We start from the raw sequence: 57,671 nt of genomic DNA, 5'->3' as shown, positions 1-57,671 counted from the left end.
ACGCGGTAGCAGGCCGGTACGCCCGCCACTCGATATCTGATCGGTCCAGTGGATCGGGGTGAAGATTTCGCCCGGCCGCTGGCTGTCGCTGATGCTGACGCGGAAAAGGCTGTTGCCCTGCGCGGTCGACACCCGCGCCAGATCGCGATCGGCCAGGCCCAGCGCATCGGCATCCTGCGGGTGGATTTCGACCTGCGGCTCCTCACGATGGCGCGCCAGCTTGGGCGCCAGACCCGTACGGGTCATCGTGTGCCATTGATCGCGATAGCGGCCGGTGTTGAGCGTCAGCGGCCAGTCACGCAGCGGCCCCTGCAAATCCATCTGCTTCGTCAGCACCAGCCGCGCCTTGCCGTCCGGGGTCGGAAAATGCCCGTCGGCAAAGGGCGCTTCGCCCCAGCGGAAACTGTCCATCGCGTCATAGGCATCGTTGCCGATCGCCGCCTGCGCGCGCAGGTTGAGCAGCCGCTGCCCCTCATTCTGATAGGCGGTCAGGCGCGCATGTTCGCGCCAGATGTCAGCCGGCCGATCATAGGCAAAGGCGTTTTTCCAGCCCATGCGGCGGGCGACCTGGGTGATGATCCACCAGTCGGGCCGGGCCTCGCCGGGCAATGCCATGAACGGGCGCTGGCGGCTGATGGTGCGGTCCGAATTGGTGACCGTGCCATCCTTTTCGCCCCAGCCGGCGGCCGGCAGGCGGACATGGGCATGGGCGCTGCTGTCGGTGTCGGCGATGATGTCCGACACGACGAGGAAGGGGATCGCCTCCAGCGCATCACGCACCCGGCCGGCATCGGGCAGCGAGACGGCGGGATTGGTCGCCATGATCCAGAGGGCCTTGATCCGGCCTTCATCGATGGCGCGGAACAGGTCGACGGCCTTCAGCCCCGGCTTGCTCGCCATCTGTGGCGCAGCCCAGAAGCGGCCGACGCGGGCGACATTTTCCGGCGCAAAGTCCATATGCGCGGCGAGCGTGGACGCCAGCCCGCCAACCTCGCGCCCGCCCATGGCATTGGGCTGGCCGGTGATGGAAAAGGGCGCCGCGCCCGGCTTGCCGATGCGACCGGTGGCGAGATGGACATTGATGATCGCATTGACTTGATCGGTGCCGCGGATCGACTGGTTGATGCCCTGGCTGAACAGCGTGACGGTGCGCGGGATCGCCGCGAACAGCTCGAAAAAGGCCTTCAGCAGCGCCGGGTCGAGGTCGCAGGCCTGGGCCGTCGTCCACAGGTCATGGCCGGTGCGGACATGATCCCAGAATCCGTCGGGCGCGTTCACATGATCGGCCAGATAGGTCGGATCAGTCACGCCCTGTGCGTCGCACCAGGCGAGCAGCCCGGTCATCAGCGCGACGTCGCTGCCGGGCCGGATCGGCAGATGAAGGTCAGCGCCTTCGCAGGTTTCGGTGCGGCGCGGATCAATCACGACCAGCTTGGTGCCGCGGTCGGCCCGCGCCGCCTGAATACGCTGGTAGACGATCGGGTGGCACCAGGCGGTGTTGGAGCCGACAAGGATGATGAGGTCGGCTTCCTCGAGATCGTCATAGCTGGCCGGCACCACATCCTCGCCAAAGGCGCGATTATGGCCGGCGACCGCGCTCGACATGCACAGGCGGCTGTTGGTGTCGATGTTCGCCGACCCGATGAAGCCCTTCATCAGCTTGTTGGCGACATAATAATCCTCGGTCAGCAACTGGCCCGAGACATAGAAGGCCACGCTGTCCGGGCCATGGCGCTCGATCGTCTCGCGAAATTTCTTCGCGACCAGATCCAGCGCCTTGTCCCAATTGGCGCGGCGCTTGCCGATCATCGGGTGGAGCAGGCGGCCGGTCAGCGCCACTGTCTCACCCAGATGCGTGCCCTTGGAACAGAGGCGTCCGCCATTGGCCGGATGCGCCTCGTCCCCCTTGATGATCACCGAGCGCGGCCCGGTCGGCGTGGCGGCGATGCCGCAGCCGACGCCGCAATAGGCGCAGGTGGTGCGGATCGCCTGTGCCATCAGGCCGCCTTTGCCGCGCTGGGCACGGGAATGACCGCCTCGCGCAGCAGGAAGATGCGGCCCGCCTCCACCTTGAGCGGGATGGTGGGCACGCAGCCTTCATCGCTGCCCAGCGCCTTGCCGGTCTTGAGCGAGATGTTCCAATTGTGCAGCGGGCAGGCAACGACCGAACCATGGACGATGCCCTGGCTCAGCGGCCCCTGCTTGTGCGGGCACTTGTTGACCAGCGCGTAGAACTGATTGTCCTGCGTGTGAAAGATGGCGATTTCCTCGCCGCCGCGCACCGGCAGGGTGCGGGCATTGCCGGGCGAGATCTGATCGACGGGGCCGATGTCCAGCCAGGTGCCGACTTGGGTGTTCGGGATCATGCGAGCGTCTCCATTGGGCGGACTTCGGCCAGATGCTGGTGCAGTTCGGCGTCCTCGCCGGCGGCGCGACGCGCCCAGGGATCGTCCTGCATGAACTGCTGCGAGAAGAGGAAACGGGCGCGCAGCGCTTCTCGGCCGACATCATCCGCGACGATGCGGCCCTTCACATAATCGACGCCGACGCGCTCGATCCAAGGCGCGGTGCGCTCCAGATAGCGGGCTTCCTCGCGATAGAGCTGGATGAAGGCGGCGCAATAATCGAGCGCCTCCTGCTCGGTCGCGACCTTGCAGAGCAGGTCGGTGGCCCGGACATGGATGCCGCCATTGCCGCCGACATGCAGTTCGTAGCCGCTGTCGACACAGACCACGCCGAAATCCTTGATCGTCGCCTCCGCACAATTGCGGGGGCAGCCCGACGCCGCGATCTTGAACTTGTGGGGCATCCACGAGCCCCAGGTCATATGCTCGATCTTGACGCCAAGGCCGGTCGAATCCTGCGTGCCGAAGCGGCACCATTCCGACCCCACGCAGGTCTTCACCGTGCGCAGCGACTTGCCATAGGCATGGCCCGACACCATGCCGGCGGCATTGAGATCGGCCCAGACGGCGGGCAGGTCTTCCTTCCTGATGCCGAAAATATCGAGCCGCTGGCCGCCGGTCACCTTGACCATCGGGGCGTTGTACTTCTCGACAACATCGGCGATCGCGCGCAGTTCCCTGGGGTTGGTCAGCCCGCCCCACATGCGCGGCACGACCGAATAGGTGCCGTCCTTCTGGATATTGGCGTGCATCCGTTCGTTGACGAAGCGGCTGCGCTGGTCGTCCTGATAGTCGCCCGGCAGCGCGCAGAGCAGATAATAATTGAGCGCGGGGCGGCAGGAGGAGCAGCCCTCCGGCGTCGACCAGTTCAATTTCTGCATGACTTCGGGGATCGAGCGCATGTCCTGCGCGACGATCTCGCGACGGACATCATCATGGGTGAAGCTGGTGCATTTGCACATCGTCTTCGGCCCCGACTGGACATCGTCGCCCAGCGTCAGCGCGAGCAGGGTTTCGACCAGGCCGGTGCAGCTACCGCAGCTGGCCGACGCCTTGCAGGTGGCGCGGACCGTATCCAGGCTGTGCGCGCCCTTGGCGATGCAGGAAACGACCTGGCCCTTGCTGACGCCGTTGCAGCCGCAAATCTCGGCTTCGTCCGAGAGCGCCGCAACGGCCGCCTTAGGGTCCAGCGCGCCCCCTCCCGAGGCGAAGGCCTGGCCGAAGATCAGCATGTCGCGCATGTCGGCGACATTTTCCTCGCGCTTGAGGAGATCGAAATACCAGCCGCCATCGACGGTATCGCCATAGAGCACCGCGCCGATCAGCTTGTCGTCCTTGACGATGACCCGCTTGTAGACGCCGCGCGAGGCGTCGCGCAGGACGATATCCTCACACCCCTCGCCGCCGGAAAAGTCACCGGCGGAGAAGACGTCCAGCCCCGCGACCTTGAGCTTGGTCGAAGTGACCGAGCCCTTATAGCCCGAAGGCTGGTCGGTCAGGCCGTCGGCGAGGCTGCGGCACATGTCCCACAGCGGCGCGACCAGACCATAGACATTGCCGTCATGTTCGACGCATTCGCCGACCGCCAGCACGTCGGGATCGCTGGTGACCATATGATCGTCGACCTGGATGCCGCGATTGACGGCCAGGCCGGCGTCGCGGGCCAGCGCGGTCGCGGGGCGGATGCCGACCGCCATCACCACCAGACTGGCCGGGATTTCGCGGCCGTCCTTCAGCCGCACACCCTCGACCTTGCCATCGCCATAAATGGCTTCGGTATTGGCGCCGGTCAGGATGGTCTGGCCACGTCCTTCGAGTGCGGTCTTGAGCAGCCAGCCGGCCGCCTCGTCCAGCTGCCGCTCCATCAGCGTGTCCATCAGATGGATGACGGTCACCTTCATGCCGCGCAGGGTCAGGCCATGGGCGGCTTCGAGGCCGAGCAGGCCGCCGCCGATGACCACCGCGCTGCCGCCATCGGCAGCGGCGGCGAGCATGGTGTCGACATCCTTCATGTCGCGGAAGCTGATGACGCCGGGCAGATCCTTGCCGGGCACGGGAATAATGAACGGATCGGAGCCGGTCGCGATCAGCAGCTTGTCATAGCCGATGGTGCGGCCCGACTGGCTGGAAACGGTCTTCGTGGCGCGATCGATGGCCTTTACCGGATCGCCGGCGATCAGTTCGATGCCATTGTCGGCATACCAGGCGGCGTCGTTGATGACGATCTGCTCGAACGTCTTTTCACCTGCCAGCACCGGCGAGAGCATGATGCGGTTATAGTTCACATAGGGTTCCGCACCGAAGATGGTGACGCGATAGCGTCCCGCATCCCGCGCCAGCAATTCCTCGACCGCGCGGCAGCCGGCCATGCCGTTGCCGATGACGACCAGATGCTCGCGTGCTTGCCCCAAAGGCGGCAGGACATTGTCCTCATCCTGCGTGACCGGGTCGATCCCGTCCTGAAAGTCCATCCCCGTTACTCCAGAAAAGAAAAAAGCCGCCATCCAGACCCTCGGGGATTGAAACCCGAGAGTCTGGATGGCGGCTTTGCCATCATCTAGTGCCTTGCCGATCCTACCCTGAACCGTCGCAGCGATGTGAAGCGGGACATCCTTGTCCCTTGCAGTGCAGCATATGGGGAATCGCCCGAACGCTCAAGCGATTCCTCTCATGGCTTTTCAATCAGATGCTCCAGTCGGCCTGAAGCCACAATTTCTCGGTATCGCTCGCCATCGCCCGCGCATCATAATGGGCGTAGCGCACCGACAGGGCGGTCCTGCGCAGCTTCGCAGATGCGATCAGATCCCACTCATTACCATAATGCTGGTCGAGCCGATCGCTTTCGAACCGGTGCCAGGTCGCGGCTAGCGCGACCCCCGACAGCGGCCCTACCTGCTTCCAGCCATAGCCGGTACCGACATAGAGGTCGCGCATGCCGTTGGCGGGCGTGGTCAGGAACTTGTCGGCCCAGCCCTGGAACTTGAAATTGGTGCCGAGCGGCGTCTGGAAGCTGGTGAGCGCAGCGCCATGGCTGGCGCCCAGCACCTCATAGCCGGCATTGAGCTTCCAGCCGTGCAGGTCGAGCGTGGCGTCGGCCAGCCAGTAATCGGCGGCATAGTCATTGGGATTACGGTGATAATCCAACTGGCGGGCATAGCTGAGCTGATAGGCGAACTTCGCAAATTTGGAGAGCGGCTGGTTGCCCGCCAGGCGCACGCCATAGGTCTGGCTCGACAGGCGATAGGCCTGCACCGCCGCCTCGTCCTGATCGACCAGATAGGCAAAGCCGCTGAGCATACCCAGCGGCGTGGCATAGGAGAGATTGGCGAGGATATTGTCGCCGCTGATCGCCTGCTGGCGCGCGCCCTTGCCCTGAAAGCCCCAGATGGTGCGTACGCTCCAGGCATAGGAAACATCCAGTTTCAGCCCCTGGGCCGGGGTCAGTTCGGCACGCACCGCGTCGAAGGTCTGGCCATTGTCGCGGAAGGCGACATTGCCGACGAAGCGCTCATCATCCAGCACGATCTTCTGCCGTCCGCCGGTCAGGGTCAGCCACTTGGTCCGATATTGCAACTGGGCGATATAGAGGGCGACATTCTGCGGATCGGCCACCAGCGGCTTGGTCGCTGCATTGTCGAAACCGTCGAAATAACGGTCGATGACCGCCAATGTCCCCTGCCCCACCAATGTCGCCGACAGCGCGCCGCTGCTGGCCGTCAGGCCGGCGCGGGCCCGGACGGTGAGCGCATCGGCCTGCTGCGCCAGGCCATCCTGATCGACATGTTCGTAGCGCAGCCGCGCCTCGGCGACGGGTTTCAGCTCGATCTGCTGGGCACAAGCAGGCCCGGCGACGGCCAGCGCGGCCGTCGTTGCGAGAAGATATTTCATGGATGATCGTCCCCCCTCGGACGGAAAGAGCGTGGTTCGGGGCGGCAGTCCTCAGAAGGAGGCCGCCGCCCTCCTCTCCAACTCAGATGCGGGCGCCGCTGGTCCAGTTGGCGCGCCACTTCGCCTTGACCAGCGCCACGCCCAGCAGGGCCAGCACGGCAAGACCGGCGAAGATCAGGAAGCCGGGCGCGAAGCTGCCGGTCAGTTGCTTGGCAAGGCCGAGCGAACTGGCGAGGTAGAAGCCACCAATGCCGCCGGCCATGCCGACAAGGCCGGTCATCACGCCGATTTCCGCCTGGAAACGCTGCGGCACCAGTTGGAAGACCGAACCGTTGCCGGTGCCCAGCGCCAGCATGGCCAGGACGAACAGGGCCAGCGCGCTGGCCAGTGTCGTCGCCTGCGACACGCCGGCCAGCGCCAGCGCCGCGACGACATAGACGATCATCAGCGCCTTCACGCCGCCAATCCGATCCGCCAGCGCGCCGCCCATCGGCCGTACCAGCGACCCGGCGAAGACGCAGGCTGCGGTGCAATAGCCCGCGATGATCGGGGTCAGTCCGAACTGGTCGGTGAAATAGATGGGCAGCGATGCCGCCAGCCCGACGAAGCCACCGAAGGTCACGGCATAGAAGGCCATCAGCCACCAGGCGTCCGCCGTCTTGAGCGGCTCGAAATAATCGACCAGCCGTTTGGCCGGCGGCGCATTGGGCGCATCCTTGGCCATGATCATATAGGCGACGAAAACGATCGACAGCGGGATGCAGGCAAGACCCAGCACCGCATTCCAGCCAAATGCCTTGGCCAGCATCGGCGCGAACAGCGAGGCCAGCACCGTGCCCGAATTGCCCATGCCGGCAAGGCCCATCGCCTTGCCCTGATGCTCGGGCGGATACCAGCGGCTGGCGAGCGGCAGCGCGATCGCGAAGCTGGCGCCGGCAAAGCCCAGGATCACGCCCAGAACCAATGTGCCGCCGAAGCTGTTGACGCCCATCAGCCAGGCCAGGAACAGGCCGGCGATGACGATGATCTGGCTGATCGCGCCCGACCGCTTCGGGCCGATGCGATCGACCAGCAGGCCGTTGACGACGCGAAGCAGCGCGCCGGCGAGCGTCGGTGTCGCCACCATCAGCCCCTTTTCCGCGGGCGTCAGCGCCAGCGTCTTGGCGATCATCGGCGCCAGCGGCCCCAGCAAGACCCAGACCATGAAGGCGAGATCGAAATAGAGAAAGGCGGCAATCAGGGTCGGCGCGTGGCCGGCCTTCCAGAAGCTTGTCGTGGCGGGGCCCGATGCGGCCTCCCCTTCGCGGTCCCAATAAGCAGTAGCCATGATGCGTCCCCCAACCAATGGAACTGGAAACGAAAAAAGCCGCAGGCCGGACGCGCGCACTCATGGCGTGGTCCGGTCAGCGGCTTTGCTGCGAAAAATGGATGGAATGGCGATCCCACCCTTGGGACGGCGCATTCGTCTGGACGCGCCTCGTCGCGCGATCGCTTATCTTATCCCGTAGAATGCATTATGTTGCAAGGCACAAATTCGCCCTTCATTTCAACGGAGCGGCGCAGAATCCCGCAGGAAATCCTCGATCCGTTCGGGGTCGAAGATTCGCCCGTCGAAAAAGCGATCCGGGCCAAGCGTCAGGTCGCCGCGATGCGCCCCGACCGGCATCGGGGTCGTGACCGCCCCTTCCAGCTTCATGCTCGCGCCGGGCATCGGCAGGCCGCTATCGGCCAGCGCCCGGCGGAAGATGTCCGGTCGGAAGACGGCGGCGGCGCGCGCCGCAGTTTCGGCATCATGGGCCACCATGCCCCAGCGGACCAGCTGCGAATAGATCCACAGCGCCTGGCTGCGCCAGGGGAAGGCGGTGGCTTCGCGCGCGAACAGCATGAAGTCGGGATTGGCGATTGGCACGTCGCCGCGGCGCGCCACGATCCGCCCCGACAGTGCGCGCAAGATCAACTCGGCCGGTTGATCGACATAGCGGGGGTCGGACAGGAGATCGGCAAGCGCCTCATGATGCGCCGGATCGTCGCACCAGGCGGCCGACCGGGCGAGCGCGCGCAGCAAGCGATCGACCGTTTCCGGGTTCGCCTCCAGCCAGTCCTGACGAAAGGCCAGAACCTTTTCCACGCCGCGCTGCCAGATGCGTTCGCCGATCGCGACGGTTTCAGCCAGCCCGGCCTCGATCGCCGCGCTGCCCCAAGGTTCGCCGGCGATGAAGCCGTCAATTTCACCCGCCCGCATCGCCTCGACCGTCAGCGAGGGCGGCAGCACGCGCAGCACGACATCCCGATCGGGATCGATGCCCGCGCTCGCCAGCCAATAGCGCAACATGATCGCATGGCTGGAAAAGCGGTGGACGACACCGATCACCGGCTTGCGCCGCCACAGCCCGATCGCGGCGGCGAAATCATGGGCTGTGCCCAGCGGATCAGCGAGCCGCCGGGCGATGTCCGGTTCCAGTGCCTTGGCGAAGTCCGGTGCCATCACCAGCATATTGCCGTTGACGTTGAGCTTGTAAGGCGCGGCCAGTGCGGCGGGCTGCTGGCTGAGGCCAAGCGTCACCGCCACGGCCAGCGGCGCCAGCATCTGCGCGCCCTGCACCTGGCCATAGACCAGCCGGTCGCGCAGCGTCGCCCAGCTGGTGGTCCGCACCAGATCGAGCGCGATCCCCTCTTCCTCGGCAAAGCCCCGTTCGCGCGCGACCGCCAGCACGGCCACGTCCGTCAGCGGCAGAAAGGCTATCCGCAGCAACTCGCTCATATGCCCCCTCCCAACAGGTCGCTGGCGGTAATCAGCGCCTGCGCCACATCCACGATCTTCTTGCCCTGGTTCATCGCGCTCGACCGCAGCAGCGCATAGGCATCCTGCTCGGACAGGCTGCGCTGGTTCATCAGGATCGATTTCGCCCGGTCGATGACCTTGCGGTCGGCCAGCGCGGTGCGCGCCTCGTCCAGTTCCGACTGCATGCGGGCGAAGGCATTGAAGCGCCGTACCGCCAGTTCCAGCACTGGCTTCACCCGTTCCTTGCGCAGGCCATCGACGACATAGGCGGATACGCCCGCATCGATCGCCGCGCCGATCATCGCATCATCGGACTGATCGACGAACATCGCGATCGGCCGGGCAAGCGCACGACTGACCGTCAGCATCTCCTCCAGCGTGTCGCGACTGGGGCTGCCCAGATCCATCAGCACCACATCGGGCGCCATCCGCTCCAGCCGGGCAACGAAGGCGCCGCGGGGCGGGACGATATGAATATCGTCATAGCCCGCCTCACGCAGCCCTTCTTCCAGGACCGTCGCTCTCAATCCGCTGTCGTCGATGATGACAATTCGCATGGCGCCCCTTTGGATACGCCCATAGCAGCAGTCCGACGGCTCAGGTCAATCGAAAGCGAACGGCAATCGCCGGATCATTTCCGCATGCCGCCGGCGACGATGTCGTCCACGTCATGGATGACGCCGTTCATCATCACCTTCTTCACCTTGAAGGTGTTGGCAATGTCGGCGCGCGGATCGCCGTCGACCAGCACGATGTCGGCCAGCTTCCCGGCCTCCAGCGTGCCCGCATCCAGGTTCAGATCCTTCGCCGAATTGACGGTCGCGGTCTGGAGCGCCTGGAACGGCGTCAGCCCCGCGTCGACATAGGAGGAAATCTCCGCATGGAGATTGTTGGCGATCATCGTGTCGGTGCCAGCCGTCACCAGCGTGCCGGCATCATACATCTTCTTCAGGCTCTTATATTGCCCCTCCAGCAACGGGCGCAGCATGCTGGCCATCGGATCGGCTTCGGTGATCGTTTCGCGTGCCCAGACCGGATAGAGATTGAGGCGCGGGTCGTCCTTGTAGCCGGGATGCTTGGCCAGATAGGGCGTCATCGCACCGAAATGGGTCGGCGTCAGGGTCCGGCCGCTGCGGCCGAAAAGCTGGATCACATCTTCATAGGCCATGCCCTGCGGCCCCTGCTTGGGCGAATAGCCGCGCCGGCTGGTCGCGCCCATATGCTCGGTGCCATCCACGCCGGAAAAGGCGGCCGGGAAGATTTCATGGCCGCTGACCGGTATGCCCATCTCATGGGCGGCACGCACGATCTGGCGCTGGAACAGGTCGGGCATGCGCACATAGCTCTTGATCATGTCATAATGGAGCGCGCGCATGCGGGTGAATTCCCGCTCCAGATGGGCCGGGCTGGAGACCGCCACGCCCATCTTGTAATAGACGCGCTGCCATTCGAGCAGCGGCCCGGCGACATAAAGGCGCGGCGACAGGCGCACGCCCGATTCCGCCGCCTCGCGATCCTCCACCGCATCATAGATCTGCGTACCCGGATCGCGCACCGTGGTGATGCCATAGGCAAGCCAGGCCCGTTCCAGATTGGAGCCGAAATCCTTCTGGGCATGGGAATGATGTTCGATCAGGCCGGGAATGGCGGTGAGGCCGGTGCCGTCGACGAAATGCTCCGCCTGATGAAGCGCGGGATCATGGTCGCGGATTTCGGCGATGCGATGGCCGTCGACGATGATATCCTTGTCATGCTGGGTCACGTCATGGACGGAGTCGACCAGATTGCTGACATGAATGACGGTGCGCCCGGTCGGGTTGGCGATGCGATAGGTCAGGTCCAGCGGAATGTCGGTGATCGCACCGGTTTCGGTGTCGAGCGACTTCAGCTTGTCGGCCGACTGAAACAGGATCGTCTTGTTATCGCCGGCCCAGCTCGGGAAATAGGAGATGTCGGAGGTGTAGGAGCGCGGCGGCCCCAGCGGCTTGCCGTCGGCGGCCACCGGCCAGATCTTCAGCAGCCCCTCATAGATGGCGGCCATCTTCGTCCCGTCGGGCGACCAGGCAGGGCCGCCGCCGGCGCGGGTATCCATCGACATATTGGGTTCGGGCAGTTGCCAGAAGGGTTTGCCCACGCCATCGGTCGGCACCATGTAGACCTGGTTGGTGCCCTCGCGGAAGCTGTTGGAATATTTGTAGGATAGCGGGATGGCAACATATTTGCCGTCGGGCGACCAGCTGGGGCTGCCGGGCTGGCCCAGCGATCCCTGAAGGCGGGTGATCTTGCCGGTCGCGACATCGACCACGCACAGGCCGGCAACGCCCCAGCGCCCGTCGACATCGATATAGGCGATCCGCGTGCCGTCATGCGACCAGGCGGCACCCAGCGGCTGGGTGTCGATGTCGGTCAGCCGGCGATCCTTGCCGGTCTTCATGTCGCGGATCCACAGCTGTGGCAGGCCGCCGCCCTTGTCGGAGGTATAGACCAGGCTCTGGCCATCGGGCGACCAGGCCGGATCAGTGTCGAGCGCGCCATCCTTGGTCAGATTCTCCGGCACCCCGCCCTTGGACGACATGACATAGAGATCGCCGAGCGCGGCAAAGGCGATGCGGCTGCCATCTGGCGACAGGGTCGGGTGGACAATGCCCAGCGCCTTGCGCGGCGCAGTCGAATCCCAGTCGCGCTTGGCGCGGGCGTAGCTGGGCTTCACCACCTCCAGCGTGGCAGCGAAGTTGACGGTCGACAGGCTGGTGCCCTTGCGGCTGCGGATCTTACCGTCGGACACATAATAGTAACTGCCCTTCCCCCAGGATACACGGAAGGGGAAGACATTCTCGGCGCCGCTGACGGCCTTGCCATCGACTTCGAGACGGCTCCCCTGCGCATCCTGCACCACATAGGCAAGCTCGCCGCCGGGGCCGAAGGACGGCGCATCTATCTTGCCCTGCACCTGCTTCAACAGGCTTTCCTGCCCATCGGCGAGGGCCGTGACATAAAGGGCGGTCTTGGCGCCATCCGTCCCGGAATAGGCGATGCGCGCGCCGTCGGGCGACCAGCTGGGCATGCGATCCTCGCGCCCGTTGCTGCTGACCTGCTTCATCGCGCCGCTGGCGATGTCGAGCGTCCAGATGTCGTAATTGCCGCTGCGGTCGGACGAGAAGGCGATCGTCCGGCCGTCGGGCGACCAGACCGGCTCGCGATCATCATAGGCGCCCTCGGTCAGCTTGCGCATGTCGCTGCCGTCCGGCTTGATCGTCCAGAGATCATAATTGCCGTCGCGATAGGAAAAATAGGCGAGGCGCGAACCGTCGGGCGACCAGACCGGCTGGCGGGCATCGTTGAAATAGTCGGTGATCCGCTTCGCCTTGCCGCCGCTGGTCGGGATGATCCAGAGGCTCCCCTGAAGGTCGACCGCCAGCCATTTGCCGTCGGGCGATACCGACACCGCCATGGACGTGCCTTCATGCACATCGAAGGCGATCGGGGTCTCACCGCCGGGCGGGGGCAGATTGGCGGGCTGGGCATAGGCCTGGACGGCGCCGGCCGACAACAGGGCCAGCGACAGAAGCTTGAAGGCAGATTTCATCGGATCGATCCCCTTACCAACCAAATATATAGCGTTCGCGGCGCACATCCGCGCCACCGCGCAGCGTACCGCTGCCCGGCACCACGCCGGTAGCGACGATGCCGGTCGACACCGCGAACGGCCCCAGCACGTCCAGCTTGTGACCGCGCGCGGCCAGATCGTCGCGCACCGCCTCTGGCACGCGATCCTCGATTTCCAGCACGCCCGGCTCATCCTTCTTGATGCCGAAGGAGCCGTGGAAATGATTGGAATTGATCCGCGGCGCCTCGATCGCGGCCTGGAGCGGCTGGTTAAAGGCCAGCACCCGCAGCAGCACATTCATGATCTGCTGATCCTGATTGTCGCCGCCCGGCGTGCCGATCGCCAGATAGGGCTGGCCGTCCTTGAGCACCATCGATGGCGACAGGGTCGTGCGCGGCCGCTTGCCCGGCACCAGGACATTGGGGCTTTCCGGATCAAGATCGAACACGGTCAGGCGGTTGCTCATCGGCACGCCGGTGTCGCCCGCAATATAGGCGCCGCCCAGCATCCAGCCGGAACTGGGCGTGCAGGAAAAGAGGTTGCCATCCTTGTCCACCACTTCGATCGCGGTCGTGTCGGCGGTCGGCTTGGGCGGGGCTTTCAGCATATGCGGCGTGAATTGGGGCGTGGTCCGCGCCCTGCCCTCGAATGCCCAGGGATTGCCGAAGCGATGCTCCAGCGAGGCACGCGGGCCGATCTGCTTCGCCCGCTGCGCCGCATAGTCCTTCGACAACAACCCCTTCATCGGCACCGTCGCGAACTCGGGGTCGCCAAAATACATGTTGCGATCGTCGAAGGCGAGCTTGATCGCCTCGGCAACGGTGTGGAGATAGGGCGCGGAGCCCGGCTCCATGGTCGCGATCCCGGCCGCCTCGGCAATGTTGAGCGCCATCAGCATGGCCGGCCCCTGGCTCCAGAAACCCGCCTTGCAGACCTGATAGCCAAAGACGCTGGTCATCGCCGGCGCCTCGACCTTGCCCTTGTACTTGGCCAGATCCTCGTAGCGCATCAGGCCGCCGTCCCGCTCCATCGCGGCGCCGATCCGGCGGGCGATGTCCCCCTTGTAGAAGGCATCGCGCCCGGCCTGGATCGCCGCCTTGCGATCGCCGCTCTTCTTGAACGCGGCGGCATCGGCGTCGGCAATGATCCGCATCGTGCGGGCGAGGTTGGGCTGGCGGAAAATCTCCCCGGTCTTGGGCAATTGGCCACCGGGATAATAGGCGTCGTAGGCGTCCTTATATTTGGACGTCGCCTTCTGCTGGCTGACGAACACTTCGGCCAGGAAATTATACATGACGAAACCGTCGGCCAGCTCGATGGCGGGCTGCATCACTTCATGCAGCCCCATCGTGCCGTTGAGCTGGAGCGCGAGCGCCATCGCATCGACCATCGCCGGCACGGTGCCGCCATTTGGGCCATTGCCCGGAATGACGCCGGCATCGGCGAACTTGTCGGGCGTGGCCAGCCCCGGCGCGACGCCCTGGCCGCTGATCAGCGACACCTTCTTCGTCTTGCCGTCATAGATGATGGTCGGCGCTTCGCCGCCAAAGCCGAAATGCGAAATCTCGGTCACGGCCGCGGCAAAGACCGCCGCCACGCCCGCGTCGGTCGCATTGCCGCCGGCCAGCAGGATTCGCGTCCCCGCCGCCACGGCATAATGACGCCCGGCCGCGACGATGCCGAACTGGCCGACGATTTCAGGCCGCAGCGTTTCGCCCGTGCTAACCAATCTGGTTGGCTCGATCGCCGCCTTGCCGGGCTTTGCCGGCGCATTGCCCGCCTGGGCGGAGGCCGGCCCGGCACCCGCGACCAAGGCCGCACCGGCCATGGCCGACGCCGCGAACTCCCGCCGGGTCACCCCCTGCTTTGCGTTATCGCTCATCGATGGAATCCCCTGTTTTCGGCCTGTCCGGCATCACCCGAGGGAAGGCGTTTGCCGGCCGATACGCGCAACAACGAGCCAACCCGATTTTTCCGCTATATGCCGGTAAATCCGATTTTATTTCAAAAATATTTCGAAACATATGGTGGAAATTTCACGCCCATCAGTTCTAGCGCAATGAACGCGCACAATGGTGGGTGTTGTGCCCGGAAAAAGCCTTGCCGTCGTGAGGGCGACAGCAGCAACGATTTCCCACGCAAGGGATGATGCCGGAACTCCAGTTTTTCGGGAGGGCCTGCAAATGCACTATCTGAACGGTCATCAATAAGCATGGGTCGCTGCACGCGTCGTGCGGCGCCGACATTTGCCGACCTCCCCAATCTCTGAACCGGAAAGGCACCTTTGCCTAACGGCGCGAAGCTTCAGGCTTCATCACAGGGGAACAATAATGACGAGAGAAAGAGGAAAGACGCTTTTCGCCTTAACCACCGCCCTAACCAGTGCCAGTCTCTGGGCGTTGACGGCCGGCATGGCCCAGGCCCAGTCCAGCACAGAAGCCGCCCCGCAGGCCGGTGAACCGGCCTCTGCGGAAATTGTCGTCATCGGTTCCCAGATCAAGGGCGCCAATACCGCCGGCGCGCTGCCGGTCAGCCTGGTCGGCGAAGAGCAGATCGAGGCCGTGGCCGCCGTTTCGGGCGCCGACCTCTATCGCTCCATCCCGCAACTGGGCGGCGTCACCTTCAACGAACAGGTGTTGGGCGGCGGCAACGCCAACGCCGCGCGCGGCGACGTATCGACCGTTTCGCTGCGTGGCCTGGGCCAGGGCAACACGCTGCTGCTGATCAACGGCCGCCGCACCGTGCTGCATCCGACATCCCAGGCGATCACCGGCGTGGTCGATTCCGGCGTCCCGACCTTCGGCTACAACGCCAACACCATTCCCGTCGGCAATATCGAGCGCGTCGAAGTGCTGCGCGACGGCGCGGCGGCGCTCTATGGCTCTGACGCGGTCGCCGGCGTCGTCAACAATGTGCTCCAGTCCGATTACAAGGGCGCCAAGTTCGACGTCCAATATGGCGGCGCGGAAGGCACCAATCTGCGCGAATTTGCCGCCAATGGCCTGGTCGGCTTCGACTTCAACGAAGGCCGCGGCAATATCTCGATCTTCGGCGGCTATGCCCAGAAATCGAAACTCTATCTCAGCGACCAGGATTATACCGCCAGCGTCGATCGGCGCGGCTATGTCGCCGGCACCTCCTTCGCCAATGTCGCGGCCTGGAACGGCACCAGCACCAGCACGCCCTGGGGCACCTTCCGCGTCGTCCGTCCCGGCGGCGGCGCCAATTTCCTCAACCAGACGCTCACCAGCAACGGCACTGCCTTCACCAACAGTTCGGGTCAGTTCCACATCCAGCCCAGCGCCAATGCCGGTTGCCGGATCGCTTCGGGCACGCCCGACACCTGCTATGATGACGGCAATGGCGCCACGGAAATGTCGGGCGCGGATTCTAACCTGCGCTTCAATTCGCCGGCGACCTTCGACGACCTGACCGCCCAGCCTTCGGTCAAGCGCATCAACATCTTCTCCTACATCAACTATGAACTGTCGGACGCCCTCTCCTTCTTCGGCGAGGTCGGCTTCTATCGCGGCAAGACCAGTTCGACGATCGGCGCGCCCGGCTCGCTCGCCAACATCCCGATCACCGTGGCGGCCAATGCCTATTGGAACCCGCTCGGCCCGGTCGGATCGCCCAACCGCCTGCCCGGCCTCGACCTTTCGGTGGTCCCGACCGAGGGCCTGCCGGTCCAGATCACCTCGCTCAGCTATGTCGACGTGGGATCGCGCAAGGTCGACGTGACCAATTACCAATATCGTTTCCTGGGCGGCCTGCGCGGCAGTATCGGCGATTTCGACTGGGAATCGGCCGGCCTCTACACCTGGGCCACGGCCAAGGACACGCAGGAGAATTTCTCCAACACGCTGCTGCAACAGGCGATCAACAAGACCACGCCCGACGCCTATAATCCGTTCAACGGCGGCTGTGTCGATACGCCCTCGATCGGCGACTGCACGCCCAACAGCCAGTCCACGATCGACAGCTTCATGATCGAGGCAACCCGCAAGACCCGCACCTCGCTGGCCTTGTGGGACTTCAAGGTGTCGAACGCCAATCTGCTGGGCCTGTGGGCCGACAACAGCATCGGCGTCGCGGCCGGCATCGAATGGCGGCGCGAGACCTATCATGACAATCGCTCCACCTATCAGGGCGGCATTGCCGGGGTCGACACCACCTATACCGACGCGGTGACCGGCGTCTTCTATGGCTCCGACCTTGGCGGTGCCAGCCCCAGCCCCGACGTGCGCGGCAAGCGCAACGTGAAGTCCGCCTATGCCGAACTCGCTATCCCGATCTTCAGCCCGGAAATGGAAATCCCCATGTTCCGTCGCCTGAACTTCCAGGTCGCGGGCCGTTACGAGGATTATAGCGACGTCGGGTCTGTGGCGAAGCCCAAGATCGCGGGATCGTGGGAATTGCTGGAGGGCATGATGCTGCGCGGCTCCTGGTCACAGGGCTTCCGTGCGCCGAACCTGGAGGTCATCAACACCTCCACGCTCGACCGCGTCAATGGCGGCTTCGACTATGTGCTGTGCGACGCCGATGCCCGCTCCGGGCGCGCGACCAACTTCTCCAGCGCGGTCTGCAACGTGTCGGTGCTGCGTCGCAGCGGCGGCAACCCGAACCTGAAGCCGGAAGAATCGACCAGCTGGAGCTTCGGCGCCGTGCTGTCGCCGAAACTGGGCGATGGCCTGGGCAAGGTCACCTTCACCGTCGACCGCTGGAAGATCCAGCAGAAGAATGTCGTGGGCCTGCTCGACTATCAGAATGCGCTCAACCTCGACTATCTGCTGCGCACCCAGGGCAGCAGCAACCCCAACGTCATCCGCCGCGATCCCACGGCGGACGATATCGCCCGCGTCGCCGGCACCGGCCTCGCGCCGGTCGGCGAACTGCTCTACGTCGTCGCCAATTTCCAGAATCTGCTGCCGGTCACCGTTCAGGGCATCGACTTCAATCTGGACTATTTCCTGCCCACGACGTCGGTCGGCACCTTCTCGCTCAACGTGAATGCCTCGCGCCTGATCAGCTATTATGTCGACGCCCCGGCGGGCGTGCAGCAGGTGATCGCAGGGCAGGCCGCTGGCGAGATCAATGCCGGCGTGCCGATCCAGGGCGGCGGCGACGTGATCGGCCGCGATGGCCAGCCGCGCTGGCGGCTTTCGGCAACCTTCGACTGGTCGCTCGGCCCGTGGAAGATCGGCGCCTTCACCCAATATATCGACAGCGTCTTTGAAAATGGCGTGCGCGATGCGTCCGCCAATCCCTGGACGGTGAAGGGCCAGACGACGGTCAATCTCTATGGCCAATATACGTTCAAGAATGACGGCCCATTGAACGGCACCACCGTCCAGATCGGCGCGCGCAACATCTTCGACAAGGATCCGCCACTGGCATCGGGCGGCTATCTGTCGAACCTCTACCAGCCGCAGGCGCGCTACTGGTACACCAGCCTGAAGAAGGTCTTCTAAAGGCTTGCAAGACATGGGCACGGCGCGATGCTGCCGTGCCCATTTTCTCCTTTTCCCTTCCCCTGCAAGGTCGCTCCGCCATGTCCGATACGCCCCCATCCTTCCTGGATCGCCGCGAAATGCTGGCCGCCGGCCTTGCCGGCATGGCGCTCTCCACCCTGCCCGGCCGCGCTTTGGCCCAATCGGGCGCACGCGCGCCCGACGCGCCCCGCACCGGCAGCACCAGCGTCGCCGCGCACCGGGTCGAAGTGCCCATGCCGCATGGCGGCGTGACGGCAGGTCATCCGCTGGCCGCCATGGCCGGCACCCGCATGCTGATGCAGGGCGGCACCGCCGCCGATGCCGTGGTCGCGGCGATGGCGGTCATGAACGTGGTCGAACCCTGGGCATCCAGCGCGGGCGGCAACGGCTTTGCCACCTGCCTCGATCGCAAGACCGGCAAAGTCCAGTCGCTGGCCTTCACCGGCGGCGCGCCGCGCCTGCTCGATCCCGATGGCGATCCCAAGGCGCTGGACCATGGCCCCAAGGCACTGACCGTGCCGGGCGCCTTTGGCGGCTGGATCGCGCTGGCCCGCCGGTTCGGCAAATTGCCGCTTTCGACCCTGCTCGAACCGGCGATCGGCTATGCCCGCGACGGCCATCCGCTCGATGCATCCATCGCAATGTTCATCACGCGCGCGCAAAAGACATTGGCGCTCTACCCGACCAGTGCGGCGATCTTCCTGCCCGGTGGCCAGCCCCCGGCCCCGCGATCAATCTTCCGCAATCCCGATCTCGCCCGTAGCTTTCAGGCCCTTGCCGATGCGGAGAGCCAGGCGCTCAAGGGTGGCGCCGATCGGGATCGCGCCTTGCAGGCGGCGCATGACTATTTCTACACCGGCCCGATCGCGCAGGAATTTGCCCGCTTCTCGAAGGAGACCGGCGGCTGCCTGCGGCTCGATGACCTCAAGGCCTATCAGCCGCGCTGGGACGATCCGGTGACGACCAATTATCGCGGACTGGACGTCTATTGCAGCCCGCTGACCTCGCGCACGGGGCTGGAATTGTGCGAGCAACTCAATCTGGTCGAGGGGTTCGACCTCGCCGCACTGCCCGCCGACGATCCGCTCTTCACCCATTATCTGATCGAGGCGATCAAGGTCGCGAAGGCCGATGTCTATAAATATGCCGCCGATCCCAAATTCGCGCAGACGCCGGTCGAGGGACTGCTGTCCAAGCGTTTCGCCGCCGAGCGACGCAAGCTGATCGATGCCGCCCGTGCGGGCCTCTATCCCGATGGCGGCAATGCCGCCGCCTTCGACCGGGCCGCGCTGGAGCGGGCACGGCAGGATTTCGCCCATCAGGGCGACGACCATACGCGCGGCGGCGACACCACCAGCCTGTCGGCGGTCGATGCCGACGGCAATGCCATCGCGGTCACGACGACGGTCGGCGGCGGCTTCGGCACCTTCCTGGTGATGGGCAATACCGGCATATTGTTCAACAACGGCCTGCGCCTGGGGTCATCCGCCCCCTATGCCGGCCATCCCAACAAGGTCGCGCCGGGCAAGATCGCCCTGCTCGGCAATGGCCCGACCATCCTCCTCGACAAGGGCCGGCTGAAGCTGGTCTTCGGATCGCCCGGCGGCGAGACGATTGGCCAGACCCAGTTCCAGTTCCTGGTCAATGTCGTCGATCGCGGCCTGCCGATCCAGGCCGCGATCGAGGCGCCACGCTTCGCGCTCGACGCCGATCCCAATTTCTACAGGCCCGGCGCGGCGATCACCGTTCAGGCAGAACGGCGCTTCCCGGACGCCACGATCCAGCGCCTGACCGCGATGGGGCACAACATCGAACTGGTCGGCCCCTATGCGATCGGCAGCGTGCAGGGCATATTGGCCGATGCGTCGGGCGCCCGCATGGCCGGCGCCGATCCCCGACGCATGGGCTATGCTGTGGGCTATTGAGCAAGCCGGCCAGTCGCGGCGACGCGGCTGACCGGCTTGCGTTACGGTTGTCCTATTCCGGCAAGCCTTCCTCGCTGGCCGCATGGCCGGTGGTGCGCAGCAGGCTGCGACCCCGACTATAGGCAAAATAGAGGGCCAGGCCGACGAGGTTCCACAGGCCGAAACGCAGCAGCGTCTTTTCCGGCAGGCTGATCAGCAGATAGATGCAGCCGATAATCGCCAGCGTACCGACCAGATAGGGCTGCGGGCAGCGGAAGACGCGCGGCATTTCCGGCGCCTTGCGGCGCAGCGCCATCATGCAGCCGGCGACCGCGATGAAGGCGATCAGCGTGCCGGCATTGGCCAGTTCGGCGATCTCGTCGAGGCGGAAGAAGCCGGCAACGGCCGCGACGAAGACACCGGTGATCGCGGTGATGCGGGCGGGCGATCCGGTCTTTTCCGACACCTTGCTGAGCGAACGCGGCAGCAGGCCGTCGCGCGCCATGACGAAAAAGATGCGGCTCTGGCCATACATCATGACCAGGATGACGGAGGGCAGCGCGACCAGCGCAGCGCCCGCCACCAGCCAGGCGGCGACCGGATGCTCCAGCGTGCGCAGCACCAGCGCCAGTGGTTCGGACGAACCGGCCAGCGCCCGATAGTCGAGCGCGCCGATCGCGGCGACCGCGACCGCCATATAGATGAGGGTGCAGACCGCCATCGATCCGACGATGCCGATGGTGAGGTCACGGCCGGGATTACGCGCTTCCTCCGCCGAGGTCGCGACCGCATCGAAACCGTAGAAGGCGAAGAAGACGATCGCCGCCGCCGCCATCACGCCGCGGGTCATGCCATCTTCCACATGGCTGACGAAGCCATAGGGCATGAAGGGCTGGAGATGGTCGGACTGGAAGGCGGGCAGCGCCAGCGCGACGAAGGCGGCGAGCGCGGTCAGCTTGATGACGACCAGAACGATGTTGAGCGTCGCGCTTTCCCGCGTGCCGGCGATCAGCATGCCCGCGATCGCCAGTGCCACAAGCACGGCGGGCAGGTTGACGATGCCGCCGCCATGCGGCCCGGCCAGCAGCATCGGCGGCAGACTGATCCCCGCCTGCTGGATCCAGCCGACCAGATAGCCCGACCAGCCGACCGCCACCGTGCTGCACGCCAGCGAATATTCCAGGATCAGGCTCCATCCCACGACCCAGGCCAGCGTCTCGCCCAGCACCGAATAGGTGTAGGTATAGGCACTGCCTGCGGTCGGGATCAGCGTGGCCAGTTCGGCATAGGCCAGCGCCGCGCAGGCGCACACGGCCCCTGCAATGGCGAAGGCCAGGATCACCGCCGGCCCCGCCCGGTCGGCGCCCACGCCGGTCAGCGTATAGATGCCGGTGCCGACGATCGCCCCGACCCCCAGCGCGATCAGATGCGGCCAGGACAATGTCTTGCGCAACTGCTGATGCTGCGCGTGATGACCGGCGCCGATCGGCTTGATCGGTCCCCAAAATCCAGTGCTCAACCGAAATTTCCTTCCCTGTTCTTATGGACGTTCCGGTTGCTCGGTTATGGTTCAGTCGTCGGCGTCGAGCTGAACCATGAGATCGTCCATGGTTTTGCGGATATGTGCGACCGTGAGTTCGCGGATCAGTTGGCCGTCGCGGGCGAGCCAGGCGTCGAGCATCTCGCGATGTTCGTCATTGGCGCGTTCGTCGCGGCCAAGCGGCTCCAGATGCTTGCGGACATAGCGTTCCGACAGGATATGGAGCCGTTCGAGAATATTGACCGACAGCGGCTGGCTGCTGGGACGCAGCAACGCCATGTGGAAGGCGCGGTTGAACGCCCCCACCCCGTCGCCACCTTCGTCGGTGACCTGATAGAGGGTGGCCAGCGTGTTGATCGCCGCCTGATGCTCCGCCTCGTCCGCCCGTTCGGCGGCCAACGCCATCACATCGGGCTCCAGCTTCAGGCGCAGCGCATAGACTTCGTCCGCCTCCACCCGGTTGAGGCTGCGCACGAAGAAACCGCGATTGGCCTGCGACTTGAGCAGCCCTTCCTGCTCCAGTCGGGCGAGTGCCTCGCGCAGCGGAATCTTGCTGATCCCCAGTTCGGCGGCCAGCGCGTCCTGACGGATCGGCCCGTCGGGCGGCACCCGGCCGGACAATATGCGCTCACGGACAAGATCGACCAGCTGGTCGGACAGGTTTCGGATGACTAGGCTCATGCGGCGAACATAGCACAGAGCGGATGGCGGAATACAACTTCGTATATGATGGACGATCCCTTCCGTCCGCTCTGCAATGCCCGTCTCATACGACCGTGAAGCCGGCCCAGAACGGGTCTTCGCGATCGACCCAGATGGTGTTGAAGCCGGTGGCGATCGCCGATCCTTCGATCGAGGGAATGATCGCCTTCTGGTCCCCGATCATCGTCTCGGCCTCGACCCGACCGATGAAGCGGCTGCAAATATAGCTTTCATGCACGAACCGGTCGCCGACCTTCAGCTTGCCCTTGGCCGCCAGATGCGCCAGCCGCGCCGACGTTCCGGTGCCGCAGGGGCTGCGGTCGATCGCCCGCTCGCCATAGAAGACGGCGTTGCGACCGTCCGCACCCTCGCCCTTGGGCTGGTCGGCCCACAGGACATGGCTCACCCCCTTGATGCTGGGTTCGAGCGGATGGACCGGCTGATATTGCGCGCGCACCAGTTCGCGAATGGTGCGGCTCAGTTCCACGATGCGCGATGCACCGAGGTCGTCGAGGCCGGCATAGGCGCCCTGCGGTTCGACGATCGCGTAATAATTGCCGCCATAGGAGACATCGACGCTGAGCGGACCGAAGCCCGGCACATCGATTGCGATCCCCTCCGCCGCCAGATAGGCGGGGACATTGCGGATCTTGACCGATGTCACGCGCTTGCCGTCGGTCGTGTAATCGATGTCGATGACGCCGGCTGGCACTTCGACCCGCAGCCTGCCCGGCGTCGCCGGCTGGATCAGGCCATTTTCCAGGCCGAACGTCACCATGCCGATGGTGCCATGGCCGCACATCGGCAGGCAGCCGCTGGTCTCGATGAAGAGAATACCGATGTCGGTATCGTCGCGCGTCGGCGGATAGAGAAAGCCGCCCGACATCATGTCATGGCCGCGCGGCTCGAAGCAGAGACTGGTGCGGATCCAGTCGAAGCGGTCGAGAAAGTCCAGGCGGCGTTCCGCCATGGACTTTCCCTTGAGCAGCGGCGCGCCGCCCGCGACCAGACGGACGGGATTGCCCGCCGTATGGCCGTCTATGCAGAAGAAGGTGTGGCGCACCGCGGACATCAGACCGCCGTCAGGCTGGGCTGGGTGGCAGCGCACTGCTCGACCCAGCGGATGACGTCGGCGCGGCGCTGGCCTTCCAGCGGCATGCGCGGCAGGCGAACATGCTCGGTGCCGCGTCCCATGATGCTTTCGGCCAGCTTGATCGACTGGACCAGATCATGATCGGCATCGAGGTGCAGCAGCGGCATGAACCAGCGATAGATGCGCAGTGCTTCTTCCAGATCGCCCCGGTTGATCGCCGCGACCAGCGCCACGGATTCGCGCGGGAAGGCGCTGGTGAGACCGGAAATCCAGCCATGCGCGCCCAGCAACAGGCCCTCGAACGCAACATCGTCCAGGCCCGCCATCAGGATATAGCGGTCGCCAAAGGCGTTGATCAGGTCGGTGAAGCGACGCGGATCGGGCGCGCTTTCCTTGACCGCGACGATGTTGGGCGTGTCGGCGAGGCGGGTGAGCGCGTCGATGCCGATATTCACCCGATAGGCCGGCGGGTTGTTGTAGAGCATGATCGGCAGCGACGTCGCCTTGGCCACCGTCTCGAAATGGGTGCAAAGTTCGCCCACGGTCGGCACATAGACCATGGCAGGCAGCACCATCAGCCCGTCGACGCCCAGCTTTTCGGCGTCCTGCGCGAAGGCAGCGGCACGACGGGTGGTGAATTCGGACACGCCGACCAGGATCGGCACGCGGCCGTCCACGACCTCGACCGCCGCCTGGACGATTGCGCGCTTTTCTTCCGGCTCCAGCGAGTTGTTCTCACCACAGGTGCCGGCGATGATGAGACCGTCGACGCCATCCTTCACCAACGCATCCAGGACAGCCTGGGTAGCGGGGATATCAACGTCCAGATCGGGGGTGAACTGGGTGGTGGCGGCAGGGTAGACACCACGCCACGTCAATTTTGAGGAATTCACATAAGCCTCCGTTGAAACTGAGGATCGTATACGGTATCTAATCGTCAACGCCAAGTGAAAAGAAGTCAATTGACCCAACAAGCGATCATCATCGGCGGCGGCATCGTCGGAACATCCTGCGCTATCCGATTGCAGGAAAAGGGAATTTCAACACTGCTGATCGAACGGGAAAACCCGCTGCGCGGTGCATCCTGGGGCAATGCAGGCCATGTCGCGGTCGAGCAGATCGATCCGCTCGCATCGATGGCAACGGTGAAGAGCTTCCCCCGGCGACTGTTCTGGCGCGGCGGCGCCCTCGGCCTGCCCTGGCGCGACGTCGGCCGCTGGGTGCCCTTTTCACTGCGCCTGTTGAATGCCGCGCGCCCGTCGCGCTTTGCGGCAGGACGCAAGGCGTTGAAAGCCATGCTGGGTCAGGCGATGCCGGCCTGGCATCGGATCGACGCGTTGTGCGCGGGGCCGAGCCGCCTGATTGAGGATGGGCATTTCATCGTCTGGGAAAGCGAGGCGAGCGCGCTGGCCGGGCGCCGTGCCTGGATGGCCGCCGATTGCGGCACGGCGCGCTTCCGCGATGCGACGGCGCGTGAGCTTGCCCTGCTCGAAGCTCTGTTCCCCCATCCGATCATCGGCGCGATTCGCTGCGAGGGCAGTGGCCGCATTGCCGACCCGACCCGGCTGGCGCAGGATCTGAGGGATGCGCTGCTGGCGGCAGGCGGGCGGATCGAGCAGGCGGAGGTTAGCGCGCTTACCACCCGTGATGGACAGGCGCAGGTGCAGCTGGCCGACGGCCAGACGCTGGACGCGGACCATATCATCGTCGCGACCGGCGCAGCATCGGATGTCCTGCTACGCCCGATGGGCCACAAGGTGCCGATCATCGCCGAACGCGGCTATCATCTGCAGACGCCAACCGCGCCCAAAGGCTGGCCGATGGACATGCCGCCGGTGGTGTTCGAGGATCGATCGATGATCGTCACCCGGTTCGAGAGTGGGCTCCGCGCGGCGAGCTTCGTCGAATTTTCCAGCCTCTCCGCCCCGCCCGACCCGCGTAAATGGCAGCGGCTGCGCACCCATGCCGCGGCACTGGGCCTACCGATCGAGGTGGATGCCAGGCCCTGGATCGGCGCGCGCCCGACCCTGCCCGATTATCTGCCCGCGATCGGCCGGAGTGACCGGGCGGAAAACCTGCTCTATGCGTTCGGCCACCAGCATCTGGGGCTGACATTGGGACCACTGACCGGGGAAATCATCGCCGCGCTTGCCACCGGCGCACCGCCGCCGGTCGACGCCACGCCCTTTTCGCTCCGCCGCTTTGAAGGATAGATTATGACACAGCAGATCGGCGGCTCCGACGCCGCCACCGAACTGGCCAGCCTCCAGCCCTGGCTCGATCGCGCGCCAGCCATCGCCGCCGCCGAATATCAGGCACGCATTGCCAAGGCTCGCGCCTTGATGGCGCAGGAAGGGCTCGACGCGCTGTTGATCGATGCCGGGACCAGTCTTGCCTATTTCGCTGGCGTGCCCTGGGGCGCAAGCGAGCGACTGGTGGCGATGCTGCTGCCGCTCACCGGCGAGCCGATCCTGATCTGCCCGCGCTTCGAACGCGGATCGCTGGAAGCCGACCTCAAGATCGACGCCGGCGACCTGCGCCTGTGGGAAGAGGATGAAAGCCCGTCCGCCCTCGTCGCCGACGCGCTCAAGACGCTGGGCGTCGCCCGGCTGGGGATCGATCCGGCCATGGCCTTCCTGTTCGTCGAGCGCATTCGTGCCGCCGCGCCGGATGTGACGCTGATCGCCGCCTCGGCCGTGATCGACGGTTGCCGCAGCCGCAAGTCGGCCGCCGAACTGGCGCTGATGCAGCAGGCCAAGTCGATGACGCTGGAGGTGCATCGCCGCGCCGCCCGCATCCTGCGCCCCGGCATCACCGCGACCGAGGTGCGCCGCTTCATCGAGGCCGCACACCGGGCGCTCGGCGCCTCGGGCAGCAGCTTCTGCATCGTCCAGTTCGGCCGATCGACCGCCTATCCCCACGGCCTGCCGGGCGAGAGCGTGCTGGCCGAAGGCGACATGGTGCTGATCGATACCGGCTGCACCATCGGCGGCTATCATAGCGACATCACCCGATCCTATGTCTATGGCGAGGCCGATGCCGAGCAGCGCCGCATCTGGGCACTGGAAAAGGAAGCGCAGCAGGCCGCGTTCGACGCGGTCAAGCCGGGCGTCCCCTGCGGCGCGATCGACGCGGCGGCGCGGCGCGTGCTGGAGGCAGCGGACCTGGGCCCGGACTATCGCCTGCCCGGCCTGCCGCATCGCACCGGTCATGGCATCGGCCTGTCGATCCATGAGGCGCCCTATCTGGTACGCGGCGACATGACCCCGCTGGAACCGGGCATGTGCTTCTCCAACGAGCCGATGATCGTCGTGCCGGATCGCTTCGGCGTGCGGCTGGAGGATCATTTTTACGTGACCGAGACCGGGGCGGCCTGGTTCACCCCGCCCTCGGTCGCGATCGACCAGCCTTTCGCCTGAAATCGCTGGCGGCGCTCAGCTGAGCGCCGCCAGTTCCTCATAGAGCGCACGGGGAATGCGGCAGCCCTGATCGGGGGTGCGCAGACGCGCCGCGAAGCGCCGCTGCGATGGCAGGCGCGCGCCTTGGCCGGTAATGCCGTCGAACAGCGCCTCGGCCCGCTGCATATGCTCGGCGGCCGCCGCGCCCAGGAAGCCGGCGGGATCGATGGCGATGATGAGTTCGCCGCCATAGGGCGATGCCTTGGCGCCATCGTCATGCGCCAGCGATTCCGCACTGGTCATATCGCCGATCAGCGGCCCGGCAATCAGTTCGACCATCGCCGACAGGGCCGATCCCTTGTGCCCGCCAAAGGTCAGCAGCGCTCCGGCCAGGCCCGCTTCCGCGTCGGTGGTCGGATGGCCCTGGGCATCGATCGTCCAGCCTTCCGGGATCGGCTTGCCGGCACGGCGATGCAGTTCGATCTCGCCGCGCGCGACCGCGCTGGTGGCGAAATCGAAGACAAAGGGATCGCCGCCGGGGCGCGGCCAGCCAAAGGCGATCGGGTTGGTGCCGAACAGCGGCGAGGTGCCGCCGGCCGGCGCGACCCAGGCATGGCTGGGGGTACAGGCGAAGGCGACCAGCCCCTGATCGGTCAGCGCCTCGATCTCCGGCCAGAGCGCGGCGAAATGGACGCAGCGATTGATGCCCATGGCGGCGATGCCCATCGTCCGCGCCTTTTCCACCAGCAAAGGCAATCCCGTAGCGAAAGCCAGTTGGGCAAAGCCGCCGGCCGCATCCACGCGCAGCAGCGCGGGCGAGACAGGGTCGACCACCGGCACAGCGTCCGGCACGACCTTGCCGCTGTTCAGCGTATGGACGCAGTTGAGCAGGCGATAGACCCCATGCGACGCACATTCGTCGCGCTCGCCAGCGATGATCGTCGCGGCAACTGGGCCGACATGCGCCTCCGCCAGACCATGGCGGCGCAGCACGGCATGGGCCAGATCCGCGACCTGCTGCAGCGTCAGCGTGACGCTTTCGTCCGCGCTCATGCCTTTATTGCCCATGCCGCGGCGTTGAAGATAGACATGCATCCTCCGTCTTGATCCCGAACCATAATCGCAATATCGTATACGGTATAACGATTATAGACAAGCCGGAGCCGCCATGTCCCACCGTCACACGCCCCTCAGCCGCAGGGCCATGTTGCTGGCCGCAACCGCCGCCGCGACGGCGCCCGCCTGGCAGGGATGGAGCAGCGTCGCCCATGCCGCGACCGGCAGTGCGCTGCCCGAATCGGCGCGCGCCTTGCCGCTGCAGGCAACCCGGCTTCTCCCCTCCCCCTTTGCCGACGCGGTCGAGGGCAATCGCCTCTATCTGCTGCGGCTGGAGCCGGACCGGCTGTTGCACAATTTCCGCAAACATGCCGGCCTGACGCCCAAGGGCGCCATCTATGGCGGCTGGGAAAATGATACCATCGCCGGCCATACGCTGGGCCATTATCTGACCGCGTTGGCGCTGATGCACGCCCAGACCGGCGACACCGAATGCGCCCGCCGCGCCGCCTATATCATCGCCGAACTGGCCGAGTGCCAGGCGGCGGCCGGCGATGGCTATGTCGCGGGCTTCACCCGCCGTCGCGACGATGTGATCGAGGATGGCAGGCTGATCTTTCCGGAGATCATGCGCGGCGACATCCGATCGGCCGGCTTTGACCTCAACGGCTGCTGGGTGCCCTTCTATAATTGGCACAAGCTGTTCGCCGGCCTGTTCGACGCCGAAACCCATCTGGGCAACAGCCAGGCGCGTGGCGTTGCACTGGCCCTGGCTGCCTATATCGACGGCGTGTTCGTGAAACTGGACGATGCACAGGTGCAGCAGGTGCTGGACTGCGAGCATGGCGGCATCAATGAAAGCTTCGCCGAACTTCACGCCCGCACCGGCGATCCGCGCTGGCTGGCGCTGGCGACGCGGTTGCGCCATCGCAAGGTGCTCGATCCGCTGGCCCAGCGGCAGAACAGCCTGCCCTGGATCCACGCCAATACCCAGATTCCCAAGCTGATCGGCCTTGCGCGCCTGCACGAGATCACCGGCAATGCCGCCGACGCGATTGCCGCCAACTTCTTCTGGGAGACCGTGGTCGGGCAATATAGCTATGTCATCGGCGGCAATGCCGACCGGGAATATTTCCCTGATCCCGGCACCATTTCCAAGCATATCACCGAACAGACCTGCGAAAGCTGCAACAGCTACAACATGCTGAAGCTGACCCGGCATCTCTATGCGTGGAAGCCCGAAGCGCGCCTGTTCGACTATTATGAGCGCGCCCATATCAACCATATCCTGGCGCACCAGAACCCGGCGACCGGCATGTTCGCCTATATGGTGCCGCTGATGTCGGGGGCGCACCGCGTCTGGTCCGAACCGTTCGACGATTTCTGGTGCTGCGTCGGCAGCGGCATGGAAAGCCATGCCAAGCATGGCGAATCCATCTGGTGGGAAGATGCCGACCGGCCGGCCGACATGCTGATCGCCAATCTCTATATCCCCAGCGAAGCCGACTGGGCGGCGCGGGGCGCGAAGCTGCGGATCGAGACCGGCTATCCGTTCGACGGGCACATCGCGATGTCGATCCCGAAACTGGCGCGGGCCGGCCGCTTCACCCTGGCGCTGCGCATCCCCGGATGGTGCCAGGGCGCGCGTATCGCCGTCAACGGCACGCCCCTGCCCGCCCCGCGCATCGCCGATGGCTATGCCCTGATCGATCGCAAGTGGAAGGCCGGCGATCAGGTGACGCTGGACCTGCCGATGGCATTGCGGATCGAAGCGACGCCGGATGATGCCCGCACCATCGCGCTGCTGCACGGCCCGGTCGTGCTGGCGGCCGATCTGGGCGCGGCCGACCAGCCCTTTGACGGTCCATCTCCGGCGCTGGTCGCCGCCGATGTGACGCAGGGCTTTGCCGCCACCCCCGGCGCCGTCCCCGCCTATCGCACCGCCGGCATCGGCAAGCCCGCCGACCTCAGCTTCGCGCCCTTCTTCCAGCAGCGTGATCGCCGCACCGCCGTCTATTTCAAGCGCTTCACCCAAGACGAATGGGGCGTCGAGCAGCAGGCCTTTGCCATCGAGCAGGCGCGCCTCCGTGATTTGGAGCGGCGCTCGGTCGACGTTATGCATCTGGGCGAGATGCAGCCCGAGCGCGACCATGGGCTGGAAGCCAAACTCTCCTACACCACCACCTATCGCGGACGGCATGGGCGCGATGCGCGCACCGACGGCCATTTCCAGTTCCGCATGAAGGTGAAGCCCGGCCCGCTGATCCTGCAGGCCACTTATTGGGGCGAGGAGCGAAACCGGCTGTTCGACATATTGGTCGACGGCCAGAAGATCGCGACGCAAAAGCTGGATGCCGACCGGCCCGGCGAATTTTTCGACGTCACCTACGCCATTCCCGAGGCACTGACGCGCGACAAGAGCACGGTGATGATCCGCGTCCAGCCGGTCCCCGGAATGACGCGCGCCGGCCCGATGTTCGGCGCGCGCATTTTCACGCCCGCGGGCGAAACACGCACTTGACCCGCCTTAACCAAGGTATATCGTATACATTATTGATAGGAGCGGGGCGCCGGATCGCTTCGCCGAACAGGGAAGAGAGACATTCATGAAAATGCCCCACGCCGCATCCTTGCTCGCCATCGCCTGGCTCGCCGGCACGGCCCCGGTTGTCCTCGCCCAGACGGCGCCGACCACCAATGCACCGGCCACACAGCCGACCGCCGCCGACCTGAAACTCAAGGCGTTGTATGACGCCGAATGGAGCTGGCGCCAGAAAGAATTCGCCCGCCTGCCCGGCAGCGGCCGGACCGAAGGCGGCGCCGACGATCATCTGCCCAGCGTGACCGCCGCCACCCAGCAGCACCGCTATGCCTATTGGAGCGACATCCTCAAACAGCTCGACCAGATTCCCGACGCCCAGCTGTCGCATGAGGAATATATCAACAAGGCGGTGTTCAAGACGTCGGTCTGGGAGAATGCGACCAAGATCAAGTACAAGACCTATGAGGCGCCGTTCAACAGCGATACCTTCTTCTGGACCGGCCTCAACCCGCGCACGCCCTTTTCCAGCGCCGACAATTATCGCCGCTATCTCGGCCGGATGAAGGATATCCCGCGCTATTTCGACGAGCAGATCGCCAACATGCAGGCGGGCCTGAAGCGCGGCTATACCGTGCCGCGCGTGTCGATCGAGGGACGTGATAAGACGATCGAGCCGTTCCTGGCCGCCGGCACCGACAATCCCTTCTACAAGGCGTTCGCCGCGATGCCGGACACCATTCCAGCCGACCAGCGCCAGGCGATGCAGTCGCAGGCCCAGGCACTGATCCGCGACGCCATCGCGCCCAGCTATCAGAAGCTGCTGACCTTCATGCGTGGCGAATATATGCCCAAGGCGCGCAAGACGATCGATGCCTATTCGCTGCCCGACGGCAAGGCCTTCTACCAGGACCAGATCCGCGAATATACGACGCTGGACCTGACGCCGCAGCAGATCCACGAGATCGGCCTGAAGGAAGTCGCGCGCATCGATGCGGACATGAAGAAGACGATGGCGGATGCGAAATTCCAGGGCAGCTTTGCCGAGTTTCTGGAGTTCATGCGCACAGACCCGCAATTCTATGCCAAGACGCCGCGCGAGCTGCTCTCCTATTCCGCCTATGTCACCAAGAAGATGGACGGCAAGCTGAAGGACACGTTCAACAACCTGCCACGCTATCGCTTCACCATCCTGCCGGTGCCGGACGAGATCGCGCCCATCTATACCTCGGGTCGCGGCGGGCTCGAATCCTGCCTGATGAACACCTATGACCTGCCCTCGCGCCCGCTCTACAATCTGACCGCGCTGACCTTGCACGAATGCAATCCGGGCCACAGCTTCCAGGCGGCCTATGCGCTGGAAGCCCCCAATCGCCCGGCCTTCCGCGGCCAGACCTATTTCTCGGGTTATGGCGAAGGCTGGGGCCTCTATACCGAATGGCTGGGCACCAAGCTGGGCATGTATGAGACGCCCTATGAGGAATTCGGCCGCGAGACATTCGAGATGTGGCGCGCGGTGCGGCTGGTGATCGACACCGGCATGCACTCCATGGGTTGGACGCGCCAGCAGGCGATCGACTATATGGCCAGCCACACCGCGCTTGCGAAGCTCGACATCACCAACGAGGTCGATCGCTATATCGCCTGGCCAGCGCAGGCGCTGGCCTACAAGCTGGGCGAATTGTCGATCCGCAAGATGCGCGCCAAGGCCGAGGCGGAACTGGGCGACAAGTTCGACCAGCGCCCGTTCCACGACACGCTGCTGACCATGGGATCGGTGCCGCTGCCGGTGATGGAGGCGGAGCTTGACCGCTTCATCCAGGCGGAAAAGGCCAAGGCCGCAGCCGGGGCTTCCGGTGCGGCGCAGTAAGCGCATTCTCCTCCCCCTGATCGGCGCGGCGCTCTGCATGGGTGCTGCGCCGATCCCCCCTTCGGCGGAGACGGAGAAGGCGGCGATCCGCCAGGTGATCGCCGACATGGAAGCCGCCTGGAACCGGGGTGATTTTCGCGGCTATATGGCGGGCTTCCTCAACCCCGGCGTCATCTTCGTGTCGCGCGGCCAGTTCCAGCGCGACTGGCAGGGGACGCTCGATCATTATGTCCGCGACTATGGCGCCTCGCCCGAGACGCGCGGCACGCTCCATTTCTGCGACATCAGGATCGAGATGCTGGCACCCGACGCGGCCCAGCTGATCAGCCGCTTCCGCCTTGCCGCCAAACCCGGCCAGTCCGGCATCAACACGCGGCTGATGCGCAAGGTCGAGGGCCGCTGGGTGATCGCCCTCAACCATGTGTCCGCGTTCGAGCCGGACGCGACCCACCCCGCCTATTGCCAATGAGCGCCATGCCCCCAGCCGATCATCACGCCACCGCCACCTTCCTCGGCCATCCGCGCGGCCTGTTCATCCTCTTCTTCACCGAATTGTGGGAGCGTTTCTCCTTCTACGGCATGAGGGCGCTGCTGATCTTCTACCTGACCAAGCAGTTCCTCTTTTCCGACGAGCGCGCGGGCATGCTCTATGGCGCCTATATCGCGCTGGTGTTCGTCAGCCCGCTGGTCGGCGGCTGGCTGGCCGATCGCTACCTCGGCGCGCGCAAGGCGGTGCTGTTCGGCGGCATCGTCATCGCCTGCGGCCATGTCCTGCTCGGCCTCGATGCGCTGGGCGGCGATCGCGAGAGCGCGACCCGCATCTTCCTCGCCGGCATGGCGGTGATCGTGGTCGGCACCGGCTTCCTCAAGGCCAATGTCTCGGTGCTGGTCGGTCAACTCTATCCCCGCGACGACATGCGTCGCGATCCGGCCTACACCATATTCTACATGGGTATTAACCTTGGCGGCGCACTCGGCCCGCTCGTCTGTGGCCTGCTGGGCGAAACGATCGGCTGGTCCTGGGGCTTTGGCGCGGCGGCGCTGGGCATGATCCTGGGCATCATCGTCTTCGTCATGGGCAGGCCATTGTTGCAGGGCCAGGGCGAGGCACCCGACCCGGCCTGGCTGGCCAGCCCGCTGTTCGGCATCCCCCGCGAATATTGGCTCTATGCCAGCGCCCTGCCCTTCACCGCGGCGATGCTCGCCCTGCTCGCCAGCCCCGCGACGGTCGGCTATCTGCTGAGCGCCAGCGGCTTTGCCATGGGCATCGGCCTGGTCGCCTATGCCTGCCTGAAGCTCGATCCGGCGGCGCGCGGGCGATTGCTGGTGGCGATCTTCCTGCTGGTGGTGCAGCCCGTCTTCTGGGGTCTGTTCGAACAGACCGGCTCCTCGCTCAACCTGTTCATCGATCGGCATGTCGACCGCACCATGTTCGGCATCACCGTGCCGGCCTCGCTGTTCCAGGCGGTCGGTCCCTTCTCCATCTTCCTGCTCGCGCCCTTCTTCGCCTGGCTATGGCTGAAGCTCGGCCGGCGCGGGCTGGAGCCGTCCGCCCCCGCCAAGTTCGGCCTGGCCATCATCCAGGTCGGCGCCGGTTTCCTGCTGCTGGTCGGCGCGGGCATGATGCTGCCGGGGGCGAAGATGCCGATGCTCTTCATCCTGCTGCTCTACCTGCTCCACACCATGGGCGAGTTGTGCCTGTCGCCGGTCGGGCTGGCAGCGATGTCGCGCCTGTCGCCGCCCCATATGCTGGGGCTGATGATGGGCACCTGGTTCCTGGCGACGGCGGGCGGCAATTTCATGTCGGGCGTGATCGCCGCCGCCATCGGCGCATCGGCAGGGGCAGACCAGGCCAGCACGGTGCTTGCCGCCTATGGCCGGATCGGCGGCCTTGCCATGCTGATCGGCCTTGCCGTCCTGGCACTTTCTCCGTGGATCGGCCGCCTCATGAAGCAAGGCGGCCGATAGCGTCTTTTGGGAAATGCGCGGAAGAGCGCATTTCCATTCCTTACCGCCATGCGCCGACAGGCGCATCAAGGATCAGCTGCGCGCCAGCAGCGCGACCAGTTCATCCTTCCAGAATTTCGCCCAAGTGTGGGTGCTGTGCCCCCGCGTCTCGGGCGAATAGGGGATCAGCTTGTAGCGGGTGGTCTTCAGCCGCTTGGCCGCCGTTTCGGCCATGCCCATTTCCGGCGGATTGATGAAGTCGTCGGAGGAATTGATCCAGGTCATCGGCGCGCTGATCTTCTCCAGATCCGCGGACGGATCATAATCGCGCGAGGAATCGAGCTGGTAGAGATAATCATTGGCGTCGCGGCTGGCGATGTCGCGATCGAACCGCTCCTTCCAATAGGCGTCGACCGCGTCGCGCGTGGGGAATTGCACCTGCATGTACCAGGCAGCGGCACCGGCAATCTGCGACAGGCTGGATGCCGTACGCAGACCGAGCAGCGGCTGCGCCTTGTAATTACCGTCCTGCCAGGCGGGATCGGCGCGGATGCCGTCCATAGCCGCCTTGCGCCACATCCGGTTGCGCCCGGCGATCGGCGCTGCCTGGCACGCCATCGGCATCAGCGCACTGGCAAAGCCGGGATGTTTCTCGCCCCAGACGAAGATGTGCATGCACCCCATCGAGGTGCCGAAGGTCAGCCGCAGATGATCGACCTTCAGCCCGTCGACCAGCATGCGGCGCTGCGCCTCGACCATGTCGTCATAATCATAATGGGGAAAGGCCATGCGCAGGCCGTCGCTGGGCTTGGAAGAATCGCCATGGCCGATATTGTCGGGCAGGATGATGAAATAGCGGCTGACGTCGAGCGGCTGGCCGGGACCATAAAGTTCGTCGGCAAATTGCGGCTGCAGGAATTGCGCGCCCGATCCGCCGGTGCCGTGCAGGATCATCACCGCATTGTCGATCCGCCCCTTGGCGTCGCGATGCGGCGTGCCGATGGTGCGATAATGCATCCGCAGTTCGGGCAGCTTCTCACCCGAACGGAAAGCAAAGTCGCGAATGACATGGTCGCCCTGCTTGACCTGCGCGGCATCGAAGCCCTGCGCCAGTGCCGGCGTGGCGAGCAACAGTGCGGCAGCGGCGGCGAGCCGGGGCCATCGGTTCTTCATGTTCTGGTCCTCCCTTGGAACTTTACGAAGATGATGCATATGCGCATTTGACAGATTTGGTATACGATGTACGGTTCGCCGCAAATTTAGGCAACAGTCAGAGTCATGATCCCGAAAAACATCGCATATTCCGCCCTTCCCCTGCTGCTGACGGCACTGGCTGCTCCGTCGATCGCCGCCGACAAGCCCGCTCCGGCGGAGAAGGAAGAGGCCAAGAAGGACGATAGCGCCGTCGCCCCGGTCGAGGAACAGGCGATGCCCAGCCGCGCGTCGGTGACGGTCGCCGGCAAGCTGATCCACTATACCGCCACGCCCGGCACGCTGACGATCCGCAACGATGCCGGCGAGCCTATCGCGAGCATGTTCTACACCGCCTATGTCGCCGATCGGGCCAAGGGCGCGAAGGAACGCCCCGTTACCTTCCTGTTCAACGGCGGTCCGGGTTCGTCGACCATGTGGCTGCACGTCGGCTCCTTTGGCCCCGTCCGGGTGGATACGCCCACGCCCGATACCGCCCGCCCCGCACCCTTCGCCATCGGCCCCAATCCCGACAGCCTGATCGACCGCAGCGACCTGGTCTTCATCGACGCGATCGGCACCGGCCTGTCGCGCCCGCTCGGCAAGGCACAGGGCAAGGATTTCTGGGGCGTCGATCCGGACATCGATGCCTTTGCCAGCGCCATCCAGCGCTATCTGACGATCAACAATCGCTGGAACGCGCCCAAATTCCTGCTCGGCGAAAGCTATGGCACGCTGCGCGCGGCGGGCCTGGTCAACACGCTGCAGGAACGCGGCGTGCAGATGAACGGCGTGGTGCTGCTGTCGTCGATCCTGAACTATGGCATCCGCAATCCGGGCTATGACCAGATCAACGTCACCTATCTGCCCAGCTATGCCGCCACCGCCTGGTATCATAACCGCCTGCCCAACCGGCCGGCGACGCTGGAGCCGTTCCTGAGCGAAGTGCGCGCCTTTGCCCTGGGCCCCTATCTGTCCGCACTGGCCAAGGGCGACGACCTGCCCGATGGTGAGCGCGATGCGATCGCCACCCAGCTCGCCGCCTATACCGGCCTGTCCAAGGGGTTCATCCTGCAGAACAAGCTGCGCATCGACCTCGGCCGGTTCCGCAAGGAGCTGATGCGCGACAGCAGCCGCACCGTCGGACGGCTCGATTCCCGCTTCGTCGGCATCGATGTCGACGACAGCGCCGCCGACCCCGAATTTGACGCGGCCGACACATCGATCAGCGGCGCCTATATCGCCGCGCTCAATTCCTATCTGTTCGGCACGCTCGGCTACAAGACGCCGCTCAGCTACCGCCCGAATTTCTACAAGGAGATCAGCCCGGCCTGGGACCAGCGCCATCGCGCGCCGGGCGGCGGCGGCCGGCCGATGCCGGCGGCGGACACCGCGCTGGACCTGGCCCGCGCGATGCGCACCAACAGTCATCTCAAAGTGCTGTCGCTCAACGGCTATTATGACATGGCGACGCCCTTTGCCGGCGCCGAATATGACCTGAAGCATATGCAGCTCGACAAGGCGCTGCAGGCCAATATCAGCTATCGCTATTATGAATCCGGGCACATGATCTACATCCACCCGGAGTCGATGAAGGGCCTGCGCCGCGACCTGCTGGCCTTCTACAACAGCGCCATGTGATCTATGGGCGCCGCGTCCATGAGGATGCGGCGCCGATTATGCTCAGCGCTTGTCCGCGACCATGAACAGGTGCGTCTGCGGCAGGGTCTGAAGATCGACCTCCTGCCCCGCAACGAACAGCCGGCCGAGGCGCCGGATATTATGGATGTCGGCTAGCGGATCGGCATCGAGCAATAGCAGGTCGGCGATCTTGCCCGGCTCCACCGTGCCCAGATCCTGGAGCCGGCCCGCCGCCCGCGCGCCGTTGCGGGTTGCCGCGACGATCGCCTGCATCGGCGTCATGCCCAGTTCCACCAGCCCTTCGATCGCCAGCAGGCTCCCCTCGCCCGGCTCCTGCTCCGGCGATTTGGGGCCGCGGCGAAATTCGGGCGCATCACCCAGATAATTGTCGGTCGCGATCGTGACCGGGCATCCGGCCGCGACCAGTCGCTCGGCATTGCGCCGCTCGATCTCCGCATCGTCGCCGCGCATCGTCGCCCGGCGGCGCAGTTCGGTGCTGGTCAGCGCCGGCGGCATCTGCGCAATGTCCGCCACCGCCCTGGCGCGCCTGGCGATCTGCTTCTGTCGCACCGCGCCGGTGACCATGTTGGACCGCATCGCGCACAGCGTCCCCTTTGACAGGATCAGCGCGATCAGATCGTCGGGATAGTCGCGGCTCAATATCTCGGGATGCTGGATCAGGTCGATCCCCGCCTCGACCGCCAGGCGCAGCCCTTCCGAACTGGTGGCATGGGTTTCGGCCATCTTGCCGCGCTTATGCGCCTCCGCCACGATCACCGCCTGCTGGCGCGGCGAGAAGCCGATCAGCGAGGGCATCATGAAATGGCTGGTGCCGCCATATTTGAGGAAATCGACGCCCCGATCGAGATAGGCGCTGACGGCGGCGCGCAATTGTTCCGGCGTCATGTCCATCAATTCCTCGCCCATGCCCTGGGCCAGCATGTCGTTCCACTGTTCCTGGAACAGGATCAGGTCGCGATCGCCGGTCAGCGAATAGGTCAGCGAAAATGGCCCGCCCCAACCCAATATATTGCCCGCCACCAGCATGCGCGCGCCGATCGCCTGGCCGCTGGCGATCCGGTCGCGCACCGCAAGCAGCGGCGGCAGCACGCCATAGCTGTCACGCATGGTGGTGACGCCCGCGCGTAGCTGGCGCTGGGCAAATTCGAGCGCCAGTTCCTCGTTCCGGTCGGCATAGCGCGATGAGGTGTCGCGGCGCGCCGGGTTGCCATAGACGGTCGCATGAACATTGGAGTCGATGAAGCCGGGCAGCAGATAGCGCCCGCGGCCGTCGACCTGCCGGGCCGAGGCCGGCGCCTTCAGCTTTGCGCCGATCGCTGCGATGCGCCCATCCGCAACGAGCACGTCCTGCGCCGCCTTTGCTGCGGCCCCGGTGCCGTCGATGACGGTTACGTCGCGTATCCAGATTGTTTCAGCCGCAACAATATCGGGCCGAAGCAGGCCCAGAGCCGCTCCAGAAAGCAGCAGGGAACGAACAATTTTTCTATTTATTTTCATAATACTAACTCCCCATTCGACGCTTTTCGCCGGCGACTGCGGACTGACACTTAACTGCAATCTTGACAGCCTCCTGCAGCCTCAGCATGATTAAAGTATACGATATTCAATATACATTGAAACGGTCAAAGAGCCGCAAAGACAGAGAGAGGAGCTGAAAACCCGTCCGGGGGACCATCAGGCGGTCCGGTACGCAGGAGCCGACATCGGCGCAGCATCCACATTGCTGCGCATGCAAAATCATAATCTGTGTCGAATGAATTGAATCCTAGCGATTACAAGGGGATAGACTAATGATGACGATCCGACCGGCGGGCCTGTACGGCCGCCGCAATGCCTTGCTGTTGCTGTCGACCATCCTGGCCGGCGGCGGCTTGGGTTCTGCTGCCCAGGCCCAGGAGGCGGCCCAGCCCTCCACCGATATCGTCGTCACCGGCTCGCGCCTGGTCCGCACCGATCTGACCGCGCCCAGCCCGATCTCGGTCATGGGCAGCGAGGATGTGAAGCTGTCGGGCAACGTCACGCTGGAAAAGACCCTGAACGAAATGCCGCAGCTGGCGTCGGGCAACACCTCCACCGTCAATAATGGCGGCGGGTCGGGCGTGCTGACCGCCAATCTGCGCGGCCTGGGCAACACCCGCACGCTGGTGCTGGTCAATGGCCGCCGCTTCATCCCCGCCGATTCCAACGGCAATGTCGACCTTGCCTCCATTCCCGACGCTCTCATCAAGCGGGTCGAGATCATCACCGGCGGCGCATCGGCCGTCTATGGCTCCGATGCGATCGCCGGCGCGGTCAACTTCATCCTCGACGACAAGTTCGAGGGCGTCGAAGCCAGCGCCCAATATGGCATCAGCGACCGCGGCGACGCCGAATCGAAGAAGCTCGACCTGACGTTCGGCACCAGCACCGCCGATGGCCGGGGCAATGTCACCCTGTCGGGCAGCTGGACGCGCCAGTCGTCGATCACCCAGAATGATCGTGGTTTCAGCCGCACGCCGCTGGGCGAAGTCAACGGCCAGCTGGTCTATTCGGGTTCGGGCAGCATCCCCGGCACCCGCGTGCCGCTGAGCGCGGCGCAGCGCGCCGCCCTGACCGGCGTCAACCTGACCCCCGGTGGCAGCTGCACGTCCGTCACCGGCATTCGTTTTGGCGAGAATGGCACCGTCCTGCCCTATTGCCAGCCGGAAGATACCTACAACTACGCGCCCTATAATCTGCTGCAGCGTCCGCTCGATCGCTTCAACGTCGCCGCCAACGCCCATTATGAGGTGGCCGACAAGATCACCGCCTATGCCGAGGCTTACTTCGTCAACGCCAAGAATGACATGATCCTGGCGCCCGACAGCTTCACCCCGCTGACGCCCGGCGCCGCCTCCTCGACATTGCTGATCCCCAATTATGCCAACAATCCAGTGCTGCCCGAAAGCCTGCGCCAGTTCTTCACCAACAATGCCGCCATCTTCGACACCAATGGTGACGGCACGGCAGAAATCGTCGGCGGCGGCCGCCGCGCCGACGAACTTGGCACGCGCAACTATCGCTACGAACGGCAATCCTACCAGATCACCACCGGCCTGCGCGGCGACGTATCGCTGCTGGGCAACGACTGGAAGTGGGACGCCTTCTACCAATATATGCGCAACCGCACCGACACCCGCAACGAGGGTCTGATCTCGCAGACCCGCCTGTCGATGGGCCTGGACGCGGTCATCGATTCCTCGGGCAATGTCGTCTGTCGCAACCAGTCGCTGGGCTGCGTCCCCGTGTCGATCCTGGGTCTCAATTCGATCAGCCCGGAAGCCGGCGCCTTCCTGACTCCGGTGCGCGAAAGCCATGACATCTTCACCCGCCAGGTCGCGGGCGCCAGCATCGCCGGCACCCTGTTCGAACTGCCGGCCGGCCCGGTTTCGGTCGCGCTGGGCGCGGAGTATCGCAAGGACAAATACACGTTCAGCCCCAGCCCGCTCGACCTTGCCAATGAATATGGCGCGGTGTCGCAAAAGGCGCTGGCCGGTGCCTATGACGTCAAGGAACTGTTCGGCGAACTGCGCATTCCAATCCTGGCGGACATGCCCTTCTTCGATACGCTCGCGATCGAAGGCGCGGCCCGCTATTCGGATTACAGCTCGGTCGGCAAGGTCTTCACCTGGAAGCTGGGCGGCGAATATGCCCCGGTCAGCTGGATCCGCATCCGTGGCGCCTATAACAGCGCGATCCGCGCGCCCAATATCGCCGAACTCTATACGGCGGTGACGCGCGGCTATTCCAGCGGCACCGATCCCTGCGCCATCCCGACCTCGGGCGGCGACAGCCGCAGCGACGCGCTCAAGAATTTCTGCGTCGCCACCGGCGTGCCCGCAGGCGAGATCGCCAACTTCACCCAGGCGACGCTCGGCCTCAACCAGGACAGCGGCGGTAATCCGAACCTGCATGAGGAAAAGTCGAAGACCTACACGATCGGCGCCGTCATCTCGCCGCCCTTCATCCCGCGCCTCAACATCACGGTCGACTATTTCAACGTGAAGGTCGACGACGCGATCATGACCGTCAACGCGCAGCAGACGATGAACGACTGCTACACGATGATGGATGCCGGCAGCGCCACCTGCCGGGCGATCACGCGCCTGGGCAATGGTCAGCTCGACTATGTCAGCGTGTCGAGCAACAATATCGGCTCGCTCAAGGTCAACGGTATCGACGCGCAGGTCGATTATCGCGTGCCGCTGCCCGGTGCGCTGTCGCTGGGCGACGACGCCAGCCTGTCGCTGCAGGCGATCGCCAGCTGGCTGTTCGAGCGTACGACGCAGGTGCTCGCCACCTCCGCCCCGCAGGATTGCGCCGGCTATTATGGCGCGGGCTGTTCGGTCGGCACCGGCGGCTTCATCACCCCGGACTTCAAGCTGAACCTGGGCGCCACCTATGCCAGCGGCCCGCTGAGCTTCCGCCTGCAGGGCCGGATGATCGGCGACCTGAAGCTCTATCCGACCGCAACCAATGTGGTGAAGTCGGTCGACCCGGTCTGGTATCTCGACACCAGCTTCTCGATCGACGCGACGGAGACCTTCTCCTTCTTCGGCGGCGTCAACAACCTGCTCGACCGGCAGCCGCCGATCCTGGGCACGACGCTGGTCGGCGACGCCAATACCGACGTGTCGCTCTATGACACGCTGGGTCGCCGCTACTTCGTCGGCGCGCGGATGAAGTTCTGACCGACGAGCAGGCGGGCCGGGGCCGTGGCGCTCCGGCCCGCCTTTCACAACAGCGATAGAGGAGAGCGTCGCATGGCCGTCCGGTCCCGTCCCATTCTCGCCCTGGCGGCGCTGCTCCCGAGCGGCAGCGCGCTCGCGGCGCCCGAAGCATCCAATGCGCCGGCGGCAAAGGCGGCCGATCCCATTCCCGCCCGCAACCAGGGCGTAGGCCCGTTTCAGCGCACGGTGCTGCGCCATGTCTATATGATCGACGGCACCGGCGCCCCGGCCCAGGGGCCGTTCGACATCGTCCTGTCGAACGACCGCATCGCCGAAATCAAGTCGATCGGCGCGCCCGGCGCGATCAATCCGGCGCTGCGCGCCGCGCCCGGCGACCATGAGATCGACCTGGCCGGCGCCTATGTCATGCCCGGCTTCGTCGATGCCCATGTCCATCTCCATTCGCTGAGCGACGCGCAGAAAGTGCCGTCCGACTATATCCTCAAGCTCTGGATGGCGCATGGCATCAACTCCGTCCGCGACCTGGGCAGCGGCCATCCGATCGAATGGCTGGCCGACATCAAGGCCCGCAGTGCCCGCAACGAGATCGTCGCCCCACGCATCGACATCTATCCGATGTTCCACCAGATACGCGGCCCGGTGAACGACGCCGCCACCGCTCGCGCGGTGATCCAGGAAGCCAAGAAGCGCGGCGCCGACGGCATCAAGTTCATCGGCGGCGCGCCGGAGGATGTGCTCTATGCCGCACTCGACGAGACGAAGAAGCTCGGCCTGCACAGCACCATGCACCATGCCCAGCAACTGGTCGCCTATGCTAATGTGCTGGGCACGTCGGGCGCGGGCCTCGAAAGCATGGAACATTGGTATGGCCTGCCCGAAGCGATGTTCACCGACCAGCGTATCCAGGCCTTTCCCACCGACTTCATCAACAATGACGAGCAGATGCGCTTCGGCGAGGCCGGGCGGCTGTGGGCGCAGGCGGCCGAACCGGGGTCGGACCAGTGGAACAAGGTGATGGACACGCTGTTGGAACGCGGTTTCACCCTGGACCCGACCTTCACCGCCTATCTCACCAGCCGGGACTTCATGCGGATGAGCCGGGCGCAATGGCATGCCGACTACACCCTGCCGGCGCTGTGGGACTATTATCGCCCGAGCCGCACCAATCATGGCGCCTATTGGTTCGACTGGACCACCGAGCATGAAATGGCGTGGAAGGACAATTATCGCCGCTGGATGCGGTTCGTGAACGACTACAAGAACCGTGGCGGCCGCGTCACCGTGGGCAGCGATTCCGGCTATATCTACAATCTCTATGGCTTCGGCTATATTCAGGAGATGGAGTTGCTGCGCGAGGCGGGGTTCAGCCCGCTGGAAGTGATCCACGCCGCGACGCAGGAAGGCGCCCGGCTGCTCGGCCATGAGGACCAGATCGGCACCATCCGGGTCGGCCGCAAGGCCGACCTGGTGGTCATCAAGGGCAACCCGCTGGCCAACATGAAATTGCTGTTCGGCACCGGATCGATCAGGCTCAATGATGCGACCGGCAAGGTCGATCGGGTCGGCGGCGTCGATTACACGATCAAGGACGGCATCATCTATGATGCAAAGGCGTTGCGCGCGGAAATCCGCGCCATGGTCGCCCGGCAGAAGGCCGAGCGCGACATGCCACCGGGCATCATGACGATCGAGAATGCGGAGGCCTCTACGCTACCATGAGGTCTTCGCAGCGACAGGCAGAAGGCGGCCTTTGAGGCCTGACCGGAGCCTGTCGACGGGCGCTCTTTCCTGTCGCCGACAGCCCTTGTCAGCAGCGGGGAAGAGCGCCGATTTGCCTTTACCCCATCAACCGCCCGCCGGCCCGAAGCGGGCCACCATGTCATAGGCGTCAGCCAGGAAGACCTGGCGGACATAGGTGATCGGGTCGCCGCCGCGCCAGGTATGGCGCTCGACGCACAGGCAGGGCGCACCGGGCGCGATGCCGAGCTGGGCGGCCTCCTCCCGCGTCGCCCCCACGGCCGAAATCCGGTTTTCCGCCTCGGTCCAGGGCACATGCTGCAACAGCCAGGTGCCCGGCGAGATGCTGTCGAAATCGCCATCGACGATCGCGGGCACGGCGCGGGTCGCGATCAGCCGATGCTCCACCGCGAGCGGCCGATCATCGGCGCAATGAATGCCATCCAGTTCCAGCAGTTGCGCGCCATTGGCCAGCGCCGCTTCCTCGTCGCGCCCGGCGATCGGGCCGCGCAGCTGCCGCCGGGTCAGGCGATAGCTGTGGCGCTGGCCGCGCTCGCCGATCTGGACGGCAAGGTCCGGGATATCGAGCACCATCGAATGCACGCGCGGCCGCGCGACGAAGCTGCCCGCCTTCTTGCGCCGTTCGATCAGGCCGGCTGATTGCAGCGCCGACAGCGCCTTGTTCACGGTCATGCGCGAACAGCCATGCGCCTGCATCAGTTCCTGCTCGGTCGGCAGCCGGTCGCCCGGCGCCAGCGTGCCGGCCAGGATGCGGGCCTCGAAATCGGCGCGGATCTTCTCGTGCAGCGGCTGTTTCACGCGGTCAGTTTCTCCAGCGTCCGGCGATAGCGGGTGGCGATGGCGTCGCGGGCGCGATGCCGCCCGCCGCTTACCATCTGCACGCCCCGGCGCCAGACCGTATCGATCGCCTCGCGCCCGGCGCCGAAGATCAAGCCGTCCAGCAGCCGCTCGACCGGACGATGGGACAGCGAGGGATGATTAAGGTCCAGCGTCACGAAATCGGCCGATGCGCCGCCCCGCAATCCGGCCGCGACGCCCAGCGCCTGCGCGCCGCCGGCCACTGCCGCACGATAAAGGCGATCGCCGGTCGACATACCCGCTTCGCGCGCCAGCACATTGCGCTGCTGCAGGCCCAGGCGCTGGCCATATTCCAAAAGTCGCAATTCCTCGGTCGCATCGATGCGGACATTGGAATCGCTGCCGACGCCATAGACGCCGCCGGCATCCAGGAAGGGTTCGGCCGGTAAGAGGCCGTCGCCCAGATTGGCTTCGGTGATCGGACAGAGGCCGGCTACCGCGCCGCTGGCCGCCATTGCCCGCGCCTCATCCTCAGTCATGTGCGTCGCATGGACCAGGCACCAGCGGTTGCTCACCGGCGCATGGTCGAGCAGCCACTCGACCGGCCGCTGGCCGCTCCAGGCGATGCAGTCGGCCACTTCCTTCTGCTGCTCGGCGATGTGGATATGAACCGGATTATGACCCGCGATCCGGGCAAGCAGCGCCAGTTCGTCGGGTGCGACCGCGCGCAGGCTGTGCGGCGCCACGCCGACCACGGCGTCCGGCAATTTTCGCGCGCCCGTGATGGCCGCCTCGCGCAGCCGGGCAAAACCGTCCAGATCATTGACGAAACGCCGCTGGCCCGCGCTCGGCGGCTGGGCGCCAAAACCCGACCAGGCGTAGAAGACCGGCAACAGCGTCAGGCCGATGCCGCTTTCCGCCGCCGCCGCCATGATCGCCAGGCTGGTTTCGGCCGGGTTTGCATAGGGCGCGCCGTCCGGGGGCGTGATGCAGATAGTGAAATTCGCCGACGCGGGTGAAGCCACTTTCCAGCATCTCGACATAGGCCTGCGCCGCGATCGCCGCAATGTCGTCCGGGTCCATGCGACCGACGAAGCGATACATGAGGTCGCGCCAGGTCCAGAAACTGTCGCCCGCCGGGCCGCGCACCTCGGTCAGCCCCGCCATCGCCCGCTGAAAGGCATGGCTGTGGAGATTGGGCAGACCCGGCAGCGCGACGGGCTGACGGATATCCTCGGCCTGCGGCGCGGTGCCCCGCTCGATCGACGCGATCGCGCCGTCATCCAGCACCATCCGGATGTCCTGCGCCCAGCCCTCCGGCAGCAACACATGGTCGAAAAACAGGGACGTCATGGACTGCAAATCTCCCGGACCGATATAATGTCTATACATTAAATATCGAATCATGCAATCTGGGCGGGAGGCCGTGAAGGGAGGCTGGCGATGACGATGATATGCGACCGGCTATGGACCAAGGCCCGGCTGGCGACGATGGCGGGTGATGGGATCGGCGCGGTCGAGGATGGTGTGATCGCCGCGCGCGATGGCCGCATCATCTATGCCGGTCCGCGTGCCGATGCCCCAGCATTCGCCCCCGTTGAGACGATCGACTGCGCCAGCCGCTGGATCACGCCGGGCCTGATCGACTGCCACACCCATCTGGTCCATGGCGGCGATCGCGCCGCCGAGTTCGAGCTGCGCCTGGCCGGCGCCTCCTATGAGGAAATTGCCCGAGCCGGCGGCGGCATCGTCTCGACCATGCGCGCCACCCGCGCAGCGAGCGAGGCGGAACTGGTCGCCAGCGCCCTGCCCCGGCTCGGCGCGCTGATCGCCGAGGGCGCAACCACGGTCGAGGTGAAGTCCGGCTATGGCCTTGATCCCGTCTCCGAACTGCGGATGCTGCGCGCCGCGCGCCAGCTGGGCCGCGAACGGCCGGTGCGGATCATCACGACCTTCCTGGGCGCCCACGCCCTGCCGCCCGAATATGCCGGCAATGCCGACGCCTATATCGCGATGCTATGCGACGAATTGCTGCCCGCCGTCGCGGCCGAAGGGCTGGCCGATGCGGTCGACGCCTTTTGCGAGGGGATCGGCTTTTCGCCGGCGCAGACCGACCGGCTGTTCACCGCCGCGCGCGCCCTCGGCCTGCCGGTCAAGCTCCATGCCGAACAGCTTTCCAACCTGCATGGCGCGGCGCTCGCCGCCAGCCATGGCGCGCTGTCGGCCGATCATCTGGAATATCTGGACGAAGACGGCATCGCCGCCATGGCCCGCGCCGGCACGGTCGCAACCTTGCTGCCTGGCGCCTATTATTTCGTGCGCGAGACGAAACTGCCGCCGATCGACGGGCTGCGCCATGCCGGCGTGCCGATCGCGCTGGCGACCGACTGCAACCCCGGCACATCGCCGCTCACCTCGCTGCTGCTGGTCATGAACATGGGCGCGACCCTGTTTCGCCTGACCATCGACGAATGCCTGGCGGGCGTGACCCGCAACGCGGCCCGCGCGCTCGGTCTCGACAAGGACATCGGCACGCTGGAGGTCGGCAAAAGCTGCGACCTTGCCATCTGGGACATAGAGCGCCCTGCCGAACTGGTTTATCGCATGGGGTATAACCCGCTCCATGCCCGCATCTGGAGTGGTCAATGAACGCTATCATCCTCGTCCCCGGCGAAGCTTCGCTGGCCGACTGGCGCGCCATCTATCGCGGCGCGACGGCCCGGCTCGATGGCGCGTCGGCCCCGCGCATCGCCGAGAGCGCGGCAGCGGTGGCGCGCATCCTGGCGAAGGGCGAGCCGGTCTATGGCATCAACACCGGCTTCGGCAAGCTGGCCAGCGTCCGCATTGGTGACGAGGATCTGGCCACGCTCCAGCGCAATATCGTGCTGAGCCACGCTGCCGGCACCGGCGCCCCCTCCCCCGCGCCGGTCATCCGCCTGATGATGGCACTAAAGCTCGCCAGCCTGGGCCAGGGCGCATCGGGCGTGCAGCCGCAGACCGTCGCCCTGCTGGAGGCGATGCTGGTTCAGGGGCTGACCCCGGTGGTGCCGGCGCAGGGATCGGTCGGCGCGAGCGGCGATCTGGCACCCTTGTCGCACATGGCCGCCGCGATGATTGGCGTCGGCGAGATCATGCTGGGCGAAGAACGCCTGCCCGCCGCCGAAGCACTGGTCCGTGCCGGCCTCGCCCCGCTGGAACTTGGCCCCAAGGAAGGGCTGGCGCTGCTCAACGGCACCCAATTCTCGACCGCCAATGCGCTCGCTGGCCTGTTCGAGGCGGAAACACTGTTCCAGTCCGCGCTCGTCACCGGCGCGCTCTCGACCGAAGCGGCCAAGGGCTCCGATACCCCCTTCGATCCACGCATCCACGCGCTGCGCCGCCATGCCGGGCAGATCGAGACCGCCGATGCGCTGCGCGGCCTGATGGCAGGCAGCGCCATCCGCGCGAGCCATCTGAAGGGCGATGAACGCGTGCAGGATCCCTATTGCCTGCGCTGCCAGCCGCAGGTGATGGGCGCCGCGCTCGACCTGCTGCGCCAGGCAGCAACCACGCTGGCCATCGAGGCGAATGGCGTGTCGGACAATCCGCTGATCTTCCCGGACAGCGACGAGGCGCTGTCGGGCGGCAATTTCCATGCCGAGCCGGTCGCCTTTGCCGCCGACATGATCGCGCTCGCCATCTGCGAGATCGGATCGATCGCCGAGCGGCGCATCGCCATGCTGGTCGATCCGGCGCTGAGCGGCCTGCCGGCCTTCCTGACGCCCAAGCCCGGCCTCAATTCCGGCTTCATGATCCCGCAGGTCACGGCCGCCGCTTTGGTGTCGGAAAACAAGCAGCGCGCCTATCCCGCCAGCGTGGATTCGATCCCGACCAGCGCCAATCAGGAGGATCATGTCTCCATGGCCGCGCATGGCGCCCGCCGCCTGCTCGACATGGCGGAAAATGCGACCGCGGTGATCGGCATCGAATTGCTGGCGGCGGTGCAGGGCATGGACTTCCACGCCCCGCTCACCTCCAGCACGGCACTGGAAGCGGCGCGCACTTGCGTGCGGGATCAGGTGCCGCACCTGACCGACGACCGCCATTTCCATCCCGACATGGAAGCGGCCAACCGCATCGTCCGATCGGGCGCGCTGGTGGCGGCCGCTGGTCACGCCCTCCCGGTGCTGGGATGAACGACTGGCTTGACATCCGGCGGGGCGAGGCGGCGTTGATCGTCGCCTTTCCCCACACCGGCACCGATCTCGCCGATGTCGGTAACGCGTTCCGCTCGCCCTGGATCGCGCGCGCCGATGCCGACTGGTGGGTGGACCAGCTTTACGCCCTTGCTTGCGATCTGGGCGCGACGACGATCCGCACCGCCATTTCGCGCAGCGTGATCGACGTCAATCGCGATCCTTCCGGTGCCTCGCTCTATCCGGGGCAGGCGACGACCGAGCTTTGCCCGACGACCGATTTCGATGGCGAACCGCTCTATGCCGGCGCCGCCCCCGACGCGGCCGAGATCGACCGGCGGCGGGCCAACTGGTTCACACCCTATCATGCCGCGCTACAGGCTGAGATCGACCGGCTGCGCGCCCGGCATGACCGGGTCGTGGTCTATGATGCCCATTCGATCCGCAGCCATGTGCCACGCCTGTTCGACGGCGCATTGCCGCAGTTCAATATCGGCACCAATTTCGGCACGACCTGTTCGCCGGACCTGACCGCCGAAATCGCCCGGCTCTGCGCGGCAAGCGGCATGAGCCATGTCGTCGACGGCCGTTTCCGCGGCGGCTGGACCACGCGCCATTATGGCCGCCCCGAACAGGGCGTCCATGCGATCCAGATGGAGCTTGCGATGCGCGGCTATCTCCACGAGCCCACCGAGCGGACCGAGGCCAACTGGCCGCCGCCGCTGGACCCGGCCCATGCCGCGCCGCTGACCGCCACCCTCACCGCCATCTTGAAGGCCTGCCTCGCCTTCACCCGCCAGGAAGGCTGACCTTCATGACCCGCATCGACAATAGCCGCATCATCAAGCCCGCCACCGGCACCGATCTCAGCGCGAAGAGCTGGCTGACCGAAGCGCCGCTGCGTATGCTGATGAACAATCTCCATCCCGATGTCGCGGAGCGGCCCGAGGAACTGGTCGTCTATGGCGGCATCGGCCGTGCCGCGCGCGACTGGGAAAGCTATGACCGGATCGTCGAGACGCTGAAGCGCTTGGACGACGACCAGACCTTGCTGGTCCAGTCGGGCAAGCCTGTCGGCGTGTTCCGCACCCATCGCGATGCACCGCGCGTACTGATCGCCAACTCCAATCTGGTGCCGCACTGGGCCAATTGGGAGCATTTCAACGAACTCGATAAGCGGGGCCTCGCCATGTACGGCCAGATGACCGCGGGTAGCTGGATCTATATCGGCACCCAGGGCATCGTGCAGGGCACCTATGAGACGTTCGTCGAGATGGGGCGCCAGCATCATGGCGGCAGCCTCAGCGGCAAATGGCTGCTGACAGCGGGCCTGGGCGGCATGGGTGGCGCCCAGCCGCTCGCCGCCGTCATGGCCGGCGCGTCCTGTCTGGCGATCGAATGCCAGCCCAGCCGCATCGAGATGCGCCTGCGCACCGGCTATCTGGATGTCGCCGCCGCGACGATCGAGGAAGCCATGGCGATCATCGAGAAGAGCTGCGCCGACAAGAAACCCGTCTCGGTCGGCCTGCTCGGTAACGCGGCCGAAATCCTGCCCGACATGTTCGCGCGCGGCATTCGCCCCGACCTGCTAACCGACCAGACCAGCGCCCATGATCCGGTCAACGGCTATCTGCCCGCCGGCTGGACCGTCGCCGAATGGATCGAGCGGCGCGAGCGCGAGCCCGAAGCGGTGGCCAAGGCGGCCAAGGCCAGCATGGCGGTCCATGTCCGCGCCATGCTGGATTTCCAGGCGGCCGGCGTCCCCACCACCGACTATGGCAATAATATCCGCCAGATGGCGAAGGATGAGGGCGTGGACAATGCCTTCGACTTCCCCGGCTTCGTGCCCGCCTATATCCGTCCGCTTTTCTGCCGCGGCATCGGCCCGTTCCGCTGGGCGGCGCTGTCGGGCGATCCGGAGGATATCTACAAGACCGACGCCAAGGTGAAGGAACTGCTGCCCGACAACGCCCATCTCCATAACTGGCTCGACATGGCGCGGGAGAAGATCCACTTCCAGGGTCTGCCCGCCCGCATCTGCTGGGTCGGGCTTGGCGATCGCCATCGCCTCGGTCTCGCCTTCAACGAGATGGTGGCGAAGGGCGAACTCAAGGCCCCGGTCGTCATCGGCCGCGACCATCTCGACAGCGGTTCGGTCGCCTCCCCCAATCGCGAGACCGAAGCGATGATGGACGGATCGGACGCGGTCAGCGACTGGCCGCTGCTCAACGCGCTGCTCAACACCGCATCGGGCGCGACCTGGGTATCGCTCCACCATGGCGGCGGCGTCGGCATGGGTTACAGCCAGCATAGCGGCATGGTGATCGTCGCCGATGGCACGGCGGAAGCGGCCGCGCGGCTGGAGCGGGTGCTGTGGAACGACCCGGCAACCGGCGTGATGCGCCATGCCGATGCGGGCTACGAAATCGCGCGCGACTGTGCCCGTGAAAAGGGGCTGGATCTGCCGGGGATATTGGGCTGAGCCGCCGGCTCAGCCCCGATCAGGCGAGCTTGCCGGCCAGCATCTGCAAGGAGGCGGCATAATAATCGGTCGACAGGCCTGCCGGTTGCGGCAGGCCCATGATCTTGCCGGCAATCGCCATGCCACCCGCCGACAGGGCATAGGGCGCGACCTCCCCGGACTGGACATCGACCCAGGCCGGGATCGGCTGTTGCCGGGTCACATAGCCCTGCCAATAGTCGCGGATCGGCTTCAGCAGCGCCGCCCGGCGCCCGGCCTGGGCGTAGAGCGGCACGCGGATCGCGTCGAAGCCGAAACGGGCGGGCTTGCCCACGGCCGGCACGACCATGTCATGCCCCGTCACATCCACCCAATCGGTCGGCAGCTTGAGCGGACCGAATTGCGCCGCCGCCATCAGCGCTTCGCTGTCGCTGATGATCCGCCCCCAGGCCGCCTCGCCATCCAGGCGACGGAAGGCGTCGAGCGCGGGCCAGACGAAATAGGAAGGGTTGAGCGTCACCGCCTCCGGCGTGACGAAGCCCTGCAGGCCGGGCAGCAGCAATGTGCGCCCATGGCGTTCCAGCACCAGATGCTGGCGGATGGCGGCGCGGATCTCGGCCGAGCGGGTGGCATAACGCCCCTCGCCCCAGCTTTTGGCCGCCTCCGCCAGTGCCCAGGCGATGAACAGGTCGCCATCGGTCGCATTATTGGTGTCGGCCACCGGATTGGGCTGCCGGGGATCATAACGCCAGGCGTAAAGCGCCATGTCGGGCCGGACCAGATTGCTATCGGTCCAGCGCAGGATGGCGTCGAATGCTTCCCGGTCATCGTTCCACAATGCCAGGCCCAGGCCATAACCCTGCCCCTCGCTATGGCTGACACCGCCATTGCCATTGTCGATGATGCGGCCGGACGGGTCGAGAAACGCCGCCTTGAACCGGGCCCAGTCGCCATTGCTCACGCTGCTGCCCCGCGGCTGGCGCGCCTTGGCGCAGGCTGCCGTGAAAACCAGTCCCATCCCCACCAGCAACGCACGCCGGTCAACGCCCATGGCGTATTTCCATGATGCCGTCGCGCCATTGCAGCACGGATGTATGCAGGTCCGCGCCGCCGCCCAGCGCCCGGAACCAGGCATCATAGGCGCCACGCAGCAGCGGCGGCGCCATGTCCGCCCAGCGGCCATCGACATCGCCCTGAAGCGTTTCGGGCAAACCGACATGCTGGATCATGATTGCATCGTCCGTCATTCGCAATTGCGCCTCACCCCAGCCCAACGTCCGCCACAGCCGGTTGATCCGCGCCATCAGCGCATCCCCGTCCGAAATGTCGGCGACCTGAAGCAGCGACGCGATGCGCCGACCGACTGCGCCAAAAAAGGCGTCGGCCTGGCCACGGGTCGCGGTGCCGAACACCTCGCTGCCAATCATCGCGGTCAGCAGCGACAGCCCGTCCATCGTCCACTGATCGGTTTCGGCGGGCTGATATTCCACGGCTTCCCGGATCATCAATTGCCTCCCAGAGACTGTTTGATCCCAATCAGCGACTTGAACTCGTCATAGCTGCCGAAGGTGTTGATGCTCATCTCACCGCCGACCCGCGTGCTGGGACTGACACGATAATAGATCGAGCCGTCCGCCGAAAGGGCAAAGCCGGTCTTGCTCAGGCTGTCATAATAGGAGCGCACATCGCTGTTCTGGGCCTTGAGGCCATCCAGCACCGCCTGTGCCGCCGGATCGGTCGGATAGACATTGACCTGATCCTGGCTGTAGCTCTGATAGCCAGGCGCCACGCCCGCCTTCACCTCCAGCAGGTCCGACGCATAGGCATAACGCACCGGCAGGCTGATGCTGAAGAAGCTCTGCGGGCTGAAATAGCCGCCAAAGCCGTAGGTGAAGTAGTTCTGATTATTGTCGAAATCCTGATAGTTCACATTGACGCCGCCGGTGATCGACGAACGGTCGCCGCGATAGAAGGGCAGATAGCCACCGACGTTCGCCTGGAAGCCATGGTTCTTGCGGACATCATGCCCGGCATATTTATAATAGGACAGGTCGCCATAGACCCCCGCCCCATCCTGATCATAGGAGAAGGATGCGCCGCCACCGGTCCGCATCACCTGGCCCCACATCGCCCCGGTCACGGGATCGCGTGTGCCAGCATAGGACAGGACGCTGTCGGTCACCGGCTTGCGCTCGAACCAGGCGCGGGCCGTCGCATAGGGCGAGAAGCGCGGGCTGATCGCTGCATGCCAGGTGACGTCGCTATCCTCGAAACCGAGTGGCGTGACGCCAGCCTCCAGCTTCAGCAGCGGCGTCTCATAAGCAGCCGACAGCGCCACGCCGGACGCATGCTGGGTATCGGCGTCCACCAGTGCGGATTCTTCCTGATCGACGATCCCCTGCGCTTCGGGCGTCGCATTGCGACCGAAGCGGGCAAGCCCCGACCGGCTGGGGCGGCCGGCATCCAGCACCACGGCTTCCGCCCTCGCCTTGATCCGGCCGTTGCCAAGGCTGGTGGAGACTTCGGCCGATCCGGTCAGTTCCTTGAGTTCGCTCAGGCCCGCTTCACCCGATCGCTCGCGATAGCCGGTGCGCAGTTCGGCGCGCGGGCCACTGTCGCGGGTCAGGGTGCGGATCTCGGTCTGGATACGGTCCATCACCGGATCGCCGCTTGTCATCATCGATCCGCCCGGCGCGGACGCCGGCACGCCAACCGCCGGATAACCGCCCGGCATCGGCGCAGACTGGGCCACGACCGCCGGCGGGAATCCGCCGGCTTCGCCAGCCTGCGGCATCGGCGCGAACGCCATGCCTGCCGGTGACGGCGCTTGTCCGGCCAGCCGCGCGCCCGATCCCAGCGCGAACGGATTGACCGCCGCCGGGGCGGCCGCAGCCGACTGGTTGCGGAACGGGTTGTTGCCCTGCATCGTCGCGGCAAAGGGATTGCTGGCAGTGACATTGCCTGCGCCGCTCTGCGCGGCATAGACTTCCTTCGCGCGCTTCAGGTAGCGCAGCGCGGCGCCCTCGTCGCCCCGCGCCTGCTCCATCCGCGCCGCCGCCATGTAGATCTGATAATCATTGGGCGATTGCTGCAAGGCGCGCTCGATCGTGGCGCGTGCCAGATCCTTGTCGCCCGCTGCGCCCGCCGTCTCGATCAGGCCCATCAGCGCGCCCTTGTCATTGGGCGACTGGGCCAGGACCAGTTGGTAGGTCTGCGCCGCCTGAGCCGGCATACCACCCGACTGATAAAGCCGTGCCAGCGCGGCCAGCACTTCCTGATTGCCCGGCGCAGCGTTCCACGCGCCCTGCAGCAGGTCGAAGGCCTGCGCGTTCTGGCCTGCGAGCCGCAGCCGATCGGCCTGCGACGCCGCCATGATGCCGTTCATCCGCGCGACGACACGCTGGCCGTCGGGCGTATTGCCCGCCAGTTGCGCGGCGCGCTGCACGGCGCTGGTGGCAAAGGCATCGCGCCCGGTCTTGGCCAGCACGCGCACGATCGGTTCATAGCCGGCCGGGTCGGTGATGGTCCCGGCGGTCAGCGCCTGCTGCGCCAGTTGCGCCGCTCCTTCCCGGTCACCCAGTTCGAACATCGCATCGGCCACAGCAGCCTGCTTGGTCGGGTCGATGCCGGGGGTCGCGGCCAGTTGGCGCAGTGCCATCAGCGCATCGGCCTGCCGCCCCTGCGCGGCCATCGCCTTGGCCCGCTCGATCGCGCCGTCCACCTTCAGGCCGACAGCGAAATTGCGCATCTGTTCCGTACGCTGCATTTCGGGAATCCGCGCCATCAGCGTATCGGCGGCCGACGCCCGGCCGCGATCGGCGTTGAGCAGCGCAGCGGCATAAAGCCAGTCGGGATCACTCGACGATCCCAGCGAGTTGATCAGCGATTCCGCCTCGGGCAGGCGCTGGCGCTGGATCAGATAACGGGCAAACTCATAACGGATCCACGGATCCTGCTGGTCCAGCAACAGGCCGGAATGAAATTCCTGTTCGGCGGTGACATCATCGCCGCGCGCGGCCGCGGCACGGGCGCGATCGCGCGCCGCCCGGCTCGCCAGCCGACCATCGGACTGCTTGGCCCCTTCATTTGCCTGCCGGTAAAGGTCTGCCGCATCGGCATAGCGCCCCTGCCGCTCATAGATATCGGCCAGCAATTCGAGCGCCGGGCCACGCTGCGGATAGCCGGAACGGACCAGCGCCTCGGCATCGGCCTGCGCTTCGCCAAGCCGGCCCTGCGCCAGCGCCGCACGCGCATCCGCAAGCCCGCCAAAGAAGCGGGCGGAGGCCAGCGCCTGCGCCCATTGCGCCGCTGAACCGCGCTGCGATGCCTGATCGAGCAGGTCACGCGCTTCGCCGAAGCGCCCCTGGCGCAAGCGCACCAGGCCAAGACCGCCCAGCGCGTCGGCATCATTGCGATTGGCGGCCACGGCGCGCTCGAACGCCCGCTCGGCGCCATCCAGATCATTGGCGTCGAGCGCCTTGAAACCGCTCGCGCGCGACGCGCCACCGCCTACATTGCCGCTCGGGCGCGCTGCTTGCGTCCGATTTGCCGCCGAGGGAGCCGCTGTCGGCGTGGGCGTCGGGCGTGGCGTCGCTTCGGCGCGCCGTGCCGGCGCTGGCGCGGGCGTGGGTTTCGGTGCCGGCTGTGCCTTGGGCGGCGGGCCGGCCAGTCCCTTGCGCGCTTCGGCATTATTGGGATCGAGCGCCAGTGCCCGGCGATAGGCCTGGTTTGCCAGATCCTGTCGCCCCTTGGACTGCCAGTAGCGGCCCTGCTGGATCAGCGGCGCGACGCCCGGCACTTCGGCCAGCGTGGGCATCGGCGCCATGCAGGCCAGCGCCAGGGCGGCGCAGGTGACAGGCAGGCGGAGGGTGCGGCTCATGCCTCATCCTCCTTGCTCAGGCGGCGGCGCTGCTGCCGGCTGAGATAGAGATAAAGCGGTCCGGCGAGGATGAGCGCCGCGAGCAGGCCGCAGGCGGCCATCAGCAACGGCCGCTGGCTCAGCCAGAAGGCCGCCTTCATCCAGAAGGGCAGGTAACCGACCCAATAGCCGGGTCCGACCGCAAAGCTGCTCATCCCGTCGCCGCTGGTGACGGCCAGGTCGCCCTGGATCTGGGCGTTGATCTTGGCATCGGCCATGCCGCCGACCAGATCGGGCAAGGCGCGCGGATCGTCCGCCAGCAGGGCCACGACGCTGCGACCACCCTCGAACGGGGATTCGAAGCCGACAATGCCGGCAAAGCCGCTGGACGAGGTGACAAACGCGTCCGCTTCGCCATCACCCGATCGATCGAACGGCGAGAAGAAGGCGAAGATGCGCTGGATCGGGCTCATCTCCGTCACCTGCAGCCGGCCATTTTCATAGCGGACCGGCGCGCCGGCAAAGAGCTGGTCGGAACCCGCGACGCTGCTGCCGCCGATAACGATGATGTCACGCCCCTGCAGCCGCTCGCCATCGACAGCGTTGGCGACGACGACCCCGGTCACTGGCGCGCCGGTGGAATCGCCCATGCGGCCCATCAGCACCAGGAAGGCCTCGACCGCCCCGGCGGAAGGCTGGCCGCCCATCAGCACCGTGGTTTCCGACAGGTCGGGACGGATGGTGAAGGGATAGCCGGCGCCGGCAAAGGTCGCGAGATCGGGCATGTGCAGCGCATGATAGGCGCGGCTGAGGTCGATGCTGCTGCTCGGACGCACGCTGACCCGGACATTGTCGGGCAGCGTCCCTTCGCACTTTTTCTTGTCGGCAATGATCAGATTATAGTCGAAAATCAGCTCGTTCTGGCCGAACAGATTGTAGCGCGGCAACACGATCGAGGCGCTGGAATCGTTGGACGATGCGCCCTGCGCCCCGAACAGGCTGTCCCACCAGCCAGCCCCGGCGAGCGGCAGCGTGCGGAGATACTGGTTGTTGATCGAGACATCGAGACGCGAGGCGCGACGATCAAGCCATTTGGCCGCCGGATAGCGATAGCGCAGGTCGAGGCGACCGCCCTGGCGCGGCCAGAAGAAGAGATCGGGCGCGACCCGGAAGCGCGCCGACAGCGGGCCAGGCGGCAGGCCCATGCCCTGCAGCGCATTGGCATCCATGATCTCGCCCAGCTGGACCGGGCGGTCGGTGCGCAGCCAGCGCGGCGCGGCATAGCGCGCAAAGGTCGGGATGCGGACGCCATCAAAGTTCATCCGCGCGCCGCTCAGCACGCCGCGACCGCTGGCGATCGCCGCAGCGGCCAGCTTCAATTCGCTGGCGTTGCGGCCCATCACCACCAGCAATTCGCCGAACGTGTCGCGAGGATTGCGGATGACGGTGGCGCTCGGCCCGGTGATCGACAGGTTGAGGCCGGCGATCGGCCGGTCCGGCGTCGCGAACAGGATCGCGTTTCCGGTCGGGATCTGGTTGTAGACCGGCTTGAACGAAAAGCCGCGATAGCTGGCTTGCGCACCCAACCAGGAAGCCAGGCTGGCGGCCGCCTCCAGCTCGCCAGCGCGCGGCGTGCCGGCGAAGACGAAGGGCAGGCGCAGCGGCAGATTGTCGTGCCGATCAAAGAAGGGACCGGGCAGACGGCCCAGATCCGGCGCCATCGGCAGCGTCTGGACGCTGAGGTCGAACCAGGACCGGACATTGCTGATATTGGCCCAGAGCGAACTGTGGAACGGATCCTCGCAATCGCGCGCATAATGGCCGACCAGGCGCAGG

At 65.6% G+C, this 57,671-nt stretch carries 36 protein-coding genes and 1 pseudogene (2 of these 37 cut by a window edge); 15 read left to right on the top strand and 22 right to left on the bottom strand.

Going from position 1 to position 57,671, the window contains the following annotated elements:
* The 9 genes from DIZ22_RS06110 to DIZ22_RS06070 all read right to left on the bottom strand — a co-directional run.
* Positions 1-1,998, bottom strand: partial view of a nitrate reductase gene (locus DIZ22_RS06110; RefSeq protein ID WP_048936510.1) — the 5' portion only. Its footprint begins 612 nt before the window's first position; the window shows 1,998 of its 2,610 coding nt (coding positions 1-1,998); it begins with the start codon at positions 1,996-1,998; the stop codon falls past the left edge of the window.
* Positions 1,998-2,366 carry a nitrite reductase small subunit NirD gene (gene nirD, locus DIZ22_RS06105; RefSeq protein ID WP_004212514.1) on the bottom strand — a complete coding sequence of 123 codons (369 nt, stop codon included), beginning with the start codon at positions 2,364-2,366 and terminating at the stop codon, positions 1,998-2,000. The genes DIZ22_RS06110 and nirD overlap by 1 nt, the downstream gene beginning before the upstream one ends.
* Positions 2,363-4,876, bottom strand: coding sequence for a nitrite reductase large subunit NirB (gene nirB / locus DIZ22_RS06100; protein ID WP_048936511.1), 2,514 nt, complete (start codon positions 4,874-4,876; stop codon positions 2,363-2,365). Before nirB ends, nirD begins: the two co-directional genes overlap by 4 nt.
* Positions 4,877-5,087: 211 nt before the next feature.
* Positions 5,088-6,293: a hypothetical protein gene (locus DIZ22_RS06095; RefSeq protein ID WP_048936512.1), complete on the bottom strand. Its 1,206-nt coding sequence runs from the start codon at positions 6,291-6,293 to the stop codon at positions 5,088-5,090.
* 82 nt (positions 6,294-6,375) lie between these two features.
* A complete protein-coding gene (locus DIZ22_RS06090) occupies positions 6,376-7,620 on the bottom strand; it encodes a nitrate/nitrite transporter (protein WP_048936513.1) in 1,245 nt (414 codons plus the stop codon).
* A gap of 219 nt (positions 7,621-7,839) precedes the next feature.
* Positions 7,840-9,054, bottom strand: a complete 1,215-nt coding sequence (locus tag DIZ22_RS06085; protein ID WP_048936514.1) for a CmpA/NrtA family ABC transporter substrate-binding protein — start codon at positions 9,052-9,054, stop codon at positions 7,840-7,842.
* Positions 9,051-9,632 carry an ANTAR domain-containing protein gene (locus tag DIZ22_RS06080; RefSeq protein ID WP_010339138.1) on the bottom strand — a complete coding sequence of 194 codons (582 nt, stop codon included), beginning with the start codon at positions 9,630-9,632 and terminating at the stop codon, positions 9,051-9,053. Before DIZ22_RS06080 ends, DIZ22_RS06085 begins: the two co-directional genes overlap by 4 nt.
* 74 nt (positions 9,633-9,706) lie before the next feature.
* Positions 9,707-12,661: an amidohydrolase family protein gene (locus DIZ22_RS06075; RefSeq protein WP_048936515.1), complete on the bottom strand. Its 2,955-nt coding sequence runs from the start codon at positions 12,659-12,661 to the stop codon at positions 9,707-9,709.
* A 13-nt stretch (positions 12,662-12,674) separates the two neighbouring features.
* Positions 12,675-14,564: a gamma-glutamyltransferase gene (locus tag DIZ22_RS06070; RefSeq protein ID WP_122928042.1), complete on the bottom strand. Its 1,890-nt coding sequence runs from the start codon at positions 14,562-14,564 to the stop codon at positions 12,675-12,677.
* A 529-nt stretch (positions 14,565-15,093) separates the two neighbouring features.
* Here DIZ22_RS06070 and DIZ22_RS06065 point away from each other — a divergent pair.
* Together DIZ22_RS06065 and DIZ22_RS06060 are read left to right on the top strand one after the other, a co-directional pair.
* The gene (locus DIZ22_RS06065) at positions 15,094-18,153 is read left to right on the top strand and encodes a TonB-dependent receptor (RefSeq protein ID WP_240626815.1); all 3,060 of its coding nucleotides are present in this window, start codon (positions 15,094-15,096) and stop codon (positions 18,151-18,153) included.
* A gap of 80 nt (positions 18,154-18,233) precedes the next feature.
* Positions 18,234-20,099: a gamma-glutamyltransferase gene (locus DIZ22_RS06060; protein WP_122928040.1), complete on the top strand. Its 1,866-nt coding sequence runs from the start codon at positions 18,234-18,236 to the stop codon at positions 20,097-20,099.
* Positions 20,100-20,151: 52 nt separating this feature from the next.
* Here DIZ22_RS06060 and DIZ22_RS06055 read toward each other — a convergent pair whose 3' ends face one another.
* The 4 genes from DIZ22_RS06055 to DIZ22_RS06040 all read right to left on the bottom strand — a co-directional run bounded on the left by DIZ22_RS06055 (position 20,152) and on the right by DIZ22_RS06040 (position 24,306).
* The gene (locus DIZ22_RS06055) at positions 20,152-21,597 is read right to left on the bottom strand and encodes an amino acid permease (protein WP_048936519.1); all 1,446 of its coding nucleotides are present in this window, start codon (positions 21,595-21,597) and stop codon (positions 20,152-20,154) included.
* 51 nt (positions 21,598-21,648) lie between these two features.
* A complete protein-coding gene (locus DIZ22_RS06050) occupies positions 21,649-22,299 on the bottom strand; it encodes a GntR family transcriptional regulator (protein ID WP_048936520.1) in 651 nt (216 codons plus the stop codon).
* A gap of 85 nt (positions 22,300-22,384) precedes the next feature.
* Positions 22,385-23,392, bottom strand: coding sequence for a 4-hydroxyproline epimerase (locus DIZ22_RS06045; protein ID WP_048936521.1), 1,008 nt, complete (start codon positions 23,390-23,392; stop codon positions 22,385-22,387).
* Entirely contained in the window at positions 23,392-24,306 is a 915-nt protein-coding gene (locus DIZ22_RS06040; protein ID WP_122928039.1) for a dihydrodipicolinate synthase family protein, read from the bottom strand. Before DIZ22_RS06040 ends, DIZ22_RS06045 begins: the two co-directional genes overlap by 1 nt.
* Positions 24,307-24,375: 69 nt before the next feature.
* Here DIZ22_RS06040 and DIZ22_RS06035 point away from each other — a divergent pair, with 69 nt between their 5' ends.
* Complete coding sequence (locus DIZ22_RS06035; protein ID WP_170978337.1) at positions 24,376-25,626, top strand: FAD-binding oxidoreductase; 1,251 nt, start codon at positions 24,376-24,378, stop codon at positions 25,624-25,626.
* Positions 25,627-25,629: 3 nt separating this feature from the next.
* Positions 25,630-26,832 carry a Xaa-Pro peptidase family protein gene (locus tag DIZ22_RS06030; RefSeq protein ID WP_048936524.1) on the top strand — a complete coding sequence of 401 codons (1,203 nt, stop codon included), beginning with the start codon at positions 25,630-25,632 and terminating at the stop codon, positions 26,830-26,832.
* Between the two features lie 15 nt (positions 26,833-26,847).
* Here the strand turns inward: DIZ22_RS06030 and DIZ22_RS06025 are convergent, their stop codons facing one another.
* Complete coding sequence (locus DIZ22_RS06025; protein WP_170978338.1) at positions 26,848-27,864, bottom strand: Ldh family oxidoreductase; 1,017 nt, start codon at positions 27,862-27,864, stop codon at positions 26,848-26,850.
* Between the two features lie 115 nt (positions 27,865-27,979).
* On the opposite strand from DIZ22_RS06025, the gene DIZ22_RS06020 reads away from it, so the two are divergent.
* From DIZ22_RS06020 to DIZ22_RS06005, 4 genes are all read left to right on the top strand, one after another.
* Positions 27,980-30,388 carry a glycoside hydrolase family 127 protein gene (locus DIZ22_RS06020; protein WP_240626814.1) on the top strand — a complete coding sequence of 803 codons (2,409 nt, stop codon included), beginning with the start codon at positions 27,980-27,982 and terminating at the stop codon, positions 30,386-30,388.
* 85 nt (positions 30,389-30,473) lie between these two features.
* Positions 30,474-32,276 (top strand): DUF885 family protein, encoded by a 1,803-nt coding sequence (locus tag DIZ22_RS06015; protein WP_048936527.1) that lies wholly within the window; start codon positions 30,474-30,476, stop codon positions 32,274-32,276.
* 37 nt (positions 32,277-32,313) lie between these two features.
* Positions 32,314-32,745, top strand: coding sequence for a nuclear transport factor 2 family protein (locus tag DIZ22_RS06010; protein WP_048936677.1), 432 nt, complete (start codon positions 32,314-32,316; stop codon positions 32,743-32,745).
* The gene (locus DIZ22_RS06005; protein WP_048936528.1) at positions 32,742-34,244 is read left to right on the top strand and encodes an oligopeptide:H+ symporter; all 1,503 of its coding nucleotides are present in this window, start codon (positions 32,742-32,744) and stop codon (positions 34,242-34,244) included. Before DIZ22_RS06010 ends, DIZ22_RS06005 begins: the two co-directional genes overlap by 4 nt.
* A 72-nt stretch (positions 34,245-34,316) precedes the next feature.
* On the opposite strand, the gene DIZ22_RS06000 is transcribed toward DIZ22_RS06005, so the two are convergent.
* Positions 34,317-35,396 carry an alpha/beta fold hydrolase gene (locus DIZ22_RS06000; RefSeq protein ID WP_048936529.1) on the bottom strand — a complete coding sequence of 360 codons (1,080 nt, stop codon included), beginning with the start codon at positions 35,394-35,396 and terminating at the stop codon, positions 34,317-34,319.
* 105 nt (positions 35,397-35,501) lie between these two features.
* On the opposite strand from DIZ22_RS06000, the gene DIZ22_RS05995 reads away from it, so the two are divergent.
* Entirely contained in the window at positions 35,502-37,055 is a 1,554-nt protein-coding gene (locus DIZ22_RS05995) for a peptidase S10 (protein WP_048936530.1), read from the top strand.
* A gap of 42 nt (positions 37,056-37,097) precedes the next feature.
* On the opposite strand, the gene DIZ22_RS05990 is transcribed toward DIZ22_RS05995, so the two are convergent.
* Complete coding sequence (locus tag DIZ22_RS05990; protein WP_048936678.1) at positions 37,098-38,420, bottom strand: amidohydrolase family protein; 1,323 nt, start codon at positions 38,418-38,420, stop codon at positions 37,098-37,100.
* Between the two features lie 446 nt (positions 38,421-38,866).
* Here DIZ22_RS05990 and DIZ22_RS05985 point away from each other — a divergent pair, with 446 nt between their 5' ends.
* Positions 38,867-41,785 carry a TonB-dependent receptor gene (locus DIZ22_RS05985; RefSeq protein WP_048936531.1) on the top strand — a complete coding sequence of 973 codons (2,919 nt, stop codon included), beginning with the start codon at positions 38,867-38,869 and terminating at the stop codon, positions 41,783-41,785.
* A 72-nt stretch (positions 41,786-41,857) separates the two neighbouring features.
* On the top strand, positions 41,858-43,504 hold the full coding sequence (locus tag DIZ22_RS05980) for an amidohydrolase family protein (protein WP_122928037.1): 1,647 nt from the start codon (positions 41,858-41,860) through the stop codon (positions 43,502-43,504).
* A 126-nt stretch (positions 43,505-43,630) separates the two neighbouring features.
* Here DIZ22_RS05980 and hutC read toward each other — a convergent pair whose 3' ends face one another.
* Together hutC and DIZ22_RS05970 are read right to left on the bottom strand one after the other, a co-directional pair.
* Positions 43,631-44,341, bottom strand: coding sequence for a histidine utilization repressor (hutC, locus tag DIZ22_RS05975; RefSeq protein ID WP_048936533.1), 711 nt, complete (start codon positions 44,339-44,341; stop codon positions 43,631-43,633).
* Positions 44,338-45,694 (bottom strand): annotated as a pseudogene (locus tag DIZ22_RS05970) (formimidoylglutamate deiminase). Before DIZ22_RS05970 ends, hutC begins: the two are co-directional and overlap by 4 nt.
* 96 nt (positions 45,695-45,790) lie before the next feature.
* On the opposite strand from DIZ22_RS05970, the gene hutI reads away from it, so the two are divergent.
* The 4 genes from hutI to hutU are packed head-to-tail and all read left to right on the top strand — an operon-like array spanning position 45,791 to position 50,998.
* On the top strand, positions 45,791-46,990 hold the full coding sequence (gene hutI / locus DIZ22_RS05965) for an imidazolonepropionase (RefSeq protein WP_170978341.1): 1,200 nt from the start codon (positions 45,791-45,793) through the stop codon (positions 46,988-46,990).
* Positions 46,987-48,516, top strand: a complete 1,530-nt coding sequence (gene hutH, locus DIZ22_RS05960; RefSeq protein WP_122928036.1) for a histidine ammonia-lyase — start codon at positions 46,987-46,989, stop codon at positions 48,514-48,516. The genes hutI and hutH overlap by 4 nt, the downstream gene beginning before the upstream one ends.
* Positions 48,513-49,325, top strand: a complete 813-nt coding sequence (gene hutG, locus DIZ22_RS05955) for an N-formylglutamate deformylase (RefSeq protein ID WP_122928035.1) — start codon at positions 48,513-48,515, stop codon at positions 49,323-49,325. Before hutH ends, hutG begins: the two co-directional genes overlap by 4 nt.
* A gap of 5 nt (positions 49,326-49,330) precedes the next feature.
* Positions 49,331-50,998 carry a urocanate hydratase gene (hutU, locus tag DIZ22_RS05950; RefSeq protein WP_048936538.1) on the top strand — a complete coding sequence of 556 codons (1,668 nt, stop codon included), beginning with the start codon at positions 49,331-49,333 and terminating at the stop codon, positions 50,996-50,998.
* Positions 50,999-51,017: 19 nt separating this feature from the next.
* Here hutU and DIZ22_RS05945 read toward each other — a convergent pair whose 3' ends face one another.
* The 4 genes in view from DIZ22_RS05945 to bcsA are tightly spaced (each overlapping or abutting the next) and all read right to left on the bottom strand, a layout consistent with a single transcriptional unit that may run on beyond the window.
* Positions 51,018-52,028, bottom strand: a complete 1,011-nt coding sequence (locus tag DIZ22_RS05945) for a glycosyl hydrolase family 8 (protein ID WP_048936539.1) — start codon at positions 52,026-52,028, stop codon at positions 51,018-51,020.
* A complete protein-coding gene (locus DIZ22_RS05940; protein ID WP_010339109.1) occupies positions 52,018-52,482 on the bottom strand; it encodes a hypothetical protein in 465 nt (154 codons plus the stop codon). The genes DIZ22_RS05945 and DIZ22_RS05940 overlap by 11 nt, the downstream gene beginning before the upstream one ends.
* Positions 52,482-55,856, bottom strand: a complete 3,375-nt coding sequence (locus DIZ22_RS05935) for a cellulose biosynthesis protein BcsC (protein WP_053094323.1) — start codon at positions 55,854-55,856, stop codon at positions 52,482-52,484. The genes DIZ22_RS05940 and DIZ22_RS05935 overlap by 1 nt, the downstream gene beginning before the upstream one ends.
* On the bottom strand, positions 55,853-57,671 hold the 3' portion of the coding sequence (gene bcsA / locus DIZ22_RS05930) for a UDP-forming cellulose synthase catalytic subunit (protein ID WP_122928034.1). It continues 2,558 nt past the right edge of the window; 1,819 of the gene's 4,377 nt are visible here — the last part of the coding sequence; the start codon falls outside the window, past its right edge; its stop codon occupies positions 55,853-55,855. The genes DIZ22_RS05935 and bcsA overlap by 4 nt, the downstream gene beginning before the upstream one ends.

The sequence above is a fragment of the Sphingobium sp. LF-16 genome, from assembly GCF_003711185.1.
Classification (GTDB): domain Bacteria; phylum Pseudomonadota; class Alphaproteobacteria; order Sphingomonadales; family Sphingomonadaceae; genus Sphingobium; species Sphingobium yanoikuyae_A.
This window is presented reverse-complemented; position numbering and strand designations above follow the sequence as displayed.

What these genes read in the sequence shown, in the direction of transcription:
- nirD (WP_004212514.1), bottom strand. Translation starts at nt 2,366, where the DNA reads ATGATCCCGAACACCCAAGTCGGCACCTGGCTGGACATCGGCCCCGTC.
- nirB (WP_048936511.1), bottom strand. Translation starts at nt 4,876, where the DNA reads ATGGACTTTCAGGACGGGATCGACCCGGTCACGCAGGATGAGGACAAT.
- DIZ22_RS06095 (WP_048936512.1), bottom strand. Translation starts at nt 6,293, where the DNA reads ATGAAATATCTTCTCGCAACGACGGCCGCGCTGGCCGTCGCCGGGCCT.
- DIZ22_RS06090 (WP_048936513.1), bottom strand. Translation starts at nt 7,620, where the DNA reads ATGGCTACTGCTTATTGGGACCGCGAAGGGGAGGCCGCATCGGGCCCC.
- DIZ22_RS06085 (WP_048936514.1), bottom strand. Translation starts at nt 9,054, where the DNA reads ATGAGCGAGTTGCTGCGGATAGCCTTTCTGCCGCTGACGGACGTGGCC.
- DIZ22_RS06080 (WP_010339138.1), bottom strand. Translation starts at nt 9,632, where the DNA reads ATGCGAATTGTCATCATCGACGACAGCGGATTGAGAGCGACGGTCCTG.
- DIZ22_RS06075 (WP_048936515.1), bottom strand. Translation starts at nt 12,661, where the DNA reads ATGAAATCTGCCTTCAAGCTTCTGTCGCTGGCCCTGTTGTCGGCCGGC.
- DIZ22_RS06070 (WP_122928042.1), bottom strand. Translation starts at nt 14,564, where the DNA reads ATGAGCGATAACGCAAAGCAGGGGGTGACCCGGCGGGAGTTCGCGGCG.
- DIZ22_RS06065 (WP_240626815.1), top strand. Translation starts at nt 15,094, where the DNA reads ATGGCCCAGGCCCAGTCCAGCACAGAAGCCGCCCCGCAGGCCGGTGAA.
- DIZ22_RS06060 (WP_122928040.1), top strand. Translation starts at nt 18,234, where the DNA reads ATGTCCGATACGCCCCCATCCTTCCTGGATCGCCGCGAAATGCTGGCC.
- DIZ22_RS06050 (WP_048936520.1), bottom strand. Translation starts at nt 22,299, where the DNA reads ATGAGCCTAGTCATCCGAAACCTGTCCGACCAGCTGGTCGATCTTGTC.
- DIZ22_RS06045 (WP_048936521.1), bottom strand. Translation starts at nt 23,392, where the DNA reads ATGTCCGCGGTGCGCCACACCTTCTTCTGCATAGACGGCCATACGGCG.
- DIZ22_RS06030 (WP_048936524.1), top strand. Translation starts at nt 25,630, where the DNA reads ATGACACAGCAGATCGGCGGCTCCGACGCCGCCACCGAACTGGCCAGC.
- DIZ22_RS06025 (WP_170978338.1), bottom strand. Translation starts at nt 27,864, where the DNA reads ATGAGCGCGGACGAAAGCGTCACGCTGACGCTGCAGCAGGTCGCGGAT.
- DIZ22_RS06020 (WP_240626814.1), top strand. Translation starts at nt 27,980, where the DNA reads ATGTCCCACCGTCACACGCCCCTCAGCCGCAGGGCCATGTTGCTGGCC.
- DIZ22_RS06015 (WP_048936527.1), top strand. Translation starts at nt 30,474, where the DNA reads ATGAAAATGCCCCACGCCGCATCCTTGCTCGCCATCGCCTGGCTCGCC.
- DIZ22_RS06010 (WP_048936677.1), top strand. Translation starts at nt 32,314, where the DNA reads ATGGGTGCTGCGCCGATCCCCCCTTCGGCGGAGACGGAGAAGGCGGCG.
- DIZ22_RS06005 (WP_048936528.1), top strand. Translation starts at nt 32,742, where the DNA reads ATGAGCGCCATGCCCCCAGCCGATCATCACGCCACCGCCACCTTCCTC.
- DIZ22_RS06000 (WP_048936529.1), bottom strand. Translation starts at nt 35,396, where the DNA reads ATGAAGAACCGATGGCCCCGGCTCGCCGCCGCTGCCGCACTGTTGCTC.
- DIZ22_RS05995 (WP_048936530.1), top strand. Translation starts at nt 35,502, where the DNA reads ATGATCCCGAAAAACATCGCATATTCCGCCCTTCCCCTGCTGCTGACG.
- DIZ22_RS05985 (WP_048936531.1), top strand. Translation starts at nt 38,867, where the DNA reads ATGATGACGATCCGACCGGCGGGCCTGTACGGCCGCCGCAATGCCTTG.
- DIZ22_RS05980 (WP_122928037.1), top strand. Translation starts at nt 41,858, where the DNA reads ATGGCCGTCCGGTCCCGTCCCATTCTCGCCCTGGCGGCGCTGCTCCCG.
- hutI (WP_170978341.1), top strand. Translation starts at nt 45,791, where the DNA reads ATGATATGCGACCGGCTATGGACCAAGGCCCGGCTGGCGACGATGGCG.
- hutH (WP_122928036.1), top strand. Translation starts at nt 46,987, where the DNA reads ATGAACGCTATCATCCTCGTCCCCGGCGAAGCTTCGCTGGCCGACTGG.
- hutG (WP_122928035.1), top strand. Translation starts at nt 48,513, where the DNA reads ATGAACGACTGGCTTGACATCCGGCGGGGCGAGGCGGCGTTGATCGTC.
- hutU (WP_048936538.1), top strand. Translation starts at nt 49,331, where the DNA reads ATGACCCGCATCGACAATAGCCGCATCATCAAGCCCGCCACCGGCACC.
- DIZ22_RS05945 (WP_048936539.1), bottom strand. Translation starts at nt 52,028, where the DNA reads ATGGGCGTTGACCGGCGTGCGTTGCTGGTGGGGATGGGACTGGTTTTC.
- DIZ22_RS05940 (WP_010339109.1), bottom strand. Translation starts at nt 52,482, where the DNA reads ATGATCCGGGAAGCCGTGGAATATCAGCCCGCCGAAACCGATCAGTGG.
- DIZ22_RS05935 (WP_053094323.1), bottom strand. Translation starts at nt 55,856, where the DNA reads ATGAGCCGCACCCTCCGCCTGCCTGTCACCTGCGCCGCCCTGGCGCTG.